51 protein-coding genes, 1 tRNA gene and 1 pseudogene (1 of these 53 running past the window's edge) are annotated in these 57,008 nt (G+C 60.0%); 19 read left to right on the forward strand and 34 right to left on the reverse strand.

The features are described from left to right. Nucleotides 1-422: integrase core domain-containing protein (locus tag AAE484_RS10830; protein ID WP_341938407.1), on the forward strand; the 422-nt coding region annotated here is incomplete at its 5' end. A gap of 33 nt (nt 423-455) precedes the next feature. Here the strand turns inward: AAE484_RS10830 and AAE484_RS10835 are convergent. The 8 genes and pseudogenes from AAE484_RS10835 to AAE484_RS10870 form a co-directional block, all read right to left on the reverse strand. After that, entirely contained in the window at nt 456-755 is a 300-nt protein-coding gene (locus tag AAE484_RS10835) for a hypothetical protein (RefSeq protein WP_445928852.1), read from the reverse strand. Between the two features lie 5 nt (nt 756-760). Beyond that, nucleotides 761-1,356: pseudogene (locus AAE484_RS10840) on the reverse strand (IS3 family transposase); the annotation flags it as partial. 619 nt (nt 1,357-1,975) lie between these two features. Next, a complete protein-coding gene (locus tag AAE484_RS10845; protein WP_341938408.1) occupies nt 1,976-3,835 on the reverse strand; it encodes an Ig-like domain-containing protein in 1,860 nt (619 codons plus the stop codon). A gap of 205 nt (nt 3,836-4,040) precedes the next feature. Beyond that, the gene (locus AAE484_RS10850; protein WP_341938409.1) at nt 4,041-5,549 is read right to left on the reverse strand and encodes an alpha/beta fold hydrolase; all 1,509 of its coding nucleotides are present in this window, start codon (nt 5,547-5,549) and stop codon (nt 4,041-4,043) included. Nucleotides 5,550-5,557: 8 nt separating this feature from the next. Then, on the reverse strand, nt 5,558-7,090 hold the full coding sequence (locus AAE484_RS10855; protein WP_341938410.1) for a putative bifunctional diguanylate cyclase/phosphodiesterase: 1,533 nt from the start codon (nt 7,088-7,090) through the stop codon (nt 5,558-5,560). Between the two features lie 291 nt (nt 7,091-7,381). Next, nucleotides 7,382-9,577 (reverse strand): lipopolysaccharide kinase InaA family protein, encoded by a 2,196-nt coding sequence (locus AAE484_RS10860; RefSeq protein ID WP_341938411.1) that lies wholly within the window; start codon nt 9,575-9,577, stop codon nt 7,382-7,384. Nucleotides 9,578-9,675: 98 nt separating this feature from the next. Then, nucleotides 9,676-10,962, reverse strand: a complete 1,287-nt coding sequence (locus AAE484_RS10865) for a glycoside hydrolase family 26 protein (RefSeq protein WP_341938412.1) — start codon at nt 10,960-10,962, stop codon at nt 9,676-9,678. A gap of 210 nt (nt 10,963-11,172) precedes the next feature. After that, nucleotides 11,173-11,925, reverse strand: coding sequence for a DUF748 domain-containing protein (locus AAE484_RS10870; RefSeq protein WP_341938413.1), 753 nt, complete (start codon nt 11,923-11,925; stop codon nt 11,173-11,175). 151 nt (nt 11,926-12,076) lie between these two features. Here AAE484_RS10870 and AAE484_RS10875 point away from each other — a divergent pair, with 151 nt between their 5' ends. The 3 genes from AAE484_RS10875 (at nt 12,077) to AAE484_RS10885 (ending at nt 14,961) form a co-directional block, all read left to right on the forward strand. Then, nucleotides 12,077-13,633, forward strand: coding sequence for an FMN-binding glutamate synthase family protein (locus AAE484_RS10875; protein ID WP_341938414.1), 1,557 nt, complete (start codon nt 12,077-12,079; stop codon nt 13,631-13,633). Next, nucleotides 13,623-14,123: a DUF3806 domain-containing protein gene (locus AAE484_RS10880; RefSeq protein WP_341938415.1), complete on the forward strand. Its 501-nt coding sequence runs from the start codon at nt 13,623-13,625 to the stop codon at nt 14,121-14,123. The genes AAE484_RS10875 and AAE484_RS10880 overlap by 11 nt, the downstream gene beginning before the upstream one ends. Before the next feature lie 268 nt (nt 14,124-14,391). Then, nucleotides 14,392-14,961, forward strand: coding sequence for a TMEM165/GDT1 family protein (locus AAE484_RS10885; RefSeq protein WP_341938416.1), 570 nt, complete (start codon nt 14,392-14,394; stop codon nt 14,959-14,961). 44 nt (nt 14,962-15,005) lie between these two features. On the opposite strand, the gene AAE484_RS10890 is transcribed toward AAE484_RS10885, so the two are convergent. Beyond that, nucleotides 15,006-15,428 (reverse strand): HIT family protein, encoded by a 423-nt coding sequence (locus AAE484_RS10890; RefSeq protein WP_341938417.1) that lies wholly within the window; start codon nt 15,426-15,428, stop codon nt 15,006-15,008. A gap of 612 nt (nt 15,429-16,040) precedes the next feature. Here AAE484_RS10890 and AAE484_RS10895 point away from each other — a divergent pair. Further along, nucleotides 16,041-17,861, forward strand: coding sequence for a DEAD/DEAH box helicase (locus AAE484_RS10895; RefSeq protein ID WP_341938418.1), 1,821 nt, complete (start codon nt 16,041-16,043; stop codon nt 17,859-17,861). Nucleotides 17,862-17,964: 103 nt separating this feature from the next. Here AAE484_RS10895 and AAE484_RS10900 read toward each other — a convergent pair whose 3' ends face one another. Both AAE484_RS10900 and rapA read right to left on the reverse strand, forming a co-directional pair. After that, the gene (locus AAE484_RS10900) at nt 17,965-18,246 is read right to left on the reverse strand and encodes a hypothetical protein (protein ID WP_341938419.1); all 282 of its coding nucleotides are present in this window, start codon (nt 18,244-18,246) and stop codon (nt 17,965-17,967) included. Between the two features lie 22 nt (nt 18,247-18,268). Then, a complete protein-coding gene (rapA, locus tag AAE484_RS10905) occupies nt 18,269-21,193 on the reverse strand; it encodes an RNA polymerase-associated protein RapA (protein ID WP_341938420.1) in 2,925 nt (974 codons plus the stop codon). Nucleotides 21,194-21,337: 144 nt separating this feature from the next. Between rapA and AAE484_RS10910 the strand changes: the two genes are divergently transcribed. Next, nucleotides 21,338-22,237, forward strand: a complete 900-nt coding sequence (locus AAE484_RS10910) for a D-hexose-6-phosphate mutarotase (protein ID WP_341938421.1) — start codon at nt 21,338-21,340, stop codon at nt 22,235-22,237. 140 nt (nt 22,238-22,377) lie between these two features. Here the strand turns inward: AAE484_RS10910 and AAE484_RS10915 are convergent, their stop codons facing one another. The 6 genes from AAE484_RS10915 to AAE484_RS10940 form a co-directional block, all read right to left on the reverse strand. Beyond that, entirely contained in the window at nt 22,378-23,361 is a 984-nt protein-coding gene (locus tag AAE484_RS10915) for a malate dehydrogenase (RefSeq protein WP_341938422.1), read from the reverse strand. A gap of 204 nt (nt 23,362-23,565) precedes the next feature. Further along, complete coding sequence (gene lapB, locus AAE484_RS10920) at nt 23,566-24,750, reverse strand: lipopolysaccharide assembly protein LapB (protein WP_341938423.1); 1,185 nt, start codon at nt 24,748-24,750, stop codon at nt 23,566-23,568. A 5-nt stretch (nt 24,751-24,755) separates the two neighbouring features. Next, nucleotides 24,756-25,055 (reverse strand): LapA family protein, encoded by a 300-nt coding sequence (locus tag AAE484_RS10925; protein ID WP_341938424.1) that lies wholly within the window; start codon nt 25,053-25,055, stop codon nt 24,756-24,758. A gap of 66 nt (nt 25,056-25,121) precedes the next feature. After that, on the reverse strand, nt 25,122-25,415 hold the full coding sequence (gene ihfB / locus AAE484_RS10930; protein WP_341938425.1) for an integration host factor subunit beta: 294 nt from the start codon (nt 25,413-25,415) through the stop codon (nt 25,122-25,124). 165 nt (nt 25,416-25,580) lie between these two features. Continuing rightward, on the reverse strand, nt 25,581-27,482 hold the full coding sequence (gene htpG / locus AAE484_RS10935) for a molecular chaperone HtpG (RefSeq protein ID WP_341938426.1): 1,902 nt from the start codon (nt 27,480-27,482) through the stop codon (nt 25,581-25,583). Nucleotides 27,483-27,993: 511 nt separating this feature from the next. After that, nucleotides 27,994-30,468, reverse strand: coding sequence for a glycoside hydrolase family 3 protein (locus tag AAE484_RS10940; protein WP_341938427.1), 2,475 nt, complete (start codon nt 30,466-30,468; stop codon nt 27,994-27,996). Between the two features lie 194 nt (nt 30,469-30,662). Here AAE484_RS10940 and AAE484_RS10945 point away from each other — a divergent pair, with 194 nt between their 5' ends. The 3 genes from AAE484_RS10945 to AAE484_RS10955 are packed head-to-tail and all read left to right on the forward strand — an operon-like array spanning nt 30,663 to nt 32,425. Further along, nucleotides 30,663-31,091 carry a secondary thiamine-phosphate synthase enzyme YjbQ gene (locus tag AAE484_RS10945; protein ID WP_341938428.1) on the forward strand — a complete coding sequence of 143 codons (429 nt, stop codon included), beginning with the start codon at nt 30,663-30,665 and terminating at the stop codon, nt 31,089-31,091. A gap of 33 nt (nt 31,092-31,124) precedes the next feature. Further along, nucleotides 31,125-32,087 (forward strand): DnaJ C-terminal domain-containing protein, encoded by a 963-nt coding sequence (locus tag AAE484_RS10950; protein WP_341938429.1) that lies wholly within the window; start codon nt 31,125-31,127, stop codon nt 32,085-32,087. A gap of 2 nt (nt 32,088-32,089) precedes the next feature. Continuing rightward, nucleotides 32,090-32,425 carry a chaperone modulator CbpM gene (locus AAE484_RS10955; RefSeq protein ID WP_341938430.1) on the forward strand — a complete coding sequence of 112 codons (336 nt, stop codon included), beginning with the start codon at nt 32,090-32,092 and terminating at the stop codon, nt 32,423-32,425. A 22-nt stretch (nt 32,426-32,447) separates the two neighbouring features. Here AAE484_RS10955 and AAE484_RS10960 read toward each other — a convergent pair whose 3' ends face one another. Further along, entirely contained in the window at nt 32,448-33,233 is a 786-nt protein-coding gene (locus tag AAE484_RS10960) for an ion transporter (RefSeq protein WP_341938431.1), read from the reverse strand. A gap of 14 nt (nt 33,234-33,247) precedes the next feature. Next, on the reverse strand, nt 33,248-33,949 hold the full coding sequence (locus tag AAE484_RS10965; RefSeq protein ID WP_341938432.1) for an RluA family pseudouridine synthase: 702 nt from the start codon (nt 33,947-33,949) through the stop codon (nt 33,248-33,250). 42 nt (nt 33,950-33,991) lie between these two features. On the opposite strand from AAE484_RS10965, the gene AAE484_RS10970 reads away from it, so the two are divergent. Further along, nucleotides 33,992-34,219: a DUF2970 domain-containing protein gene (locus AAE484_RS10970; RefSeq protein ID WP_341938433.1), complete on the forward strand. Its 228-nt coding sequence runs from the start codon at nt 33,992-33,994 to the stop codon at nt 34,217-34,219. Nucleotides 34,220-34,251: 32 nt separating this feature from the next. Here AAE484_RS10970 and AAE484_RS10975 read toward each other — a convergent pair whose 3' ends face one another. Together AAE484_RS10975 and AAE484_RS10980 are read right to left on the reverse strand one after the other, a co-directional pair. After that, nucleotides 34,252-34,734, reverse strand: coding sequence for a MarR family winged helix-turn-helix transcriptional regulator (locus AAE484_RS10975; protein ID WP_341938434.1), 483 nt, complete (start codon nt 34,732-34,734; stop codon nt 34,252-34,254). 212 nt (nt 34,735-34,946) lie between these two features. Next, nucleotides 34,947-35,084 carry a hypothetical protein gene (locus AAE484_RS10980; RefSeq protein WP_341938435.1) on the reverse strand — a complete coding sequence of 46 codons (138 nt, stop codon included), beginning with the start codon at nt 35,082-35,084 and terminating at the stop codon, nt 34,947-34,949. A 385-nt stretch (nt 35,085-35,469) separates the two neighbouring features. Here AAE484_RS10980 and AAE484_RS10985 point away from each other — a divergent pair, with 385 nt between their 5' ends. After that, the gene (locus AAE484_RS10985; RefSeq protein ID WP_341938436.1) at nt 35,470-37,134 is read left to right on the forward strand and encodes a nitrite/sulfite reductase; all 1,665 of its coding nucleotides are present in this window, start codon (nt 35,470-35,472) and stop codon (nt 37,132-37,134) included. Continuing rightward, complete coding sequence (locus AAE484_RS10990; protein WP_341938437.1) at nt 37,118-37,624, forward strand: DUF934 domain-containing protein; 507 nt, start codon at nt 37,118-37,120, stop codon at nt 37,622-37,624. Before AAE484_RS10985 ends, AAE484_RS10990 begins: the two co-directional genes overlap by 17 nt. Before the next feature lie 99 nt (nt 37,625-37,723). Here AAE484_RS10990 and AAE484_RS10995 read toward each other — a convergent pair whose 3' ends face one another. The 8 genes from AAE484_RS10995 to AAE484_RS11030 form a co-directional block, all read right to left on the reverse strand. Then, on the reverse strand, nt 37,724-38,731 hold the full coding sequence (locus AAE484_RS10995) for a zinc-dependent alcohol dehydrogenase family protein (protein WP_341938438.1): 1,008 nt from the start codon (nt 38,729-38,731) through the stop codon (nt 37,724-37,726). A gap of 130 nt (nt 38,732-38,861) precedes the next feature. After that, nucleotides 38,862-39,878 carry a 3-dehydro-L-gulonate 2-dehydrogenase gene (gene yiaK / locus AAE484_RS11000; protein WP_341938439.1) on the reverse strand — a complete coding sequence of 339 codons (1,017 nt, stop codon included), beginning with the start codon at nt 39,876-39,878 and terminating at the stop codon, nt 38,862-38,864. Between the two features lie 41 nt (nt 39,879-39,919). Then, entirely contained in the window at nt 39,920-41,059 is a 1,140-nt protein-coding gene (locus tag AAE484_RS11005; protein WP_341938440.1) for a patatin-like phospholipase family protein, read from the reverse strand. Between the two features lie 60 nt (nt 41,060-41,119). After that, nucleotides 41,120-42,751 carry an AMP-binding protein gene (locus AAE484_RS11010; protein ID WP_341938441.1) on the reverse strand — a complete coding sequence of 544 codons (1,632 nt, stop codon included), beginning with the start codon at nt 42,749-42,751 and terminating at the stop codon, nt 41,120-41,122. Nucleotides 42,752-42,958: 207 nt separating this feature from the next. Further along, nucleotides 42,959-43,765, reverse strand: a complete 807-nt coding sequence (locus tag AAE484_RS11015; RefSeq protein ID WP_341938442.1) for a dienelactone hydrolase family protein — start codon at nt 43,763-43,765, stop codon at nt 42,959-42,961. A 98-nt stretch (nt 43,766-43,863) separates the two neighbouring features. Beyond that, nucleotides 43,864-44,175: a YqfO family protein gene (locus AAE484_RS11020; RefSeq protein ID WP_341938443.1), complete on the reverse strand. Its 312-nt coding sequence runs from the start codon at nt 44,173-44,175 to the stop codon at nt 43,864-43,866. Between the two features lie 37 nt (nt 44,176-44,212). After that, the gene (locus AAE484_RS11025) at nt 44,213-45,070 is read right to left on the reverse strand and encodes a CheR family methyltransferase (RefSeq protein ID WP_341938444.1); all 858 of its coding nucleotides are present in this window, start codon (nt 45,068-45,070) and stop codon (nt 44,213-44,215) included. A 38-nt stretch (nt 45,071-45,108) separates the two neighbouring features. Further along, on the reverse strand, nt 45,109-46,065 hold the full coding sequence (locus AAE484_RS11030; RefSeq protein ID WP_341938445.1) for a chemotaxis protein CheV: 957 nt from the start codon (nt 46,063-46,065) through the stop codon (nt 45,109-45,111). A 185-nt stretch (nt 46,066-46,250) separates the two neighbouring features. Here AAE484_RS11030 and flgA point away from each other — a divergent pair, with 185 nt between their 5' ends. The 5 genes from flgA (at nt 46,251) to AAE484_RS11055 (ending at nt 48,968) form a co-directional block, all read left to right on the forward strand. Continuing rightward, a complete protein-coding gene (flgA, locus tag AAE484_RS11035) occupies nt 46,251-47,006 on the forward strand; it encodes a flagellar basal body P-ring formation chaperone FlgA (RefSeq protein WP_341938446.1) in 756 nt (251 codons plus the stop codon). Between the two features lie 142 nt (nt 47,007-47,148). After that, entirely contained in the window at nt 47,149-47,469 is a 321-nt protein-coding gene (gene flgM / locus AAE484_RS11040; RefSeq protein WP_341938447.1) for a flagellar biosynthesis anti-sigma factor FlgM, read from the forward strand. A 111-nt stretch (nt 47,470-47,580) separates the two neighbouring features. After that, on the forward strand, nt 47,581-48,060 hold the full coding sequence (locus tag AAE484_RS11045) for a flagella synthesis protein FlgN (RefSeq protein ID WP_341938448.1): 480 nt from the start codon (nt 47,581-47,583) through the stop codon (nt 48,058-48,060). Between the two features lie 93 nt (nt 48,061-48,153). After that, a tRNA-Arg gene (locus AAE484_RS11050) sits at nt 48,154-48,230 on the forward strand. Nucleotides 48,231-48,257: 27 nt separating this feature from the next. Beyond that, on the forward strand, nt 48,258-48,968 hold the full coding sequence (locus tag AAE484_RS11055) for a 16S rRNA (uracil(1498)-N(3))-methyltransferase (RefSeq protein ID WP_341938449.1): 711 nt from the start codon (nt 48,258-48,260) through the stop codon (nt 48,966-48,968). Nucleotides 48,969-49,016: 48 nt separating this feature from the next. On the opposite strand, the gene AAE484_RS11060 is transcribed toward AAE484_RS11055, so the two are convergent. The 3 genes from AAE484_RS11060 to ttcA all read right to left on the reverse strand — a co-directional run bounded on the left by AAE484_RS11060 (nt 49,017) and on the right by ttcA (nt 53,689). After that, entirely contained in the window at nt 49,017-51,467 is a 2,451-nt protein-coding gene (locus tag AAE484_RS11060; protein ID WP_341938450.1) for a putative bifunctional diguanylate cyclase/phosphodiesterase, read from the reverse strand. Nucleotides 51,468-51,608: 141 nt separating this feature from the next. Beyond that, nucleotides 51,609-52,721, reverse strand: a complete 1,113-nt coding sequence (gene ald / locus AAE484_RS11065; protein WP_341938451.1) for an alanine dehydrogenase — start codon at nt 52,719-52,721, stop codon at nt 51,609-51,611. A gap of 47 nt (nt 52,722-52,768) precedes the next feature. Then, complete coding sequence (ttcA, locus tag AAE484_RS11070; RefSeq protein ID WP_341938452.1) at nt 52,769-53,689, reverse strand: tRNA 2-thiocytidine(32) synthetase TtcA; 921 nt, start codon at nt 53,687-53,689, stop codon at nt 52,769-52,771. A gap of 236 nt (nt 53,690-53,925) precedes the next feature. On the opposite strand from ttcA, the gene AAE484_RS11075 reads away from it, so the two are divergent. After that, entirely contained in the window at nt 53,926-54,675 is a 750-nt protein-coding gene (locus AAE484_RS11075) for a flagellar brake protein (RefSeq protein ID WP_341938453.1), read from the forward strand. A gap of 112 nt (nt 54,676-54,787) precedes the next feature. Further along, a complete protein-coding gene (locus AAE484_RS11080; protein ID WP_341938454.1) occupies nt 54,788-56,359 on the forward strand; it encodes a methyl-accepting chemotaxis protein in 1,572 nt (523 codons plus the stop codon). A gap of 21 nt (nt 56,360-56,380) precedes the next feature. Here the strand turns inward: AAE484_RS11080 and AAE484_RS11085 are convergent, their stop codons facing one another. Both AAE484_RS11085 and AAE484_RS11090 read right to left on the reverse strand, forming a co-directional pair. Beyond that, nucleotides 56,381-56,926 carry a ferritin-like domain-containing protein gene (locus AAE484_RS11085; protein WP_341938455.1) on the reverse strand — a complete coding sequence of 182 codons (546 nt, stop codon included), beginning with the start codon at nt 56,924-56,926 and terminating at the stop codon, nt 56,381-56,383. Between the two features lie 30 nt (nt 56,927-56,956). Continuing rightward, nucleotides 56,957-57,008 carry the end of a DUF6064 family protein gene (locus AAE484_RS11090; protein WP_341938456.1) on the reverse strand. The gene runs 647 nt beyond the window's last position, so the window shows 52 of its 699 coding nt (coding positions 648-699); its start codon lies off the right edge, out of view — the gene reads right to left on this strand; its stop codon occupies nt 56,957-56,959.

The raw sequence follows: 57,008 nt of genomic DNA on the forward strand, positions 1-57,008 counted from the left end.
GCTATCGGCTACTCAATGTGATCGACGACTTTAACCGCGAAGGCTTGGGCATCGAAGTCGACTTGTCTCTGCCCGCGCTGCGAGTTACCAGGGCGCTGGAGCAAATTATCGAGTGGCGCGGCAAGCCCGCGATGATCCGGTGTGACAATGGCCCTGAATACATCAGTGGCGAGCTGATCGCTTGGGCTGAACGGCACCGAATTACGCTGTTGCATATTCAGCCGGGCAAGCCTCAGCAGAACGCCTATGTGGAGCGGTACAACCGGACCGTTCGTTACGACTGGTTGGCGCAATACTTGTTTGACAGCATCGCTGAAGTACAGGAGTTCGCCACCCAATGGCTATGGAGTTACAATCACGAGCGTCCCAACATGGCGCTCGGCGGCTTTACGCCGAAACAGAAGTTGGCCACTGTGGCCTAGCTCTACTTATGGCCCCTGTTAAAAATGGGGGGATTACCGGCTGTCTGTTGCAGGAAGTCGTTCAGACTCTGACGATCCGTTTGTCTGAGACAAGATATCCATGGATACATTGGGTGTGGGCACACGGATGGCGTTGCCCGTGAGCTTGCCGTCGAGCTCCGGGAGCGCCTTGGCCACCGCCTTGGCAGCCCCGGTGGAGGTCAACACCATGTTCAGCGCCGCTGAGCGGCCCCGCCGGTCGGCCGAATGGTAGTTATCAATCAGGTGCTGGTCATTGGTGTAGGCGTGCACCGTCTCGACGTGACCATTGCGAATGCCAATGATCCCTACCATCAAAACTAAACACCTGACTTAGCGAGGGTTGCACTCTCAAGCGCTTCCGGGCTAACAAAGCCCAAAGCGCTGTGTCGTCTGTTTCGATTGTAGTCGACTTCGATGTATTCGAATACCCGTTGGCGCATGGCTTCTCTGTTGATCAAAGGTTCGTCTTGGATTGCCTCCACTTTCATGCTGTGAAAGAAGCTCTCTACGCAAGCATTGTCCCAGCAGTTGCCTTTCCGGCTCATGCTTTGTATCAGACCGTGATCGGCGATCGTACCCCGGTATAGGCCTGACGCATACTGGCCGCCCCTGTCGCTATGGACAAGAACACCTTTCGGGAACTTGCGCTGCCAAAGCGCCATCAGTAAGGCGTCATTAACCAGGTCAGCGGTCATACGCTCGCTCATGGACCAGCCAATGACCGAGCGCGAATGCAAGTCAATCATGACTGCCAGGTAGAGCCACCCCTCTGTTGTGTACAGGTAGGTGATGTCGCCGGCCCACTCCTGATTGGGGTGCTCTGCGGAAAAAGCAGATTAGGCGCGACAGGCAGCGAGTGATCACTGTCTGTGATGACTTTAAAGCGCTTGGCGGCCTTGGGCACCAAATCCTCGCTAAGTCGAGTGCCTAGTTTTGCTGGTAGGGATCACGTGCTCTCAACAGAAAGGCCTTTGCGTCCCGTCGCCTGCATCCTTTCAGAGCGGAAATCCTCTTCCAGTAAAGGGAGTATCTCCGGATGAGCGTCCAACACCCGCGATAGATCGCTGAGGAACGCGCCAAACTTGTGTGGCGAGCACAGATCAAATAAACTGCTTTGTGCCGTGCGGGATTCTCGCTTGGTAAGGCACTTTGTTTTGGATTTTGCTTTCTTGGTCGAAAACAATTCTACAAAGCATTAGTGCCTTTTTTAACCCTCCACGCGATATTTTCCCTTTTTTATCAGAATCTTAGCCGTTTATGGATGGGCACTAGCTAGTCATCTGGACCAGTTCAAGCACACTTAGCCACTAAATTCGGCTAAATCTAGCTCCCCCCTACTCATTGTAACTCATTGATTATTGAGGCATTCTTACATCAACCGACTATCCTGGCTGGACTGTTAATCATTGGGGCGCTGGTTCGAGCCCAGCAGGCGGAGCCAAATTCGAAAGCCACCCCTAATCGGGATGGCTTATATGGGTAAAAGATTGACACTCACTTCCTCAGATATAAAGCGATCAATGCCCTCTTATTCAATAATTGGCCCTTTCCCGAAATACCTGCGTTGTCGGGGGATCGTATAGGGTGTAGGTAAAGCTAATATTCTCGCCTTCTTCTACCGTTATAGACTGTTGCAGAGTATAGGTGAGCCCCATTTCTCCTCCACCAAGCAGCACTCCATCATTAAGCAACTCCGGAGAATCGCTGGCTTCGATAGTAGCAAGAATGGTCGTTCCATTGCGTATTTGCGCTTGCCGTAATTCAAAGTCCCGGTTGGAAGTGTTTGTTATCTGAAAAGTAAACGATGACCCTTCTTGATAGACATTGTCCACGAGTTCAACATTCGAGGAAGAAACCCCTAAAACAACCTGCAGGAAAGTCTCTACCACCCCAAGCTTTACAGTGCCTTGGGCGTTAGTGCCCGGAACCTGGGCCGTTATGTTGACAAAGCCTACCGCTTCACTTCCGGTTCCGTTGGTGCTTACCCTTGCATCCAGGGTAGTTAACTGTGTTTCCTCAAGCGCCAGAGCGTCGCTATCGGCGGAAAGCACCACCTCTGTTCCATTTTCAATCTCGCCGTCCGGACTGTTGGGAATGACTCTGGCTCCCAAAACCGTCTGATCAATGCCATCATCCAAAATAACGTTCGGGGTAGCCGTAAGAGTGATACTGGCGGGACCATCGGGCTTAGGCGCAATATCCAGCGTCGCAGTCGCCTGAAATTCTCCAATGAGCGCCGTCACCCCTGTTGTGCCCTCGGCGATGGCTGCAATCAGGCCCGGAGTTTCAGCATCCAGCTCTACCAGGCTGGGGTCTGAAAACGACCATTCGACTGCGGGGGTCAAAATTTCTGTGCTCCCGTCGTCGTAGGAGCCGGCAACTTCAAACTGAGTGTTCTGGCCCACTGCGCTCGAGGCAGATTCCGGAGTAATAGCAATCGACGTCAGCACGGCGGCCAATACCTCGATCGGCTGACCACTGGTGATCTCGCCCAGGGATGCCGAAATGGTGACATTCCCGGCGGAAACTGGCGACACTCGCCCTGGAGAGCTTTCATTGTCTACCGTGGCGACGTTCGTGTTGCTGCTTGACCAGATAGCGTCGGAGGTAACGTCCAGCTCCTGGCCGCCTTGATAGTGCGCAATGGCTTTCAGCTGCCGGGGTTCGGCCAAGTGCATAGAGAGCGGCGCTTCAATGATCAGTGCCTCGACAATGGGTGAGGTCACCAAAATCCGGGCTGCAACGCTTTCACTGGCCAGCTCCGCTCGAATGGAGGTTTCACCCTCGGCAAGACCTTCGACGTACTGGCCTTCGGCATTGGAGTTGATTGTCGCAATGCTTTGGTTGCCGACGCCCCACTCTACCTGGTCAGTAACCTCTTCTTTGGCACCATCGTCATAGAGGGCGTAAACCTGAACTGTCTGGCGGGTCAAAGCTGGCAGGGTCAGTTCGGAGGGATCGAGTTGCAATTCAGTTATTGCAGCAGCAACCTGGAACTCAACTGTTTCGGTTAGTGACACATCACCTTCCTGGTACTGGATTTCCACGGTGGGCGAAGCCACCCAGGCCAGTGACGTTACCACTATCGGGTCTCCGACTATCACCTCCAGCGAATCGGCGTCGGAAACCGTAGCATCCACGTCGCTGGAAACGTTCTTCTCACTACCGTCTGAATATTCGGCAACCACAGAGATCTCTGCATTTCCTCCAACAGCGAGATTGGTCGCACTTACGTCAAGAGTGAGGGCACTTAAAACTGGAGAGGAAGGAGGGTCGGGGTCGTTAACCTGGCCACCGCCACTATCGCCACCGGAAGAACCTCCTCCGCAGGAGCTCAGAATGGTAGCGACGAAGATAATAAAAAAATTTCTGATACTCGATTTAGCCGACATATACGCCCCCTTTGAGAAAGATCCTTAAGCCACTAGCCTGTAAAAATCAAAAATTGATTTGACAGGTATTTCCTGAAAAAGGGACTGTACCCTTTCAAGTAGTCAATATAGTAGCTTACTGGGTGAAACACCAGCAGTCGATGTCGAACGGGCTGCTAGATCGTGTCAAAGGGTAGGGGTAAGGGTACCCGGTAAGCGGGGTGTGTTACTGTCTCCTCCCGCACGCGGGTTTCCAGGCCGCCCGGGGATCATCCAGATAATCGGCGAGGCTGGTGTGAACACAGGGCTTTGACCCAATAACGTAGTGACCGGTCGTCGTTGCCCGATAGAGTTGGCTGTGGGGCCATTGCTCGGCGAGCTCTTCGGCCCAGGTCATCGGGGTGATGGGGTCCAGCTCGCCCGCCAACATCAGGGTGGGGACAGAAAGATCCCCGACAGGCGCCAGCGGTTGTTCAGCCGAGCCTAGCCACTGGCAGCTTTGCCACTGCCAGAGCGGGTCCAGAAACTGGCGAAAACGTGGGTGCTCGTCCACCACCGTTTGGTATTCCGCTTCCGTTCCCAGCCGGTGGTCCCGGCAGTCCACGGCCATGAACGTCAGGCTGGACAGAGACTCATCCAGCGCCTGATTCACAAAGGGCTCGATCAGCGGCCGCAGCGCCTCGGGGTCTGACTGTTGAACGGCTTCGAGGGCCTTCGGTATCTCGGGCCAGCGGCGCAGTTGATTGATGGCGGCAAACAGGGCCGACAGAAACCGGTGATCGTTGATCACCACGGTGCCGGGGCGGCGCTCCTGCCAGAAATCGATGGAAACCGACAGTGGATCGCGTTTGAGTTGTTCCAACGCGGCATCCAGTTGCGCGCTCAGGTTTCGCTCCGACGGCGCGCAATCGCCATCGCTCTGGCACCACTGGATAAATCGTTCAATGCCCTGGGTCATCACCTTGGGCCAACTCAGTAATCCGCCCTGATCGGGAGGGTAAACCGAATCGAGTATCAGGCTGCGCACGCGTACCGAGGTGTCGGCCTGATTGATCTCTTGCGCAACCGCGAGCGCCAGGCGGGAGCCATAGGAGACGCCGATCAGGTTCCATTCGCGAAAATCCAGCTCTGTCATCAGCCCGACGACATCCCGAGTGCTGGCACGCGTGCCAAAGGCTTCTGCGGCAAACCGGCCCGAGGCCTCCAGACGCGCAAAGCACTCGCGCAGTATCGCACTCCCCTCTTCCAGTTCGCGTTCGAAGGTGGCGTCATCACGCAATATTTCCCGACTGAAGTCGTCGTACTCGGGGCAGTCCAGCGCCGGTCGGCTGCCGCCCGTCCCCCGTCGGTCCAGTACCACCAGGTCGCGTTTCAGCCTGGCGTTTTCCATCCACGAACGCCAGTACCTTACCCCCTCCCGATCGATGCCCGCCGGGGCGCCGGGCCCACCCTGTAAATAGAGTACCGGATCGGACTGACGCTCGGCCGAGGGGGCCTCAAGTATCATTACCGGCAGCTGAAACGAAATGATTTCGGTCGACGGGGTCTTCAGAGTCGCGCAGCGGACTTCGGCCCGCCAGGAGGTATCAAAATCGCATTCATGAAAACGCAGCCGGTAGCCGGATTCACTTCCGGTTTCTGCTCGCTCGGATGGGGACTCACCCGGGAAAAACCAGAGCCCGATACCGGCCAGAACCAGCACCAGAAAGATCAACAGCCCAGTTCGCGGAGACACAGACAAGCTCAATGGACGGCTTCCCGACTGAGCAGCGCCCGGTACTCATCCGCCGGCATGGGTCGGGCCAACAGAAAGCCCTGCAGGTAGTCCACACCCAGGGCAACCAGTGCCTGTTTCTGGGATTCGGTTTCGACGCCTTCGGCCACCACCCGCAAATTCAACGCGCGGGCCATGGCCACACTCGCCTCCACCAGCGCACGATCTTTTGAGGAGCGGTCCATGCCATCAATGAAGCTGCGATCGATTTTTACGTAACGGAACGGATGCTGACGCAAGTAATTCAGCGAGGAGTAACCCTGGCCGAAATCGTCCATGGAAATTGCCACACCAAGTTTGATCAGCTGTTCAATCACATCCCTGGTTTCCAGTACGTTGCTCAGCAACACCCCCTCGGTGATTTCCAGAATCACACAGGCCGGGTCAATGCCGGTGGCGTCCAACGCCTGCTGCAGGTCACCGAGGATATAGCCATTGACAAACTGTTTGGGCGACACGTTGACGGAGATGGTCACCGACCGTTCCAGCTCCTGCGTCAACGCGACGGTTTCCCGAAAGGCCCGCTCCAGAACCATTGATCCCAGGGCCCGAGTCTGTCCACTTTGTTCGGCCACCGGAACGAATTCACCGGGCGAAATAAAGCCGGAGTCGGTAGGCCAGCGGACCAGCGCTTCGGCACCGGTAAATCTCTCCAGCGTCGGGTCGAAAATCGGCTGGAAGTGCACGGTCAACTGTTCTTCTGCCAGGGCGGTACGAAGCTTCTGCTGCAGATCAAACCGGTGTTGCATGTGGCTGGCCATGGCGGCCTGATAAAAATTGAAACAGTTTTTGTACTGCTTGCTTTGGTGCAGTGCCAGATCGACACTGCGCATTATCTCGTTGATGTCCTGGCCATCTTCAGGATAACAGGCAATGCCGGCGCTGGCGGTCACCGTCAGCTCCAGGCCTTGGGCGTGCACCGGCTCGGTCAGGGATTCCAGCAATTCGCCGGCCCGGCTGGCAATGCGGTGGCGCCCCTCAGCACCGGCGCACAACAGCAGAAACTCGTCGCCGCCCTGCCGAACGATCTGTTCGCCCGGGTGCAGCGATGCTTTCAGCCGCCTCGCGATAACACCAATCACCTCATCACCCTCGCGGTGGCCGAGATTGTCATTGATGTGTTTGAAATCGTCGATGTCCAGCAGCATGGCGCAGAAACCACGGCCACTGCGCTCGGCCTGGCGCAGCATACGGCGCATCACGCGCAGCCCATAGCGGCGGTTGGGCAACCCTGTCAGGTAGTCCGTATAGGCTTTGCGGCGCACCAGAGCCAGGTGGCGGCGCTTGAGCGTGAGCTGACGGGATAGAGACCAGCTCAGGCGGTAGGCCAACAGGTAAATGATGATGCTGGAGGCAATCACAAACAGCCAGCCTTTGGCCGTCTGCCAGAACAGGAAGCTGGCGGAGTCATCATCAACCCAGGAGAACAGCATGCGGTCAGACAGGAGTATCCATAGCGAGGCGATAGTCAAGTAAATCAGCGCAATCCGTACTGGGGTCATGGGGCACATCACTGGCAGCATCATCGATGCCCTGAGGATAGCAGCCATATACCAATTCGGCCATATCACCCGATTTGCTTGCGCCCGAAAAAACTATCGGGAAGGCAGCAGAGCGCTACACGGTTGCTATACTCAGCTCAGGTGTCCGCTGCGGGCTGCCAACCAAACGGGATTTGCCCCTATGAGCGCCCATCTCGGCGCTCCTGATGCCGGCCCCTGGCTACACGCGCAGGAATCACCCCTCAGAGCCGGCAGATCAGACCGAGAACGCAGCCCTGCGGGCACCGTCTTTTACTGGAGCGCCTTGCGCCAGTACACAGGCTCCGCGCCGAGGCACGTGTCGGTGACCGGCTCGCCCAGCAGGTCAAACACCTCATCCGCCTCGAACTCAGGCCAGTAGGCACTCTCATCCTGCGGTCCTTCGCTATCGTGCCGCCAGGCCAACAATATACGCGCCTCCGCTGTCTGAAACTCCAGCTCGTAGACGCCCGCCGGCGCGGAACGCCGGGCGACAAATTCGGCCTCACCCAGCGTTTCGAGAAACACTTTCAACGCACGATAGGGTGCGCGCTTGCGCCACGAGTCCCGGTCATCCACCAGACCGTAGCCGTGCGCCGACAGCCGCCACCAGAACACCCGCTCCACATGGCCGGAGCAGAGAGCGATAGCCTGGTAACGCACCAGATAGTTGGCGTACTCGGCTTCGCTCACACCGGGAGGATGGCGGCGGGCGTCTGGCCCCTCGTAGCCGGCACAGACCGGCGACCAGACACTGGTCCCCACCACCGGCCAGTTGACCTCGGAAATGATCACCCGGTCCTCACTGCGGGACGACCACTGGGCAATGGCTCTGAGCAGCACGCACTTCTCCAGGGTGGAGAAGGCCCCCTGGGGGTTTTCCGGATACCCTCGACGGTCGACGTAAAGATGATGCGACAGAGCACTCAACGGCTGCTGGCGGGGCACCTGATTGAGCATGGGCAGAACGTAATTGTATTCAAAATCAATGCAGGCCGGCCCGGTGAGCCGTATCTGCGGGTACTGGCGCTGCAACTCCAGAGCGGGCTGCAACAGCGCGCCGTACTCCCGGTCGGTCCAGACGCCCCATTTCATCCGGTTGACGGCGTGGCCGATCTCGATGTCTTCCACCTTGTCGGCAATGCGGGGGATGATCTGCTGAAGAAACGCTCGCCACGCCTCCGGCTCCAGCACGGCGCGCCGATCCTGCAAGAACGCCACCATGATGCTGACCCCTCGGGCCGCGAGCGTGTCGATAAGCTCAACCCCTCGCGCCCAATCCTCGGGTGTTTCGTGGTGACAGAACCGCACCAGAGCGGGCGGATTACCCAGCTCCTCCAGCATGGCCAACTCAGGCCCGATATAATCCGCTTTGGGGTGCAGCGCCACGCCCACCCCGTTGCGCATGCCAACCGGCTGTTTGAAATTCTGCGCCTGCAGGCGGCGATAGTGTCGGTATACGCCCGGGATGGCCCGCAGACTGTGCCAGAGCATGGACCACATGTAGCGGCGGGAGCGGCAGCGATTTTTCTCCGCGCGGGAGAGCACAATCATCGCCTGCGCCGATTTCTCATCCCAGATCCACAGATCCCGATCGTGGGGGTAATCCCCCGGGGGGTTGAGGGGCTTGCCCCGCAAGAGGGTTTTAAGACTGCGCAGCGGATGGCGCCAGTGGCGACTGTTGCGGTGACGCACAAAACGCGCCCGCTCCTGCGCCTCGGCCCGGTTCAGCTCGGGATCCACATCGTCATGATAGCTGTAGATGAACTTGAAAAACTTGCGATATTCCCCGGGCAGGGTCAGGCGCGCAATATCCCGCGCCCTTTCCCGGGGACCCACTTTTTCCAGAATGCGACCACGGTTGAGGTCGATGAATTGCGGTTGAGCCCAGCGCCCGTCCGGGTCCCTGGGTAGCAGGATATTCTGATTGCCCATGTCACCGTGCATGAAACCCGCATCGTGCATGGCCCGCACCGCCGGGGCCACCCGATTGAGCAGCTCGATCATGGCCTCATTGTCGGGATTGTTGCGGTACACATCGGTGAGGCATTCGCGCAGACTCTCCGCCTCACAGAAGAGGCAGAGGTAGTAGCTCTCCAGCAGACGGCGACCGTCCCAGCGCTCCACCACCGCCACCGGTTTGGGAGTACCGATCTGATGAGCGAGCAGATGGTCAGCGGCCTGAAAGGAGCGCTGAGCCGGACTGCCGCGGCGCGCGTCGTACCAGTCCTTGACCCGGGGCTGGCGCTTGTAGCGCTTGACCGCCAGGGTGCGGGGCTCGCCATTAATAAGGGTGCGCCAGCGAAACACCTCATCGCCGGCGGCCGCGACCAGATGTGCATCGGGGCCTGACAGAGCGCTGGCCAGCGACGCCAGGCTTTCCAGAAAGTCCGGTTGCTGGCAGGCATCAGCCACCTGGGCCCGATAGGGCCCAAGGGTCATTAATGTCGGATTGTCTCGGTCGGCCACAGGCGCTCCCCAACGCATAAAGATTCGGGTCATTCAAGGGGCGCAAAGCATGGCGGCTCGGGCGGGAAAAGTCCAGTCCCGAGGGGCTGAACCCCTACCTACTCGAGGTCATAAAGATCGGGCAGATCACTCTCGAACAGGGTCGCCGGATGGCGGTAAAACGCCTCAAAGTCCTCCGCGGCCTCATGCCCCTTGTAGGGGACATAAAAGTGGTCCCGATCCTCTTTCTCCCGGTTGGCGTTGCGCCACACCTGAACATAGGCAACCTGGCGGGTCCATTCGTTGGCCAGGAGCCCCGGCAGAAGCCGCTGCGTGAAAAAATCGGGCTGGAACAGTGTGTCCTGCCCGCCCTCGGTCATGGCGGGCAGCTTGCCCTTGTCGGCGGCCAGCTTAGCCAGCCGGGTCAGACTCTGTTGAAAGTCCTCGGCGCTCTGCTCGGGGGATGCCTCGTTCGCCTCGTGCCCCAGGTCCCAATAGTTATCGATTCCCAGAATGTCGACATAGTCATCGCCCGGGTATGCATAGAGATACTGCGATTCAAAGCGGCTCATATCGAGGCGGCTGCGGTCGGGCGAGAAGGCATAGAGCAGGTTATGCAACTGCTTCTCTTCCCGCAGATAATCCACCGTAAAACGCCAAAGGGCGACGTAATCCTCCTCCGCCGTCGCGCCCCGGCCCCACCAGAACCAGTCGCCGTTGTGCTCGTGCCAGGGGCGAAAAATTACGGGTAGAGGGTGAACCTCGCCTTCGGGAGTGGTGACGGCGAGCCCGTCGACAAATCCGGCAAACCGGTCCAGTGCTTTTTTCAGTGCGTCGTGCCACTCACCACCGGGCAGCAGGGCCCCGGCACCGGTTTGCGTATTCCAGGAGTCGGCTCCGGTGCCAGGGTGAGTCATATGCCATGAAATGGTGACTACGCCACCGCGTCGATAGGCCTCACGCATCCAGCCCTGCATGGCTTCGAAGTCTACGCCGTCGAGGTTTGCGGAGTCACCGCGTTCCAGGTGGCCGACATCCCAGCCATAGAGTGCCGGGTAATCGCCGGTCACCTCCTTCACGTCCGATCGACCGGACTCCTCCTTCCACTCCACACCGTAAGCGAGGCTGTCCTGGTGGCCGAACAGAAACGCCTCGCCTTGCAATTGGTGCAGATTACCGATGAGCGCCCGGGTGGGCTCACTGGCCTGTGGGTCGATCGGCGTCACCGGCTCGCCCGGCGAGCCGGTGACAGCCAGTCTGGAATTTTTCTCCGACTCGGAAGCGGAACATCCCACCAATGAGAGCACAAGAAAGAGTGAGAGCCGCATTGAGACCCTGACCAGGGTCCCGGAAAAACGTCGGGGCGCCAGGCCCTGGGCGGAAATGTGAAGGGGTAGTCGCAGCATATGACACCTGTGCCTGGAGGATCGCTATTGTTGTTTTGCTATCCGCTCAGCCACAAATAAAGGAGCGAACAACGGCTTGCATTGTAACCGGTTACAGGAGAAACCTGAACCCTCTTTCCAAAAAAACCGTGAATTGACCAATAAGAGAGTCCACTCCCCGCTCAGGGAGTGGATCAGACAGAGGGAGCAGCCAGCGTGCCCGTGGTGACTTTAATCCAGCAGGGAGCGGGCCCGCTCAACTTTCTCGCGATCTTCTTCCGACAGGCGCTCTTCCAGTTCTTCTTTGAGGGCTCCCTCCGCTTCGGACTTGAGTTCCTGCTCCACCCGCTCGCGCGCCCGCTGCATCAGCGGGTTGAGAATGGCGCGGGTCAGCTGTGCGGGCGTCAGGCCCTCCTGCCGGTCACCCAGCTCTTCCAGCTGAATGTCGCGCATGGTCAGGTTTCGCTGGCCCAACTCCTCGGAGCGCAAATCCAGGGTCGCTCCGGTAAAGCTGAGCTTCTCCACCATAAAGCGCACATCGGGACTTGCGGTGGTGGACTGTGGGGGCTCCTCCGGACTGTCGGGGCGCATCTGGTCGAGCAGGGTCTTGATGTTGATGTCATTCACCCCCTGATGCTCGGCGTTGAGTACCGCCCCATCGATCAGAATCTCCCGGATGACCACGACGTCCTCGGTAATGGAGCTGGGCTGTATCTCCAGCCCCACCTGGCTCACCTTGATGATGGGCCGGTCGGAGTAACCCTCGGGATTGGCAACGGCCAGACCGTGGATGTCTCCACGTCCCTCGGTCAGCTTGATGTTCACCCGATCAACCTGCACGTCGGTCTTGGTCACCATGGGGCCGACCGACTCAATGGCCGCCTCCACCAGGGTATCGAGATTCTTCAGACCGATGAACAGTGCAATGGCGATGACAACCACCAGGGCCACCAGAATGCTCACTATGATTTTTATCGCTTTCATGGGGTTTCCTTTTCGCTATGAACCAGGGTCTGATCCTCAGATTGGCCCATAAAATGGATTGGGGTCGCTAAAACCCTTATCATAGCGCCCAGCCAAAACGAGCGCCAATCAATTGCGTTGGAAATTTCTCCCGGTGTACAGGCCCGCCTCTATGTTTGACGATATTTTTGCCCTGAAACTGCTGACCGTAATGGTGCTGATTTTTGTGGTGATCATCGGCCTGGTTGCACTGGCGATTGCGGTCATGTACGTGACTGACGTAACCCAGCGCCGCCACACTATCCGGCGCAACTATCCGGTGATTGGCCGGTTCCGCTATTGGTTTGAACATCTGGGAGAATTTTTTCGGCAATACTTTTTTGCCATGGATCGGGAAGAGATGCCCTTCAATCGCGCCGAGCGCGCCTGGGTGTATCGCGCCGCGAAGAATCTGGATCTGAACCTGGGCTTTGGTTCTACCCGCGACCTGAACCCGCCGGGCACGGTGCTGTTTCTCAATTCCGCATTCCCCACTCTGGAACAGGACGCCTCGCGCCCCTCGGCGGTGACCATTGGCCCCTACTGCCGGCAACCCTACACCACCAGCGCCTTCTTTCATATTTCCGGGATGAGCTATGGGGCCATTTCGCGCCCCGCCGTGCTCGCCCTGTCACGAGGTGCAGCGCAGGCCGGCTGCTGGCTCAATACCGGCGAAGGCGGTCTGTCACCCTACCATCTTGAGGGCGGTTGTGACCTGGTGTTCCAGCTGGGCACGGCAAAATACGGCGCGCGCGACCTGAATGGCCAGCTGTCCGACGAGCGCCTCAAGGCACTGGCGGAACAGGACGCCGTCAAGATGTTTGAAATCAAGCTCAGCCAGGGCGCCAAGCCGGGCAAGGGCGGCATTCTGCCCGGAGAGAAAGTCTCGGCCGAAATCGCCGCCATCCGGGGCATTCCTGAAGGTCACCCCTCCATCAGCCCGAACGGTCACCCCGATATCCGCTCGGCTGAGGATCTGCTGGACATGATTGACCGGATTCGCCAGGTCACCGGCAAGCCCGTCGGCTTCAAGGCCGTACTCGGTGACAAGCAGTGGCTGCACGACCTGGTTGACGGCATTCGGGCCCGGGGCATTGACCGCGCACCGGACTTCATCACCCTGGACAGCGCGGATGGCGGTACCGGCGCCTCGCCCCAGCCGTTGATGGACTATGTCGGGCTGCCGTTGAAAGAGAGCCTGCCCTGGCTGTGCGATCTGTTGCAGGAGGCGGGGCTGAAGGAGCGCATTCGCGTGATCGCCTCGGGCAAGCTGGTGAACCCTTCCATGGTGGCCTGGGCTATTGCCTGTGGTGCCGATTTTGTCACCAGCGCCCGGGGATTCATGTTCTCCCTCGGCTGTATTCAGGCGATGCAATGCCACAAAAACACCTGCCCCACCGGGGTGACCACCCACGACCCGAAATTGCAAAAGGGGCTGGACCCGACCGACAAGGCCCAGCGCGTCGCCAACTACCAGCGCAACCTGACCTACAGCGTGGGGCTGATCGCCCACGCCTGCGGCGTGTCTGAACCCCGGCTCCTCCATCGCCGGCATGTTCATATGGCCCTGAATAACGGTCTGTCCGCACCCTTGAATGAACTCTACCCCGAACCCATCACTCTGATAGACAATGACGCCCAGGCGTCATCAGAGTCGCCATCATCGAAAGAGGTTAACCATGACGCCTAGTGTGCGCTTTTGCATTGCCCTGTTACTGTTTGGTTGGTTGCCGGCCCAGGCCGACGAAGCCGAGATCAGCGACTTTTCCTGGATGGACCGCAACCACATGGCGCAACAGGTCAAAAAAGTGGATGACCTGGCCCGCCAGCGCGTTGGCAGCCAGATACGCGAGGACAAATCCGACCTGGACACTCTGCAACGCATTATCGACCGGGATCTGGTCCCGCAGGACGACCGACTGCTGATGCAGGCCATGGGCGCCGTGCTGGGCAATGTCATGGTCAAGGAAGTGGACGAACTGGAGTGGAAAGTCTACGAAGACGAAAAGGGGCGCAGCCGCGCGCTCTGTGTGGAGGGGACGGAGCAATGTCTCTTCCCCATCACCATGCTCTCCCGCCGTATGTCAGTGGGCCTGAAACCGGACGTGAAAAAAATATACCGGGACGCAATGGAAATGGTAGAGCCGCTGTTGCCCGAGCAGCCCTACGGGGGCGCTTGACAGGCGCCAATTGAAAACGGCTCCCATTTGACTTGCTCTATCATTCTTGCCTAAAATGCAGCCCTCTCTCGGGGGAGTAACCGGCCAACCCGGCTCAGGGTTGGCGCCACTGTCAACATAATTGCGTCACAGCGCATGGCAGCGGCACCTGATCAGACAGCACCGCTGTGCCACTGATCAGGCTGGTGAGACCTGAGATACACAGGCCTCTCCCGGCGGGGCGGCCTGTGTATCTCTGGTTTTCAGCCCCGCCCGGACGATGTGATCAATGGAAGCTCTGATCAGCTCCACGTTGGCCGTAGCTCTGGCGGAGATTGGCGACAAAACCCAATTGCTCGCCCTGCTACTCATATCCCGCTACCATCGCCCCTACGCCATTGGCGCTGGCATCCTGGTCGCCACCCTGATCAACCACGCCCTCTCGGCCTGGCTCGGCGCCTGGATTGCCGGCCTGATTCCCGAGCACTGGATCCCCTGGATCATCAGCGGCAGTTTTCTCGCCGTGGCCCTCTGGACCCTGATCCCCGACAAGGCCGAAGATCAAAACGGCCGCTTTCAGCGCTACGGGCCCTTCATTGCCACGCTCATCCTGTTTTTCCTGGCCGAGATTGGCGACAAGACCCAAGTGGCCACCGTCGTCCTGGCCGCCAAATACGACGCCCTGGCCGCCGTGATCATCGGAACCACCCTGGGCATGCTACTGGCCAACATCCCGGTGCTGTTCGCCGGGCGCTGGCTCCTGGAGCGGGTGCCCCTGAGCTACGCCCGAGCCGTCGCCTGTGTGCTGTTTATCGCACTGGCGGTGCTCACCCTGCTTCGCACCAACGGCCAGATCTGACGCAAAGCCGGGCAGAGCATAGAGCATCCCGGCTCCTCCGGCGGCTAGTCCAGCTGCGCCTCGGCGTGACCCTGCTTCACCAGGACCGCCCGAATACGCTTCGCCGCCGCGGCAAGCGCGGCGGCCTCAACACTGTGCGCGTGCTCAAAGCTCAAATCCCCCATCGAGTCCATGGGCGCCAGATGAATATGCGTGTGCGGCACTTCCAGGCCGGCAATCATCATCCCCACCCGTTTGGCCGGATACGCCTCCTTCAGCCCCTTGGCCACCGCCTGACTCACCTTGATCAGATGCGCCAGGAGCGCCGGCGGCAGATCATCCCAATGATCCACCTCCTCCCGGGGCACCACCAGCACATGCCCCTCGCGAATGGGCTCGATGGTCATGAACACCACCGCCTGGTCGTCTTTCCAGACAAAGTGACCGGGAATATCACCGGCGATGATCTTGCTGAATACGCTTGGCATACAATCCTCCTTCTACGATCGGGCCTGTTGTAAACGCTCAGGATACCATTGCAGGAGGCTCGGGAGGGGGGTGCACTGTTTCAAGACCGTGAGCCTAGGGACCGTTCCCTGGCTCCAGCCGCTGCGGCGGATGCGCTTGACGCTTATCCGCCCTACGGGAGGCTCGGGAGGGGGTGCATTGTTTCAAGACCGTGAGCCGAGGGACTCGCGCTCTCGAGCGTACAGGGACGTATTCACCGCGTGTCTTGAAACAATGCACCGCCTCCCGAGCCGGGTTACAGCCGCCCTACCCTACAAAAAATACTGGCATCAACAAGCATAACCCCCTATACTCCGCCCCTCTTCAGTAAAGCCCTCTATGCGTTTGGGGAAATGGTGTTGCGGGGCATAACTGAGTCGACAAGGAAGGTCCAGGCTATGATCAATAGCCCCACGGCCCGGCTGGTCACAACAACCAGCCCGGGGGTAACAACCCCCACCGCCGACACTGTGCCGCGATAAAGTACCGGAACCAACGAGATCGCACCCTCTGACCACCACCCCCTGAAAAACGCCGCGCCCATTCCCGCTGCCAAGCTGCCGCGCGTCTATTGATTAGAAGGCTTTACCTCTATGTCCGAAGAAACCACCGACCTGCTCTTTACCGAACTGGGCCTGTCCGAATACGTCCTCCAGGCCATCCAGTCCGTTGGCTACGAACAACCCTCCCCCATCCAGGCCGCCGCCATCCCGCCGCTGCTGGAAGGCCGGGACATCGTGGGCATGGCGCAGACCGGCACCGGCAAAACCGCCGCGTTCGCTCTACCCCTGCTCTCGCGCCTGAACACCGAACAGCGCCAGCCGCAGATTCTGGTGCTCGCACCGACCCGAGAATTGGCCATCCAGGTCGCCGAGGCGTTCAAACGCTACGCCAGCAACATTCCCAACTTTCAGGTTGTGCCCATCTACGGCGGCAGTGACATGGCCGGTCAGCTGCGCCAATTGAAGCGCGGCGCACAAGTGGTCGTGGGCACCCCCGGCCGGGTCATGGATCACCTGCGTCGCGGCACTCTGGACATCTCCAAGCTGCAGAGCCTGGTGCTGGACGAAGCCGACGAAATGCTGCGCATGGGCTTTATCGACGACGTCGAGTGGATTCTGGAGCATACCCCAAAAGAGCGGCAGACCGCCCTCTTCTCGGCTACCATGCCCAAGCAGATCAAAAATGTCGCAAGCAAACATCTGAACAACCCGCACGAAATCCGCATCAAGAGCAGCACAGCGACCGGAGAAAACATCGAGCAGGTCTACTGGATGGTCAGTGGCACCAACAAACTCGATGCCCTGACCCGCATTCTGGAAGTCGAGCCGTTCGAGGGCATGATCATCTTTGCCCGCACCAAGAACGCCACCGTCGAGCTGGCGGAGAAACTGGAAGCGCGAGGCTACGCCGCCTCGGCACTGAACGGTGACATGAACCAGCAGCTGCGCGAGCGCACCATTGAGCGACTCAAATCCGGCAAGCTGGATATCGTCGTTGCCACCGATGTGGCCGCCCGCGGCATCGACGTGGAGCGTGTCAGCCACGTGCTGAACTACGACATTCCCTACGACAGTGAAGCCTACGTTCACCGTATTGGCCGTACCGGCCGTGCGGGCCGCACTGGCAAGGCGATTCTGTTTGTCGCACCGCGCGAAAAGCGTTTGCTGTACACCATCGAAAAAGCCACCCGCCAGCCCATCAAGCACATGGAGCTGCCCACAGGTGAAGCGGTGACGGCCCACCGGATCGATCAGTTCAAACAGCAGATTGACGACGTTTTTAACGCGGCTGTCGACCTGAGCTTCTACAACGATCTGCTGGCTGACTACAGTCACCAGAACGATCGCTCACCGGAAGAAATCGCCTCGGCCATGGCCTACTTGCTGCAGAAAGAACGTCCGCTGCAGGTGAAGTTCGCTCCGGTCAAATCCGAGCGGGCCGTGCTGGGCAAGTCCGATCGCGACAACAAGGGCCCCAAAAAGGCCCGGGTCAACGATGCCGATCTGCAGCGCTACCGTCTGGAAGTGGGCCGCAGCCATGAAGTGCGTCCTGGCGACATCGTCGGCGCCATCGCCAATGAAGCGAACATCGACAGCCAGTACATTGGCCACATCAAGCTGTTTGACGAGTTCTCAACGGTGGATCTGCCCAAGGGTATGACTCCGGAAGTCATGCAGGTTCTGAAAAAGGTCCGGGTACGCAATCGTCCGCTGAACATCAGCGAAGACAATGGCCCGCGCCACGACGGTCCGCCGGCCGGCAAGAAGCCCCGCACGGGCGGCCCCAAGCCCGAGGGCAAGCGCGCCCCCGGTAAGTTCGACTCAAAGAGCAAGACGGCCAAGCCCAAATCAAAGGTCCGCCACAAGGACCAGAAGAACAAGGGCTATCGGGCGAAAAACGTCGACAGCTAGAAACGAGCATGAGCAGTCAGGCTCAATAAAAAAGGGAACCCCTCGGGGTTCCCTTTTTTATAGCTGCTTTTAATGGCTGCGCTTTGGTTGACGCGCTTGTGCCCTACTCGTCAAACATCTGAATCATATAGCCGCCTTCAATGGCCGCTTTCATGGCCTTGTCGGCGTCAATGACCCGCTGATCATTGCGCAGGCTTTCCGAGACGTCCTTGCGCTTTTCGATTTCAATGTCGGTAAAGCCGGCGCGCATCAAGTAGACTTTGCATAGCTGCTCGGCACCAAAGCCGTCGACATAATCGATGTAGACAATAAACGGCTTCTTGTCCCCGACTGCGATATCATCGCGTGCCACCCGGGCGGTCGCGTTGACCGAAAAAATAAACATAAACGTCCTCAAATAGTCGGCGTTACACCGTCATAATGACCCGCACGGCATCTGTGCGCAGTTGCGCCCGGTTCAGATATTTCCCGGAGTCGGCCAGTTGTTGTTCCAGCATCTCGATTTCGCTCTTCCGCACGTTGGGGTTGACCTCCGCCAGTGCCTTCAGCCGGTCGCGCTCTTCGGTCAGAGCGGATGTCACCTGCTGACGCGCCTGCTCCACCAGCTCTTCCTGACGGGGCGCCACCAGCGCTTCGGCACTGTCCATCATCTGCGCCAACTGCGGACGCGCGTGCCGGACCAGATCCTGCGCGCTGGGGCGCGGGACTTTCTGCAGCAGGCCATCAAGCTTGCCCGCTTCAAGCACCGCGCTCAGATTCTTGCCATTGGCATCAATCAGCACCCGCAGAACCGCTTCCGGCAGATAGCGGTCCAGTTGCAAGGTCGGCGGAGCCGGACAGTGGAGCACAAACAGCGCCTCGAGTAGCAGCGTGCCCGGCTTGAGTCCCGGCAACTTGATGGTCGCCAGGGCCGTATTGCCAAACTCGCTGTGGGCAATCATTTCCTGGGCACCCAGAACCATGGGGTGCTCCCAGGTGACATACTGAATATCCTCGCGCGCCAGCGCCAGGTTCCGGTCGTAGGTGACCGTCATGCCCTCTTCCGCCAGGCCGGGGAAGTGCGGCACGCGCATCTGCTCGCTGGGGTGCACCACCCAGCTCTGCTCGCCGTGGTCGTCCTGGTCCACACCAAAGGCATCGAAGACGCGTTCCAGATACTCGGGCAGGGTATCGTCCTGATCCTGCGCCCGGAGCTGATCCACAAGTTTTTGCGCCCTCTGGGGCTGACAGGAATTCAGTTCCAGCAAGCGGTCGCGGCCGGCCTGGAGCTGGGCTCTGAGGGTCTCGGCACGCTCGCGGGTTTCCTCCAGCAGCGAGTCAAATGCCCCTTCCTCGTCCTCGACCAGAGCGGGCAGCAGACGCTCCTCGAATTCGTCATAGAGCGTGCGCCCCACGGCACAGGTCTGCTCGAAAGCGTCCAGCGCCTGATGGTACCAATGCAGCAGATTTTCCTGCGCGGTTTCGGTGTAATGTGGCACGTGAATGTTCACGTCGCCCTGCTGGCCGATGCGATCCAGCCGGCCGATGCGCTGCTCGAGCAGATCGGGATTGAGCGGCAGATCGAACAGCACCAGATCCTGGGCAAATTGGAAGTTGCGCCCCTCACTGCCGATTTCCGAGCAGATCAGCACCTGGGCGCCGGCTTCGTCGTCGGCAAAATAGGCGGCGGCGCGGTCGCGCTCCAGCAGGCTCAGGTGCTCGTGGAACACGGCCGACGCCAGCCCCTTGCGCAGACGCAGGTACAGCTCCAGCGCCTGAGCGCTGTCGGCACTGGCACAGATCACCAGGACCTTGGCGCCGCGGTTGGCGCGCAGGAAATCGTTCAGCCATGCCACACGGGGATCCACCAGCCACCAGTCTTCAAAGCTGTGCTCCGGCCAGAAGGTTTCGGGGTGGAGCTGGTCTTCCAGCGAGCGATCGCTCAGCGCCAGCAGCGCGTCATCATCCAGTTCCAGCGGATGCAGGTGCAGGTGACGGTCGGGAAAGCCCGATACCGAGGCCCGGGTATTGCGAAACAGGACCCGCCCGGTTCCGTGCCGGTCCAGCAGATGATTGACGGCGGCGTCCAGGGCGTCGGCCGGATCTTTTTCGGCGCGCTGGCTCAGGGCTTTGATTTCGCCTTTGGACAGAAAGGCCCCGAGCTCTCGCTCCAGCGACTTGGGCCAGGCCGGCGGTTCGCCCGCCCGCGCCTCAAGAAGCTGTTGCACCAGCTGATTGAGCGGCTCGTAGCGCTCGTGTTCCGCCAGAAACGCATCCAGGTCGTGGTAGCGATCCGGATCCAGCAGACGCAGGCGGGCAAAGTGGCTCTCGATACCCAGCTGCTCGGGCGTGGCGGTGAGCAGCAGCAGACCATCGGCCACCCGCGAGAGGCCTTCAATGCAGCGGTAGGCCTCACTGGGCTCGCCGCTGTGCCACTGCAGATGGTGGGCTTCATCCACCAGCAACAGATCCCAGCCGGCTTCCAGAGCCTGCTGGTAGCGCAGGTCACTGCCGGTGAGGAACTCCAGAGAACAGATGATCAGCTGTTCGCTTTCAAAGGGGTTGTCTTCGGCCTCGGCAATGGTGATTTCCTCCCCCTCGGGCAGGAGCGCGGGGTCGATGTCATCGAGACCGGCCATGGCCTGACAGCGTGCTTCATCCAGGAGGGTAAAACTGAGATTGAAGCGGCGCAGCATCTCCACCAGCCACTGGTGCTGGAGGCTGTCGGGCACCACGACCAGAGCGCGTTTGACCCGCCCGGTGAGCAATTGCTGGTGCAGGATCAACCCCGCTTCGATGGTTTTACCCAGGCCGACCTCATCGGCGAGCAGCACCCGCGGCGCCTGACGGCGGCCGACTTCACTGGCAATATAGAGCTGATGCGGCAGCGGCTGAACCCGCGGGCCACTCAGGCCAAACGCCGGGCTCTGGCGGTGGCGGTGGAGGGTTTCCAGAGTCTGGTGACGCAATCCGAAATGCGTGTACTTGTCGATCTGCCCGGAAAACAGGCGCTCGCGCGGAGTACTGAACTGAACAAAGCTGTCCAGTTCAAATTCGGGGATCATTTTTTCCTCGCCTTCAGCGGTGACCCCCTGGTAGGCCAACAGCAACCCCTGCTGCAACACCTCCTGAATGGTGATTTCGGTCCCATCCTGATGACGGACCTGCTCATCCACCTGATAACGCACGCGGCTGACCGGAGCACTGCGCAGGGCGTAGGTCCGACGCTGGGCGGCGGCGGGAAAACTCAGGGTGACCTGGCGCTCGTCCACTTCCAGCACAATGCCCAGACCCAGTTCCGCTTCGGTGTCGCTGACCCAGCGCTGACCGATCATATATTGCTCTTGACTCACGCGTGCCTCTTTTATCGCCTGTTTCAGGTTGCGCATGATACTGGCTGCAGCCCTCAATGCCAAAGGCTGATTGCGGTCCATGGTCCGAACCAGTATTTTTCGCGTAAAATAGCATTCCAAATCGTGCTTATTATGGGAATCAAGATGTTTGAGTTAGACACTCCAGTCGCGCCCCCTCCCGCCGTATCGTTCACATCCAGCCGGGAGCTCTACCCCGAGGCCGGTGGAGAAGGGCTGCCCCTGATCCGGATTGCCACCTCCCTGTGCCGGGCCGTGGTCGCCCCCCAGGGCGCCCAATTGCTGGAGTTCGAGCCCGCCGGGGGCACTCCTCTGCTCTGGCTAAGCCCCCGGTGCCAGTTCACCCCCGGCAAGGCGCTGCGCGGCGGAATCCCCATCTGTCTGCCCTGGTTTGGCCCTCACCCCTCCGACTCCAGCAAGCCCCAACACGGCTTTGCCCGCACCTCCGACTGGCACCTCACCCAGGTCTCCCAGGGTGATGACGGCCGCTGCGAACTCCGGTTCGAGTTGCGCCACCAGCCGGACGATCGGTGCTCCCAGGCCTTTACCGCCGAGCTGCGTATGGTTCTGGGCAACAGCATTGACCTGGAGCTGAGCGTCACCAACCGGGACGAGCGGGACTTCACCTGCACCTGGGCTCTACACAGCTACTTTCCGGTACCGTCCCAGGCCGAAGTGACCGTTCCGGTACTGGCGGGCCGCGACTATCTGGACAATCTGGAAAGCCATGCCCGGAAACACCAGGACGGCCCCCTGACATTTTCCGGCGAAGTGGATCGGGTATTCCCCGCCATTGAGGCCCCGGTGGTGATTGAAGGTCAGCCCCGCATTCGCATCGACCAGGAACAGAGCCCCAGCGTGGTGGCCTGGAATCCCGGTCCGGAGAAAGCCGCCAACATGGCCGATGTGGGACCGGGCAATCAGGAGGGTTTTATCTGCATCGAACGCGGCGCTGTATTGGACGAAGGCTGGCACCTGGCGCCGGGAGAGAAACGCAGTGGCCGGCTGGTAATCAAAGCAATTTAACCAGTGTTTTGGAGAAAGTACTCCAAAGTCAGCCTGCACTAAAAAGCAAAAAAGGCCCGCACATTGGCGGGCCTTTTTTTAATTGACTTAATCGACGTTTACCCGATCCATAAACGACGGGTTTACGGTCGGCAAGTCACTTACGCGGGCAGCAGATCTTTCACCGCGTCGCGCTCTTCCTGCAGCTCTTTCTCGGTGGCCTGCATTTTGGCGCGGGAGAAATCGTTGATCTCCACACCCTGCACAATTTCCCAGTCGCCGTTTTTGCACACACAGGGGAAAGAGTAAATCAGGCCCTTGTCGATGCCATAGCTGCCATCGCTGTACACGCCCATGCTGACCCAGTCACCCTCGGCGGAACCCAGAGCCCAGTCGCGCATGTGGAAAATGGCGGCGTTGGCGGCGGAGGCGGCTGACGAAGCGCCCCGCGCTTCGATGATGGCGGCGCCGCGCTTCTGTACCACGGGGATGAAGTCATTCTCGTACCAGGACTGATCCACCAGCTCCATGGCATTGGTACCAGCCACTTTGGTCTGGTGAATATCCGGGTACTGGGTAGAAGAGTGGTTGCCCCAGATGGTCAGGTGGGTAATGTCGTTGATGGTTTTGCCGGTTTTCTGGGCCAGCTGAGTCAGGGCGCGGTTGTGGTCCAGACGGGTCATGGCGGTGAACTGACGCGGGTCCAGATCGGGCGCATTGCGCTGGGCGATCAGGGCGTTGGTGTTGGCCGGGTTACCCACAACCAGTACTTTGACGTCACGCGAGGCGTGGTCGTTCAGTGCTTTGCCCTGCCCCGAGAAGATCTTGGCGTTGGCTTCCAGCAGGTCTTTACGCTCCATGCCCGGGCCGCGCGGACGGGCGCCGACCAGCAGGGCATAGTCGGCATCCTTGAAGGCTACGGCGGGATCATCGGAGCAGCTCATACCAGCGAGCAGCGGGAAGGCACAGTCGTCCAGCTCCATGGCTACCCCTTCCAGAGCCTTGAGTGCCGGCGTGATTTCCAGCAGGTTCAGGATCACCGGCTGATCGGCGCCCAGCATTTCGCCAGCGGCGATGCGGAACAGGAGGGAATAGCTGATTTGACCGGCGGCGCCGGTGACGGTAACTCGTACAGGTGCTTTCACAATGTGTCTCCGTTTTGAAAAAACTCACTGACAGTCGGAATCATACCGCTGTCGGGGTGACGAATGGTTGACCCGCGCCCGGCATATCGACCTGGTGGGCGTCGAGGTGGATTGTGGGCTGTCTTGTTGTGGGGAGTGAACCGATGCAGCCTGACGGGCGGACATTATAGGGGATTACCAGAAAATTTCACCTATCGGCGGCCGTTATTCGCCCTCGACGCCCGTGATGGCCTTGATGCTGCCCCAGGTTTTGCAGCCGGGGCAAAGCCAATGGAGCTGGTTGCCGGTGAACCCGCATTTTCGGCAATGGTGGCTGGGTTTGGCTTCCAGCACCTGGTCCACCAGCTGCTTGAGCAACTGCAGGTTCTCGCGGGCTCGCCCCTCCGAGTGCAGCAGATGCAGCTCCACCAGCCGACTGAGCATCTTGATGGTCGGTCGCTGGCGCAGCTGGTCGCCCAGGAAGTCCGCCGCGGCATAATCGTCCTGGGCCCAGCGGATCTGTTCTGCCATTTTGATCACCAGAGAGCTGCTCGGATACTGCGCCAGCAGTTCCTGCAGGTAGCGCTGTAGCCCCCGGTGATCGCCCAGCCGCTCGTAGCAGGTGCAGACCAGGTCCAGCCCCTCAACCAGCAATTCCGGGTCCTGGTGCGGTATCCGCTGCAGAACCTTGAGTGCTTCGCGATCATTTCCGAGGCGGCTTTCCAGCTCGCCCAGAAGCAGGCTGGCCCGAACGGACTGGCGATCAAACCCCAACGCCTTGTGCAGATGACGGCGAGCACCGAGTACATCGTTGCGCTCCATGGCGTCTTCGGCCAACTCACAACTGAAATGCGCTCGGGCGACCGCAGGCTCGCCCGAACCACGACCAAACCGGCGGTGACTCAACTGGTTGGCCGCTTCTATGGCATTTTCCCACTCGCGCTCATCCTGAAAGATTTCAACCAGGTGGCCCAGCGCTTCCACCTTGTACTGGCTGTTCACATCCACCAGCTCCTTCAGCAGCCCCTCGGCCCGGTCCAGCAGCCCCGCATGCACAAAGTCCCGGGCCAGCTCCAGCTGGGCTTCGTGCAACTGGGGGGTGGTCAGACTGGGGCGGGCCAGCAGGTTCTGGTGGATTTTGGTGGCTTTGGCTATTTCGCCCTTGCGGCGCAACAGATTGCCCAGCGCCAGGTGAGTCTCGAGTGTGTCGGAATTCACCTCCAGTGACTCCACAAACGCGTCCACGGCACTGTCGGCCTGCTCATTCAGCAGGTAACTCAACCCCTTGAAGTAGCTGGGACCAAAGTGATGGCTGTCCTGTTGCAGGCGACGGCCTCGCTGGCGCCACCCCAGGAAAAAACCCGCCGCGATGGCTACCAGGATCAGGCCGAACAAGCCAATATCCACCATAGCAATCAATCTCTAATGGGTTGCAATCGCAGTTGGGTCAACTCTTTCTCACTGCGCGCCAGCTGGCGCTCCCGCGCCCGCAGGCGACGTTTCAGCGGCAGCATGGAGAGCATGCTGAAGGCATAGCCCAGGAGCACTCCCAGGCCGGTGAACAGAAGCAGCCATATACCCAGAGACAGACCGGGCAACGACAGCCCGAAGAGACTCACCGGCACCACAGTGCCGTTTTCCAGCGCAAACCAGGCACCCAGCACAAACGCCAGCACCAGCGCAGCGATTTTGATCCAGCGAAGAATGGCCTTCATGCCGGGGTTACCTCTGCCAGACGGGGGATTGGATCAAGCGGGCCGGAGGCCAGTGGGGCCGCGGGCTCAATAATCTTGCAGGCTTTCGTTGACACGGTCGCGCATCTCCTTACCCGGCTTGAAATGGGGGACATATTTGCCTTCCAGTTCGACGGTCTCTCCGGTTTTGGGGTTGCGGCCCATGCGCGGAGCCCGGTAGTGGAGGGAAAAACTGCCAAAACCGCGTATCTCAATACGCTCACCGGATGACAGCACGTCAGACATGTGATCGAGGATCAGCTTCACCGCCAGTTCGATGTCCTTTACCGGCAGCTGGTCCTGCTTTTCGGCAATGTACTCGATGAGTTCCGATTTGGTCATGGCATCTGCCCTGTTATTGGATTCGAGAGCGCTGATGCGCCCCGTGCTACCTGCACTTATTTTTGTCCAATTTCAACAACTTAGGCTTAGCTTATAACGTACTTGGGAGACAAGCAAGGGGTGGGCCGGGCAGCGCCGGTCAATAGCGCTGCCCGGGGCTCGCGGTTAGTGGCTCAGTTCAAGCAACAGCCGATTCAGACGCTGCACATAGGCAGCCGGATCTTCCAGCTGGGTGCCCTCGGCCAGGTTGGCCTGATCGAACAGCACCTTGGCCAGATCCGCGAAACGGTCCTCGTCCGCCTCCTTGTCCAGCTTCTGCACCAGCGGGTGCTCCGGATTGATCTCGAAGCTGGGCTTGGTTTCCGGCAGAGCCTGCCCTGCCTGCTCGAGAATGCGGCGCATCTGGGCGCCCATTTCGTGCTCGGCGACCACTACACAGGCGGGCGATTCGGTCAGGCGGTGGGTAATGCGCACCTCGGCCACCTCGTCTGAGAGCGCCTTTTTAACCCGCTCGATCAGCGGCTTGAGTTCTTCGGCCTGCTTCTCCTGTGCCTTTTTCTCGTCTTCGCTGTCCAGCTCGCCCAGATCCAGCTCGCCCTTGCCGGCGTCCTGGAAGGCCTTGCCGTCGTACTCGGCCAGGTGGCTCATCAACCACTCATCGACGCGATCGCTCAGCAACAGCACTTCGATGCCCTTCTTGCGGAACACTTCCAGGTGCGGGCTGTTTTTCGCGGTATTGAAGTTCTCCGCCGCGATGTAGTAAATCTTGTCCTGCCCTTCCTGCATGCGGCTGATGTAGTCATCCAGCGATTGATCCTGATCGGCCTTGTCGGTGTGCGTGGTGGAGAACCGCAGCAGCTTGGCGATTTTCTCGCGGTTGGCGAAATCCTCGGCCGGCCCTTCTTTCAGCACCTGGCCAAACTCTTTCCAGAAGGTGGCGTACTTCTCAGGCTCGTTTTTCGCCAGCTTGGTCAGCATGTCCAGCACCCGCTTGGTCAGGGCCGAGCGCATGGTGTCGATGTTGGGATCTTTCTGCAGGATCTCGCGCGAGACGTTCAGCGACAGATCCTTGGAATCCACCACGCCCTTGATGAAACGCAGGTACAACGGCAGGAACTGCTCGGCGTCGTCCATGATGAAGATGCGGTTGACGTAGAGCTTCAGGCCACGGGCGCCGTCGCGGTTATACAGGTCAAAAGGCGCATGCTCGGGCACATAGAGCAGGCTGGTGTAGTCCAGCTTGCCTTCCACCCGGTTGTGACTCCAGGTCAGGGGGTCGGCGTAGTCGTGACTGATGTGCTTGTAGAATTCCTTGTACTCTTCTTCGCTGATATCGGAGCGCGAGCGGGTCCAGAGTGCGGTGGCGGTGTTGACCACTTCGTCCTCAGGCTCTTTGTCCTTGTCTTCCTCGGAGGTCTGCATTTTCTGCATGACCACGGGAATGTCGATGTGGTCTGAATACTTTTTCACGATCGAGCGCAGACGCCATTCATCGGCGAACTCTTCCGCGTCTTTGCGCAGGTGCAACTCGATGGTGGTGCCGCGTTCGGCCTTCTCGGTGGTCTCGACCACAAACTCGGCTTCGCCTTCACTCTCCCAGCGCACGCCCTCAGAGGACGGGGCACCGGCACGGCGGGTGGTCACCACGACCTTGTCGGCCACGATAAAGGAGGAGTAGAAGCCGACACCAAACTGCCCGATGAGCTGGGAGTCTTTTTTCTGGTCGCCGGTCAGATTCTGCATGAACTGGGCGGTACCGGATTTGGCGATGGTGCCCAGGTTCTCGATGACGTCATCGCGGGTCATGCCGATGCCGTTGTCCCGGATGGTCAGGGTGTTGGCTTCCTTGTCAGCGCTGACCCAGACTTTCAGGTCGCTGTCGCCCTCGTAGAGTTCGTCGTTTTCCAGCGCTTCAAAGCGCAGCTTGTCGGCGGCGTCAGAGGCGTTGGAAATCAGCTCCCGCAGAAAGATCTCCCGGTTGGAGTAGAGGGAGTGGATCATCAGGTGCAGCAGTTGTTTGGCTTCGGTCTGAAAGCCACGCGTTTCTTTCTGGGCATCCACGGTCATGGGGTTTGGCTCCTGTCGTATCAATGGGATTAAACACGCTCCCCAACCATCACTGGTCGGGGGGTTCAATTCGGTAGATGGGAAATGGGGGCGTTGGCGGGAATATCAAGGGGGCTTGATTGGCCGGGTGTTGGGTTTGGTGGCTGGGGTTGGAGCTCCGCCGTTTAGTGCTGCGGGAGGGTATACCTCTCCGAGACACGCCGTGAACCCATCCCTGGGGGCTCTCCACCGACATCCTGTCGGTGACGGTCTCGGAGAGGTATACCCTCCCTCCGCGGTGCCAGATTTCGAGACTCGGGAACTAGTGCCTTTGCCCCTCCAGTGAGCTTGTAGGGCTTCCTCGGTGGATTCTACGGAGTTCGGAGGACCGATTTGGGGTGGACTGTTCCAAGACCGTCAACCGCGGGACTAGTGTTGACGAGTTACAGGGATGTACTTGCCACGTGTCTTGGGACAGTCCACCCCGAAGCGGGCCGGACGTCGAATCAACCACCCAAAGCCTGTTGAAGCTCTATCCGCCGGCCTGCTTCTCAATCCGAACCCCCGAGAACGTCAGGTCCAGCTCGCCGTCTGTGGCCAGGCTGAACGGCTCCAGAACGCGGGTGAAGAACTCCTCGGGCGGCAGCACCAGACCAAAGTCCGAGCCCACATCCGGGAAGCGGTCCAGGGGGACGACCAGCGTCTGCCACCCCTGCCCCGCCAGCGCGCGCAACTCCCCGGTCACATCCACCGCCGAAATCGCCGACGGCCCACAGCCCAACTGCCAGATGACCGGCTCGGTCGGTGCCCGATCCACTTTCAAGTCCACCACCAGCGCACCGCCGTTGTGCCAGTAGTCGGTCAGCACTTGCCGATCGCGGGTGGCCAACGCCACCGAACCGTAGCCTTCACCGTTCCAGATGACCTGGCGGGCGTCTTCCTGAACCTCGCGGTCCACGGCGCTCACCGTGATGGTCGAGGCGCTCACGCGGTTGCCACTCATGGTGAACTTGTCGTTCTTGCCACCCTCGACATCGATCTGCCAGGCATCCAGCGGGCGCATTTTGAACAGCTCCCAGACGTCATCGGCTTCTTTCAACTGAAGCCCCTCTTCCGACAGATTGTCCGGCAGATTGCCCGATTCTCCATAGCTCAGCCCATAACCACAGTGAAACAGTGGATCGTAACCCGGTTCGCCCATATTAAGTGGCGCTTGATCGGGCCGCTTCGGCCAGGAGAAGCTCAGCTTGCCCTGGACCGGATAGCGGATCTCGCCGTCGGCATCGGTGAACATTACGTCGGCGACGCCCGCGCCCTCGGTGCCCGGTTGCCAGATCACCATGAACGCATCCGAGGCATTGAGCTCGCGATTGACCCAGAGGGGGCGACCGGTGATAAACAGCGAGACCACCGGCAGGCCGCGGGCCCTGAGTTTTTTCAATAGCTCCCAGTCGCGCGTATCGCGCGGCTTGTACTGGACATTCTGGACGTCACCCTGCATTTCGGCGTAGGGGTCCTCGCCAAAAATCACCACGGCAACGTCCACCTCCCGATCGCACTCACCCTCGGGGCTGACAATCACCTCACCGCCGGCCTCACTCACGACCGCTTCGATACCCGCGCGCAAGGTGGTGGCACCGGGGAAGTCATCCATACTGGTGCCGGTGCCCTGCCAGGTAATGGACCAGCCCCCCACCTGCTTGCTGATATTGTCGGCGCCATCGCCGGCCAGCAGGATGCGCTGCCTGGGATTCAGGGGCAGGCACTGGTTGCGGTTTTTAAGCAGCACCAGCGATTCGCGCACGGCCTGGCGGGCGATGGCCCGGTGCTCGGGGGCCCCTGGCACCGAAGAGTCGCCGGCCAGGGCGCGCGTGGAGGGCGCGCCCCGCTCGAACAGGCCAGCGCGCAACTTGACCCGCAGAATGCGGCGCACCGCATCATCAATACGGCTCTGGGCAATAACGCCCTCGCGCGCCTGCTCGACCGTATTGTGAAACAGCGTCTTCCAGTCCGGGTGCGGCACCATGAAGATGTCCAGACCGGCATTGACCGCCTGAGGACAGTTCAGCACCTCGGCGCCGGGGATGAAGCCATGGCCATTCCAGTCTCCCACCACCAGGCCGTCAAAGCCCATCTGCTCTTTCAGCACCTCGGTCAGGAGATGATAGTGCCCGTGCAGCGGCTCGCCATGCCAGCTGTTGAAAGAGGCCATGACCGCCTGAACGCCCGCTTCAATGGCGCTGAAATAACCGGCACCGTGAATGTTGCGCAACTGCGCTTCGGAATCGACGTTGTCGCCCCGATCGATGCCGTTGACGGTGCCGCCGTCACCGATAAAGTGCTTGGCGGTGGCAATAACGTGGCGATCGTCGAGGCACTCTCCTCCCCCTTCGCTCTGCAGGCCACCCTCGCCCTGCAGCCCCCGCACCATCTCGCCGGCGTAAGCGCGCACCAGGTCGGGATCTTCCGACCAGGATTCGTAAGTGCGCCCCCAGCGATCATCCCGGGCCACCGCCACGGTGGGGGAGAAATCCCAGTCCAGACCGGTGGCGACGATCTCGCGCGCCGTTGCCGCGCCGATCTGGCGAATGAGGCCGGGATTATTCGCCGCGCCCAACGCAATATTGTGGGGAAACAACGTCGCTCCCACCAGGTTGCCCACACCGTGCACAGCGTCCGTGCCCCACATGATGGGGATGGGCAAGCGGCCTTCGCTCTCATCCATGGAGGCCTGCCAGAAGCTGTCCGCCAGCGCGACCCAGTCGGCGGCCGGGGCGTAGCGATCGTCGTTGGGAACGCTGCCGCCGCCGTTGAGCACCGCCCCCAGATGATAGTCGCGGATATCCTGGGGCGTGACATGCTTGATTTCGGGCTGGATCATCTGCCCGACTTTCTGTTCCAGGCTCATCCGCTCCAGAAGCCCATCAATCCGCGCCTCGACCTTGGGGTCAGGCTCCAGAGCACTGCTCAGGTGGGGCCAGGTAACGGGGCGGGAGGAATTGAACATGACGACAGCGGCTCCGGGTGTTATTGAATGAAAACGGTTACAATCCGCGCATTCTAGCACAGGAAACCGGAGAAAAAGACAGCGCTGTCAATGCTGTGATTGCAATCACGCTTGATTCCCGGGTCTGTCGCCCAAAGATCACCGGTAGTGACCAGCTATACTGATCAAAACACCGAAATTGAGGTTTCCAAACTATGTGGCAGCAAACCGAATTCCGTCTGGCACCCAAGCGCCGGGGCTTTCACCTGATCACGCGGGAGGTGATGGACGCCCTGCCCCCGATTGACCATCTGCGTTGCGGATTGTTGCACTTGTTTGTGCAGCATACCTCCGCCTCGCTGACCATCAACGAAAACGCCGATCCAACGGTTCGCGGCGACCTGGAGCGGCACTTCAACGAATTTGTGCCCGAGCGGGCGCCCTACTACGAACACGACTACGAGGGCGACGACGACATGCCGGCCCACATCAAATGCTCCATTCTGGGAGCAAGCGTCACGGTACCCATTACCGACGGGCAGTTGAACCTGGGCACCTGGCAGGGCCTGTACCTGTGCGAACACCGCAACCGGGCGGGCAGCCGCTCGCTGGTCGCCACGGTTCAGGGCGAACCACACCAGTAACATTGAAAGACCGGCTTCACGGGGTAGAACGCTATGGAATACAAGGACTATTACAAGGTGCTCGGCGTCGAGCGCGACGCCAGCCAGGATGAGATCAAACGCGCCTACCGCAAACTGGCGCGCAAATATCACCCGGACGTTAATCAGGAGGCCGGGGCCGAAGACCAGTTCAAGGAATTGGGAGAGGCCTACGAGGTACTGAAAGACCCGGAGAAACGGGCCGCCTACGACCAGCTCGGCAGCAATTGGCAGCGCGGCCAGGACTTTGAGCCACCGCCCGACTGGGACGCGGGCTTTGAGTTCAGCGGCGGCGGCTTCACCGACATGGGGGGCGGCCAGTTCAGCGACTTTTTCGAAAACCTGTTCGGCGGCGGTGGCTTCGCCGGTGGCGGTTTTGGCGGCGGCCAGAGAGGTCGCGGCGGTTTCCAGAGCCGGGGAGAGGATCACCACGCCAAGATCATGATCGATCTGGAGGATGCCTTCAGCGGCGCCACCCGCCAGATCACGCTGCGTCACCCCGAGACCGACGCCAGCGGACGGGTACAGATGAAACCGCGAACGCTCAACGTCAAAATTCCCAAAGGCATCAAGCCGGGCCAGAACATCCGCCTCTCCGGCCAGGGCTCGCCCGGCTCGGGTGGAGGCCCCGGTGGCGACCTGTACCTGCAGGTCGAGTTCCGGGAGCACCCGCTTTACCGTCTGGAGGAGCGGGACCTGTACCTGGATCTGCCGCTCGCGCCCTGGGAGGCGGCGCTGGGGACCAAGGTCAAGCTGCCGACACCAGAGGGCAAAGTCGACCTGAAAATCCCGGCGGGTACTCAGGGTGGCCACAAGCTGCGCCTCAAGGGGCGGGGCCTGCCCGGCAAGCCGCCCGGCGACCTCTACGCCCAGATTCGCATCGCCTTGCCTCCGGCCCATACCGAAGAGGCCAAAGCACTCTATCAGCGCATGGCCGAGCTGTCTGACTTCAACCCGCGCTCACACCTGGAGAACTGATCATGAGTCCTGTGACCGAAAAAGGCCTGAGTGGTCCGATACTCGAGGAGGAAGTACAGCTGAGCCTGGGCGACCTGTCCCGTGCCTGCTGCGTGGAAGCCGACTTCATTGTGGAATTGGTGCATGAGGGCGTGCTCGATCCGATCGAGCCGACCCGCACGCGCTGGACCTTTACCGGGGTGAGTCTGCTGCGCCTGCGCAAGGCGGTGAACCTGCAACGGGACCTCGGGCTCAACCTGGCCGGCGTGGCCCTGGTGCTGGAACTGCTGGAAGAAACCGAGCAGCTGCGCAGCCGGTTGCGCCAACTGGAAGCGCTGGAACTGGGACGGGAACGTTAAAGCCGACTCTCTCTCAGCGGTCTCAGCGACGGGGGTTCTTCTGCATCGCCTCGCTGAACGCCGCCGCCATGATGCCTGTGGGCATGGCAATGATGCCGATCCCCGACAATGCCGTCAGAGCGGCGAAGAAGCGCCCGATTCCGGTCAAGGGGTAAACATCGCCGTAGCCGACGGTCGTCAGGGTGGCGACCGACCACCACATGGCTCTGGGGATACTACCAAAGGCCTCGGGCTGCAGCCCGCCTTCCAGCAGATAGAGCATCATGGACGAAAACAACAGCACCAGCAGTGCCAGACCAAAACTGACGTACAGCTCAAACTGGCGGGCCCGGACCGCCTGCCCCAGAGCGCGCAGGGCAACGGAAAAACGCCCCAAGCGAGCCAGGCGCAGTATGCGCAACACCCGGATCAGGCGCATGAACAGCGCCTCCATACCCACCAGCCCCAGAAACAGGGGCAGAATGGCGAGCAGATCAACCAGAGCCGGGAATGTCAGAACGTACCTCAGGCGACCCAGGATCGGATGCCGGAAGCGGGGGTCCTCCACCGCCACCCAGACCCGGGCCAGATATTCGATCACAAACAGGCTGCCGGCCACCCACTCTATCGCCAGAAACCACGATTCCCGACCGATGCGAATGCTCGATTCGGTTTCCAGAATGGCCGCAAAAGCGGTGACCAGGATAAGCACACAGATGAATCGATTCAGGCGCGAGAGCCCTTCCGCCGGCCAGGCTTCGGGCTCGAGCTGGCGGAACAGGCGCCGGCGCCAGGATAGCGTAGGGGTAGGAACCACCGGCTCATTCATCGCCCCCCCCCCTTTCAGAACGGCGCAGGGCAATGGAACTGGACCCGGTCACCGCTCACGGGGTGGGCAAACTCCAGCTCGGAAGCGTGCAGCAGCAGCCGATCGGCCATCTGTCGGACCACCTCCGGGGCGTAAAAATCGCAACCGAGGATGGGATGCCCCAGCGCGCGGCAGTGCAGGCGCAACTGGTGCGACCGGCCGGTGACCGGATAGAGCGCCAGACGGGTGGTGTTGGCCTGCGCATCGCGCTCCAGCACCCGGTAGTCGGTCACCGCCGGTTTGCCCCCGGCGCAGATCTTGGATTTGGGGCGGTTGTCGGCGTCCGGGGCAATCGGCTCCTCAATGCGCCCCTCCTCCGCCTCGACCCAGCCGTGCACGACGGCAATATAGGTTTTGCGAACCTGACGCGCCTGAAATTGCCGGCTGAGATGAGAGAGGCTGGGCTTATCGAGCGGCACCACCAAAAGCCCGGAGGTATCAAAATCCAGACGGTGCACGGCGTGAACCCCCGGGAAGTCCACTCTCAACCGCTCGATGACGCAATCGCGGTTCCAGGTGCTGCGCCCAGGCACACTGAGCAACCGGCTGGGCTTATTGACCACCACAAAGGCCTCATCCTGGCGTAGAATCTCCAACGGCTCATGGCAGGTTGGCAATACCGTCAGTTGGTCAGTCGCCTTCTGGTTGGCCACCTCTTGGTTAGTCGATCGTGTCATGATGAATAGAGACCCAAGGCTCGGATTTTACTGGACTGTTTTATGAACAATGGCAAAGACGACGACAAACCGCAACGGCCCGGCTTTTTTCAGATCGTGCTCAGCACACTGGCCGCGGCCTTTGGGGTGCAGAGCAGCAAGAACCGGGAGCGCGACTTCAAAGGGGGCAGCATCGTTCCCTATGTCCTGGCCGGCATCATCTTTACGGTGGTGTTTGTCGTGGTCGTGGTACTGGTCGTTCGTCTGGTGCTGGCCAATGCCGGCATGTGATTTTCAGCCGCAGTGCTGCAGTGATGAAAGCGCTAGACGTGGCGCCAGAGCGACATCGAATCAATATCGGCCGCGCGCAGCATCTTCTGGATATTGCCCTTGAACGCCCGCAATTCCGTGGGATGAAGCTGATTCAGAAAGCGGTTCTGGTGGCTCTCCGCCGCCCGGTTGAGCTCTTCAACCAGGGTTTTACCGGCCGGTGTCAGGTGAATCTTGACGGAGCGCCGGTCCAGGCCATCGTGCACCCGCTCTAGCAGCTGTTTCTCCGCCAGCCGGTCCAGTAACCGGGTGACGGCCGAGCGATCCACCGCGATGTTATCGGCGATCTGCGCGGGTGTTTCCGCCAGATCGTGGAAAAGCACGTTGAGAATCATCCACTGAGGCCAACTGACCTGATGCTCGGCCAGCTCCCTATTGAACGCCTCGCGCATGGCACCGGCCAGGCGAGCGATCCAGAAGGTGAAACTGTTGTGCAGGTGGAAACCCTTGGTGACCGGGCGATCAGAGCCGAGCATACATCCCTCTTCCAGGTTGAAACGGTGGGGCGACAAACGCCAAAACGCTAAACCACTGTATCTTGCCAGAGTTTAATTGAACGAACAATTATTTCAGGTTACACCAGCCAGTGACAGCAAGTCGGGGAAGGAAGCGGCAGAGTGAAGCTGGGGGGTGCTGGCGGCGGTTGGCAAACCGCCGCTGGCTGTCGTACGACCGGCCCGACCGATATTTACTGGCCGCTGATCCAATAAACGCAGGTGAACACAAAGATCGCGATCAGTGCTACAGCGGCCACCGCATCGGCCACGCTGTCGCCATTGTCGGCCATTTCATTGGACTCGTTCATCATCTCGGTATCATCAGACATTATTGTTATTCTCCTCTCAGTGCTCAATAACAATGGTTCGAATAAGTGGCTGCTTTGGGCCTGCCCGAAGAGGCCCACTTTAAGGCGGAATCTAACCACAACTCTTCTACCGTGGCAAGTATCCGGGCCCGGATAGGACGAAAACGCGATACCGGATATAACGAACGGGCATTAGTCTAGCCCAAATGATTCGTTCAGAAGCCGACGGTTTGTTGCTACACTCCGGGTACCAGATTGTTGTTCCAAACCGCTTGGGGTCGCGCCGCGAGCGGTTTTCGTGTATTCTTCGCGCCGGTCAAAACCCGGTATTCCCAGGGTCTGACAGGGTCTTGTTTCTACCCTGTTTCCCGCAACTTCATTGGCAGTACAGGTCACTCAGCTTTCTATGTACATTTACGACGAATATGATCATCGCATCCAGAGCCAGCGCGTGACCCAGTTCCGCGGGCAGATGGAGCGCTACCTGGACGGACAGCTGGAAGAGGCCGAGTTTCTTCCCCTGCGTCTGCAGAACGGCCTTTACGTGCAGCGTCTGGCGCCCATGCTGAGAATCGCGGTGCCCTACGGTCTGATGAATAGCCGCCAGTTGCGGCAGATGGCCCATATCACCCGCACCTATGACAAAGGGTACTGCCACATCAGCACCCGCCAGAATATCCAGCTCAACTGGCCGCAGCTGGAAGAAGTGCCGGATATTCTGCAGTCCCTGCTCGACGTGGAGATGCACTGCAACCAGACCAGTGGCAACTGCATCCGCAACACCACCACCGATCAGTTCGCCGGGGTTGCGCCCGATGAACTGGTGGATCCGCGCCCCTACTGCGAACTGATTCGCCAGTGGTCCACCTTCCACCCTGAGTTTGCCTTCCTGCCGCGCAAATTCAAAATCGCCGTAAACGCCAGCCAAACGGATCGGGCAGCCATGAAGGTGCACGATATTGGCCTGCAACTGGTACAGAACGAGGCGGGCGAGACCGGATTCAGTGTATACGTGGGTGGCGGCCTGGGCCGCACCCCCGTGGTGGGCAGCCTGATCCGCGACTTTATCCCGGAAAAACATCTGCTGTCCTACCTGGAAGCCATTCTGCGCATCTACAACCAGTTCGGCCGCCGGGACAACAAGTTCAAGGCCCGCATCAAGATCCTGGTGCGCGCCATGACCCCCGAGGTTTTTGCCGAAAAAGTGGAAGCCGAGTGGGAGCACCTGCGCGACGGCAGCACCACCCTGACCCAGGCCGAAGTGGACCGCGCCAAAAGCTACTTCACCGAGCCGGCCTATGAGAGCCTCGACGAGGCGAAAGAGCAAGCCGTTGTGGATCGGCAGGCGAATGACAGCAAAGCCTTCTCCAACTGGCTGATGCGCAATGTCAGCGGCCACAAAAAGCCCGGTTATGCCGCCGTGACCCTGTCACTCAAGCCCACCGGTATCTCGCCGGGAGACATCACCGACAGCCAGCTGGAAACGCTCGCCGATCTGGCCGACCGCTTCAGCTTCGGCGAAGCGCGCACAACGCATGAACAGAACATGGTGCTCGCGGATGTGAAAAAATCCGAGCTGTTCGACCTCTGGCAGGAAGCCAAGGCCGCCGGCTTCGCAACCCCCAACATCGGCACGCTGACCGACATCATCTGCTGCCCCGGCGGCGACTTCTGTTCACTGGCCAACGCCAAGTCGATCCCCATTGCCGAGGCCATCCAGCGCCAGTTTGACGACCTGGATTACGTCTACGACCTGGGTGACATCGACCTGAACATTTCCGGCTGCATGAACGCCTGTGGTCACCACCACGTGGGCCACATCGGCATCCTCGGGGTCGACAAGAAAGGCCAGGAGTTCTACCAGATAACCCTGGGCGGCAACGCCAGCAACGACACCGCTCTGGGCAAGGTGATCGGGCCGTCGTTCAACGCCGAGGAAGTGCCGGATGTGATGCAGAAGATCATCGACGTCTACGTCGAGCAGCGCACCGAAGAAGAACCCTTTATCGATACCGTCAACCGTCTGGGTATCTCCCCCTTTAAGGAGCGTGTCTATGCCAAAGCTAGTTAAAGACGGCGCCATCATCGAGAACGACTGGACGCTGATGGCCAAGCCCGACGGTGAGCCGGCCGAGGCGAGCGTCCCCGAGGGTAAAGTCATCGTGCCGCTCAAGGTCTGGCAGGCACAGAAAGACACGCTGAAATCGCGCGACTCGCTGGGCGTCTGGCTGGACACCGACGAAACCGCCGATGAGCTGGGTGAAGAGGCTAGGGAATTTCCGCTGGTGGCCGTCAACTTTCCCGCTTTTGCCGATGGCCGGGCGTTTACCACCGCCCGGATGATTCGCGAACGCTACGGCTTTGAAGGCGAACTGCGCGCCGTGGGTTACTTCCTGGCCGAACAGGCCAACTACCTGCGCCGCTGTGGCGTCAACGCCCTGGACTTTGGCGAAGACCGGCAGCAGCACCTGGAAGCCGCCGTCGAGGCGCTGAATGACTTCACCGAGTACTACCAATCCTCGGTCGACCAACCTCTCCCCCTCTTCCGCCGCCGCGCGTAAAAAAGGGGACGAAAAAAGGGGACGGAGGGATTTAATTTTGATCAAATTGATCAATTTTTAACTCCTCCGTCCCCTTTTTAGCTGGCGCCCTTTTTTGCGCTAAAACTCCAGGCAGATTTTGCCGAAGTGACCGCCGGATTCCTCGTAGCGGAAGGCATCAGCGATGCCGTCCAGGGGGAAGCTCCGGTCGATGATCGGTCTGATGCCGGTTGTCTCCAGTGCGCGCACAAAATCCTTCTGGTGGGCCCGGCTGCCCACAATCAGCCCCTGCAGACGCGCCTGTCTGGCCATGAGTTTGGCGGTGGGAATCTCGCCTTCGCTTCCGGTCAGCACGCCAATCAGGGCAATGTGACCGCCAATCCGTACCGCATCAATCGACTGCGGGAGCGTTCCCGGGCCGCCCACTTCAACCACATGGTCGACGCCGCGTCCATCGGTCAGCTCTTTCACCCGCTTACCCCACTCCGGCTCGGTTTTGTAGTTGATGGTGTGGGTGGCGCCCAGGCTTTTGAGCCGCTCGATTTTTTCATCGGACGAGGAGGTGGCAATCACCCTGGCCCCCATCGCCTGGGCCAGTTGCAGGGCAAAGATAGACACCCCACCGGTCCCCAGGGTCAGCACCGTGTCTCCGGCCTTGAGCCCGCCATCGACCACGAGGGCTCGCCAGGCGGTCAGCCCCGCTGTTGTCAGAGTGGCCGCCTCCGCGTGGCTATAACCCTCGGGCGCGTGAGTGAAGCAGCGCTCCGGGCGGACCACCTGCTCGCGCGCATAGCCATCGATGCCATCGCCCGGGGTGGTGGCAAAGTTGCCCACACGCGCCGGACCATCCTGCCAGTGGGGGAAAAAGGTCGACACCACCTTATCGCCCACCGAGAATTCGGTGACGCCCTGCCCCACGGCTTCCACCACCCCGGCACCGTCAGCCATGGGAATACGTCCGTCTTCGGTGGGTATCGCCCCGGCGACAACCGCGTAATCGTGAAAATTGAGAGAGCTGGCATGCAGGCGCACGCGCACTTCGCCTTCCCCGGGCTCACCCGGTTCCGCACGTTCTTCGATGGCCAGTTGGTCCAGGCCACCGGGCTTGTTCAGAATTGCGACTTTCATTGGAATCTCCCTGAGTTTCCGAAAAGTATGTGGCCCCAGCATAACGCCACTGGTGTCCAGATCGAAACGTTCGCGCGTGACCGGGCGTTAAGTAACGTAAATCGCCCGGCGACGACTCAATCGGGTCCGGCTACAGCGCCTGAATCTCGGCCCAGATCCCGGCATCGACGGGGATTCCCTCCCGCTGATTCTCCACCCGACGAGCGAGGGCACCCTCTCCCGGGTAGCGCAGAGTCCCCTGGGGATCAACCGGCTGCGATTGACGGTAATCGTCAATGATCCCGGAGACGATCCGGTTCAGTTCATTGCCTGAGCTCAACTTCGCCGTATCAATCGCAATAAACACCTGGGACACCCCGAACTCCTCCCCCTGTCGGGATATGTCAGCGGTGGAGCGCCCGCCAGACAGAAGCACAGCGAGTATATCCAGCAGCAGTGACAGGCCCGACCCTTTCCAGTAACCCACTGGCAATGCCCGCTGACTCTGCAACACGGCCGCGGGATCCCGGGTCAGCTGGCCAGACTCATCGTACCCGCCGGCGACGGGCAACAACCGCCCCTGCCGTTGAGCCGACTCCATGGCGCCATAGGAAAATTGCGACTGTGCCATATCCAGGACAATCGCCTCGTCCTGGTAAGGCACGGCCAGCACCAGGGGGTTATTTCCCAGTCGGCTATCCAGCGCTCCCCAGGCCGGCATATTGGCAATCGTGTTGGTCCAGCCGATGAAAATGTAATTTGCGCGCGCCGCCTGCCAGCCGTAAGTGCCTCCGCGCATCCAATGGTTGGTGTTTGCCATCCCGACACAGCCAATGCCATTGTCCGCTGCCAGCGCCATGGCGCGCTCCGTTGCTTGGACCGCATTGAGAATACCGGCCCCGAGACGACCATCCCACTGCTCTACCCCTCCGAAGGTGCCCGAGCACTCGGCCCGTTCACCCACTTTGACATGGCCCCGGTCAACCAGATCGATAAAACGGGGAAACCGGTTGAGCCCGTGGGTATAGACTCCATCCAGACTGTTGTCGGTAAACGTTTTTGCCAACAGCCGCGCGTTCTCATCGGTAAACTGGCGTCGCTGCAGAATCGCAAACAGGGTTTGCTCAATGGCTTGGGCTGGCAGGCGGATCGGGGAGCTCTTGGACATAACGGTTCCTGACCGGAGTGAACAACAGTGCACTCAATGCATTATGGTTCTGCGAAAAACGGCTTGAGACGCTCTGCCTCCCACATGGTGTCCTGGTAACCCAGTTCCATCAGCTCGGTAATGAAAGACTGATGAAACAGCAAATAACTCGCCGCCGTGGTACCGCCACCTTTGGCGGTGGCGCCGATCGCTCGCAGGAAAAACCGCAGACTTTTGGGCAGATAGCGCACCTTGCGCCCGGCAATATCATCCAGTGCCCGGGAGGGGGAGATCACCCGATTCTCCACCGGACGTAACGACATATCGGCCTGCGCCAACTGATCCTCGGGAATCATTCCGATCAACTCATTGATGCGCTCCAGGTGCTCCAGATCGCCCTCCAGGGCGTCGATAAAGGCGCTGTTGAAGAGCTGACCCACAATCTGGGCCATGGAGGGCGAGTGCCGAACCGGTCGCCGTTTCGAGGGCCGTTTCTGCTCCCGGTTGCTACTGACACCCACCACAAAAACCGCATCCGCGCCCAGGTGCAGCGCGGGACTGATGGGCGCCAATTGGCGTAACGCGCCATCGCCAAAATACTCTCGATTGATACGGACGGCCGGAAAAATCGTGGGAATGGCGGAAGAGGCCAGAAGATGCTCGAGCTTGAGCTTGGTGGGGACGCCTATGCGCCGGTACCGGTCCCACCCTTCCAGCTCCGGCGCACCCTGAAAAAAGCTGACCGACTCGCCAGAGCTGTAGCCCATGGCGCTGACCGACACCGCCGACAGTTTGCCACTGGCAATGGCCGGCTGCAGGTTCTCAAAGCGTATGGCCGTGCCCAGAAGATGCCACAGCGGACCGTTGTCGAGCATTGACAGGGGGCGGGCACGACCGACCCCCTCGTTGAACAGCGAGACACCGAGCAGACCCAGCCCCTTGGTCAGATCGCTCCAGCCGTGGCGGTAGATGTGCCCCGGCGTCAGACCCCGCCAGATGGTGGCCAGCGAAGTGACCGCTTCATTGAAATTGCCCGGATGACAGGCCAATGCCAGCGCATTGATTGCCCCGGCCGACGTACCACAAATGATGGGGAAAGGATTCTGTGTATCCTCCGGCAAAATCGTCGCCAAGGCCTGTAACACACCCACCTGGTAGGCGGCACGTGCGCCGCCACCCGACAGGATCAGGGCTCGTTTCATGGCACCTCTCTAAGGGGTTCAATCAATAGGGCTCAAATCAATAAATCAGGTCTCAGCGTATCAGGTCGACTTCTGTGCTTCCGGTTCCTCGTTGTCCCGAAGCTCGCGGCGAAGTACTTTCCCCACATTGGTTTTGGGCAACTCACTGCGGAACTCCACGCTGTGGGGTACCTTGTAAGCCGTGAGGTTTTTCCGGGCAAATTTGCGAATTTCCTCGACCGACAGCTCTCGGCTGGCTACAACGTAGGCCTTGACCTGCTCCCCCGTCTCTTCGTCGGGCACTCCCACAACGGCCGCCTCAACGATATCCGGGTGAGTGCAGAGCACATCTTCCACTTCATTGGGGAAGACTTTGAAGCCGGAGACATTGATCATGTCTTTTTTGCGATCGACAATTTTGATGTAACCATCGTCCGAGATTGACGCCATGTCACCGGTCTTGAACCACCCGTCCGCGTCCATTGCTTTGTCGGTTTCTTCCGGGCGATTCCAGTAGCCCTTCATCACCTGGGGCCCCCGGACACACAGCTCACCGGACTCGCCTCTGGGCAGCTCGTTGCCATCGTCGTCGATGACCTTGCACTCCGTATCCGGAAGCGGCACGCCCACCGTGCCCTGGCGGATGGCGCCGGGAGGACTGATGGAGACCACCGGTGAGGTCTCGGTCAGACCGTAGCCCTCATAGATCGGAACCCCCGTTATCTCCTTCCAGCGTTTGGCCGCCGCCGCGGTCAATGCCATACCACCTGAGGCGGTCAGGCGCAGGTGACTGAAATCCAGCTGTGCAAACGCGGGCTGGCGACAGAGCGCATTGAACAGGGTATTGAGTCCGACAAAACAGGTAAACGGCTGACCCTTCAGGGTTTTGATAAAGCCTTTGATATCGCGCGGATTGGGAATCAGCAGGTTGTGATTGCCCAATGCCATGGCCGAAGTGCAGTGCAGGGTAAAGGCATAGATATGGTACAGCGGCAGGGGCGCCACATAGAGTTCCTGATTGACCCGGAACTCGCCCTCCATGTGCTTGTTGACCTGCCACATGTTGGCCACCAGATTCCGGTTGGTGAGCATCGCCCCTTTGGCAACGCCAGTAGTTCCACCCGTGTACTGCAGGACCGCGAGATCTTCCGGGCCACGTTCGACTTTACGGAAGGGCTGCTCGGGCTTTTTGAGGGCTTCGAGGAAACCGATCTGATGGGGAAAGTGGAAGTCGGGCACCATTTTCTTGACGTATTTGACCACCGAGTTGAGCAGGACGCGTTTTAGCGGTGGATGCAGGTCCGCCAGTTCGGTCACGATGACCTGCTCGACTTTGGTCTGCTCAATCACCTCGGCCGCGCGATCGGCAATATTCGCCAACACCACCAGGGCGCGAGCACCCGAGTCCTGAAGCTGATGCTTGACCTCACGCCCGGTGTAAAGTGGATTGGTGTTGACCACCACCAGGCCCGCCCGCAAGGCCCCCAGGACTACCACCGGATACTGCAGGACGTTTGGCAACTGCACCGCGATCCGGTCACCCGGCTCGAGCCCGGTGCATTGCTGCAGGTAAGCGGCAAACTGGCCCGACAGCCGGTCGACATCGGCATAGGTCAGAGTGTGCCCCAGGCAGGTGAAGGCCTTGCTCCCCGAATACTGCTGGCAGGCCTGCTCCAGAACGTCCGCTACCGAGCGATCATAGTCATCAGTCATGGTCACCGTGCTCCTTTCAAGTTTCCCGCTTGCCGTGCCCTCGCGGCCACTACGTCGAGCCATGCGCATCTGGGCGACAATCTGGTTGTTATCTCTAGTGATTATCGGTGCCCAGAGAGTGACTTGCAACTTAAAAGCGGGAATTAGCGCCCCCGGCCCAGTCTGGCCGGGGGACGCCATTGGGCCGGGCGGCCCATCAGAGAAAGGTCAGTCAAACAGACGGTCGAGAAACCGCTGGGTTTTATGCCAGGAATCGGCATCCGCCTCGGCATCATACGCCAGGGGCAGCTCGAACTGCTCGCCCTTCCCGGTCGCGTCCGGATTGGTGAACGCGTGCTGGGCGCCCTCGTAACTGTGCACCTTGAAGTCAACATTGGCGGAGCGCATCTCCTGCTTGAAGCTATCCACCTGCGCTTTCGGAACCATGGGGTCGTCCTCGCCCGTGAAGACCAGCACTTCGGCTTCGATATCGCCCTCAGAGGCCGGCGTCTCGGCGGAGAGCATGCCGTGATAGCTCACCACGCCGTCGAGGTCCAGGCCCGCGCGCGCCATGTTCAGGACCACAGCGCCGCCAAAGCAATAACCGAGCGCCGCGATCTGATCGGTAGCCACGGTGGGCTGTTCACGCAACAGCTCCAGCGCGGATTCAAACCGGTCTTTGGCCGCTTCCTGATTGCTCATGACCGCCTGCATGAATTCGTTGGCTTTTTCCGGATGCTCGGCGTACTTGTCACTGCCGTACATATCGAGCGCAAAGGCGGTATAGCCCAGCTCCGCCAACATGTCGGCGCGCTTGCGAACGTAGTCACCGTGTCCCCACCACTCGTGGACCACGAGCACGCCAGGGCGCTCCCCCTGAAAGTCATCATCGTAGGCCAGGTAACCGGTAAAATTCTCGCCGTTGACCTGATAATCGATTTCTTCGGATTTCAGCTCGGCCTGGGCCAACAGAGGGGTGCCCAGGATAGCGGATGCCAACACCAGGGGTTGCCATAGCGAAAGGGTGCGTTTCATACTCAGTCTCCTTAAGTTGTCTGTAAACAGTCAGTCACTATACGAGCGTCGACCCGCGCTGTATCACTTCCGGACGGCGCGGCCAGTTCCGTATTGGCCTACAGATCCGCCAGGCGCCAGACGTCGTAAGCGGGCTCCTCATAGGGATGAGCCTCCCGCAAGGCCGCCAGCGCCTGTTTTATCAGATGATCGGCGCACACCAGCTCAACCCGGTATTCGGAGGCGCGCTCGACCTGCCCCTGTTGCCCCAGAAACGGCTGACTGCCCTCAAGCGGCCGGAACTGCCCCTGCCCCAGCGTCTGCCAGGCGCAACTGTCATAGTCGCCAATGCGGCCGGCTCCGGAGGCAAAAACGGCCGTTTTGACCGCTTCGACATGAGTTTCGGGGACAAAGAAAACAAGTTTATACACGTCTTTCCTCCCTTACGCTGATTGACGTCGGTTGACGCTATTTGGCCCGATACATGATGCCGGGATCACAGCGAACCATTTCGAATAGCTCCGAGGCACCGGCCAGCCCCTCGGACGAGCCCAGAAACAATATTCCCCCCGGCTTGAGGCTGCCGTGTATCTTCTGCAGAATTCGCCGTTTGAGATCCGTGTTGAAGTAAATCAGCACGTTGCGACAGAAAACGGCATCGAACTTCCCCAGACCCGCATAGGAGTCAAGCAGATTCCAGGCCTTGAATTCAATCCGGTCGCGAATGATGGGCTTGACCCGCCAGATGTTTTCAGCCGGATTATCGAAATAGCGGGCCTGCCGCTCCTGGGACAGCCCGCGTATCACCGAGAGTTTGTCGTACTCGCCTCGACGGGCCTGATTGAGCACGATGGATGACAGGTCAGTGGCGACAATCTGCACCGGGCGGGCCAGGGCACCCATACGCTGGCGCTTGAACTCCTCCACCATCATACTCAGGGAATAAGGTTCCTGCCCCGAGGAGCAGGCCGCCGACCAGATACGGATCGGCCCGGCCATTTTATTCGCGGACGCCATCCATTCCGGCATTAGCGTATTTTTGAAATGATCGAACGGGTAGATATCGCGAAACCAGAAGGTCTCGTTGGTGGTCATCACATCGATGACCTGTTCCTTCAGGCGACGATTGCGGTTGTGCTTGAGCTCCCGGACCAGATCGCTGAAGTTCGCCAGCTTGTACTCTTCCAGCAAGCGCCGGATGCGGTTGGACACCAGATACTGTTTGTTATCCCCCAACGCAATACCGCAGGCATCCTGCAGAAACTGCCGAAAGTGATCAAACTCCGCCTGATCGAAATTGTCGCGCTTTCCCGCCGCTTCAGTCATTAAAGGCTACCACTCAAAGTCTCGCGTTTCCCTCGGGCCTACTCACCTTCGGGGTCTATCAGCGCTTCACCCGTCATCGCTTTTACCCGGTCATTGACCTGGTGCGCCAACTCATCCGGGCTGAACTTGGCCAGAAAATTGTCGGCCCCCACCTTCTCGACCATGGCCCGGTTGAACACACCGCTGAGCGAAGTGTGCAGCAAAATATAGAGATCTTTCAATTGCGGATGGTTGCGGATCTCCGCCGTGAAGGTGTACCCATCCATCTCGGGCATTTCGATGTCGGAAATGATCATCACCAGCTCCTGCTGGGGATCCTTGCCCTCGGCCATCATATTGAGCAGATAATCCAGCGCTTCACGACCGTCTTTCTTCAGGGTCGTCTGCAGGCCGATGGACTGCATTACCCGCTGCACCTGCTTGCGCGCAACCACCGAATCATCCACGATCAGCACGTGCTTCTGCACCACGCGCTCACCGATTCCGTCTTCCAGCACGCCGTCGCTGATGCGCTCGTTGACCGGAGCGGCCTCGGCCAGAATTTTCTCCACATCCACGATCTCGACCAGCTGATTCTCCACCTCGGTCACTGCCGTCAGATAGTGTTTGTCCCCCGCCCCGCGGGGTGGCGGGTGAATATCGCTCCAGTTCATATTGACGATACGATCCACCCCGCTGACCAGAAACCCCTGCGCCGTGCGGTTGTACTCGGTAATAATGACAAAGCACTTGGCCACATCCTCCAGCGGCTGCTTGCCGATGGCCAGATTCATGTCCAGGATCGACAGGGTCCCCCCGCGAATATGCGCCACGCCCCGAACCACCCGGTTGCGCCCGGGAATGGCGCTCAGGGGCGGACAGGGCAACACCTCTTTCACTTTAAACACGTTGATGCCATACAGCTGCCTGCCTTTCAGGCGAAACAACAGCAGCTCCAGGCGATTTTCGCCCACCAGTTTGGTTCTCTGGTTTACATTGTCCAGCACACCGGCCATGCCAACTCCTCTTCTACCTCAATCGTATCAAACCCGGTCACCCGGACTGGTCGCCCCCTGCCTGGCAGGATTGCGGCACACTTTTTGCTCTAATCTACTATAAGACTCTATAGCGGCTGAATTCCGTCACTCTTTACCTCTGGAACGCCCTTGACCGGGCTCTAGCCAGAAGAATAGGACAAAACATGGGCCTGTGTCGCCTTCTCCACAAACTGAGTACCAACACCGGGCATCGGGCAGGCCTACTGGCCCTCGGACTGATCCTGATGTCGCCGGTCTGGGCTCAGCCGCCAGAAGCTCAGAGCGGGCACCAGGATATGGGCCAGCTGCGAGCGAGTGTAGGCGACTTTCTGCGCAAACACTACGATCAACCGGAAGTTTCCCGGCTTGAGGTCAAGGTCGGCCGACTGGATCAGCGCCTGCGTCTCAGCCGCTGTGAACAACCACTGTCAATGAGTGTCAAGGACCCGGACCTCGCCGGGGGCGGCCTCACCGTCCACACCCGCTGCCCCGGCCCTAACCCCTGGGCGCTGTACGTACCGGCCGATGTGGCCGTATTCCGGCCCGTGGCGATTGCCAGCCGCAGCCTGGGACGCGGTCACCGGGTCAGCGAAGGGGACATCGACATTGAATTGCGCGACACGGGTCGGTTGCGTCAAGGTTTTGTCGCCGGGCCAGACGAGTTGATCAACCTGGAGCTGCGCCGCCCCCTGAAACAGGGAGAGGCCTTCCGGATGGGAATACTGATCGAGCCGACCGTCGTCAACCGCGGTGATCAGGTCCGGCTGCGGGCCCGCACCGGCAGTGTCAGTGTCGACACCCAGGGCACAGCCTTGGGGTCGGGACGGGTGGGCGACCAGGTCCGCGTGCGCAATGACCGCTCCGAGCGCGTTGTCAGAGGCAAGGTGGTGGCCCCCGGAACCGTCGAGATTGTTCTATAACGCGAATCAGGTCACATTTGCCTCAAAGAAAGATTAAAGTTATAAAGATGCCGGCCGACAACCTGATCAGAAGCCCAATTAGCGGCTCTCTTTTGGCTCACCAGCTCAGGCTGGCATCATCGAATATGTTGGGGAACATACTATGGTTATTGACACAAACAACGGTTTCAAGCCCGGTGGCACCGGCAACAACAGCGCCCGGCCAGCGGGAGTGACACCCCGCGAAAACGCCGCCCAGAGCGACAAAAGTGCCGGCAGACCGGCTCAGACGCCGCAGGACAGCGTGGTTCTCAGTCAGCAGGCCCAGAGCATGAACCGCCTGGGAGAGGCCGTGGCCGAACTGCCGGAGGTGGACTCTGAGCGCGTCGCGAGCCTCAAGCAGGCGATTTCGGAAGGCCGTTTTGAAATAGACGCCGAGCGGATTGCGGAGAACATGCTCAACCAGGACGACCTACTGGGCTAGACCCGGCTGGATCCGACAATGACCCTCTTCCGGGTGGTACTCCCCAACACTGACCGCCCCAACTCCGCCCGGAATGAGCACGAACACAATCGATGATGACCCGAGGTGACCATGAACCCGTCTCCAGATCTGGTCAGCTCCATGCTGACAGAAGACTCCAACCATATTGATCAGCTACGCCAGTTACTGACCCGTGAACGCGAAGCGCTGGAAAAGCGCGAGCACACGTCTCTGGCTGACCTGATTGATGCCAAGAATCAGCACCTCGCGGCCCTGGGCGAGCACGCCCTGCAACGCCAGAACTGGCTCCGGGCCGCCAACCTGCCCTGCGATCATCAGGGTTGGCAGCGGTGGTTGAGCCAGAATCCCACCCTGAAAGCACAGATGCCGGCCTGGGAGACCCTTGCGGAACAGTTTCGCGCCTGCCGGGAGCAGAATGAAGTCAACGGCAAAATCATCAGTCGCGCCCAGCATACCCTGGGGCAACTGTTCAATCTGCTGCGCGGCCAGGACAACTCGGCGCCGGATCTGTACAACGCCAGAGGCCGCACCGGCTCGGGCGGAGGCTCACAAACGCTGGTCAAGGCCTGAGTCTGCGGTTGGGGACGCCGGCTCAATGGGCCCGAAACCGATTTTTGAGTTGTGCTGCGGCCCGCAGATCAGTAGGATTACCGCCTCCGAAACGTCCTCGTAGCTCAGTAGGATAGAGCGACGGCCTCCTAAGCCGTAGGTCGCAGGTTCGATTCCTGCCGAGGACGCCATTTAACCGCCACAGCTCCCCCCATGCCATGAACCTGCTGCTGCTCACCGAAACCGATCTGCTGTCACCCCAACGAGCGCAGATCAGCGACAAGCGGCGGCTGGAACACATCGTCAGAGTTCTTAAAGCGCGGGAGGGCGACACTCTGACAGTGGGTCTGTTGAATGGCGACTGGGGCGAAGGGCTGATCAGCACACTCAACGAGTCGGCCGTAGTACTGGAATTGGCGCTGAACCGGCCCGCTCCGGCGCCGCTGCCCTTGACCCTGCTCCTCGCCCTGCCCCGGCCCCAGCAAATCAAGCGCATTCTGCAGACGGTCGCCGCCACTGGCATCAAAGAGCTGCACCTGATGCAGACCCGGCGGGTCGAAAAGAGCTACTGGCAATCGCCCTCGGTCACCGGGGAGGAGATCCACCGGCAACTGGTCCTGGGACTGGAGCAGGGTCGTGACACGCTCATGCCCCGCGTGCACTTGCACAAGCGTTTCCGGCCCTTTGTGGAAGATGAGTTGCCCGGCCTGCTGGACGAGCGCCTGGCGCTGGTTGCTCACCCCTACACGAGCGCGCCCTGCCCCGCTCAAGTGACACAACCGACCGTACTGGCGGTTGGCCCCGAGGGCGGGTTCAATGACTTTGAAATCGAGCGCTTTGCCGAGGCGGGGTTCCAGGGAGTGCACCTGGGTGAGCGGATCCTGAAAACCGAAATTGCCATTCCCTTTCTGATCGGGCGGCTGTTCTGATCGGGCGGCTGCTCTGATCGGTCGACTGTTTTAAACCGGCAGTGACCATTACTCTTCGGCGAGTGAAAAACGCTTTTCCAGCAACTGATCAAATTCACCCAGGGGGATGCCCGGACTGAAATAAAACCCCTGGTAGTGGTGGCAGCCATACTTCTGCAGGATATCGAACTGCTCCTCCAACTCGACCCCCTCGGCGACCACTTCCAGGTCCAGCAGGCGCCCCATGGTAATGATGGTTTCCACCAGTACCCGGTCATTGCGATCATCGATGATGTCCCGAACAAAACTTTTGTCTATTTTCAGCACACTCACCGGCAACTGTTTGAGGTAGCTGATCGATGAGTAGCCGGTACCGAAGTCATCCAGCGAAAAGCTGATGCCCTCTTCAGCCAGGCGCCCCATGGTGACCACCGCTTCATCGACCTGCTGAATCACAATACCCTCAGTCACTTCCATTTCCAGCGAACGCTCTGGAATGGCGTAGCGATGCAGAATATCAATGACATCATCGGCAAACGCCGCGCGCCTGAACTGGCGTGGACTGATATTGACGCTCAAGCGCATGCCCTTTTTCCACCACCCTCGGCTTTTCCAGTGCACCAGCGTCTGGCAGGCGGTCTCCAGCACCCACTGCCCCACTTCCAGAATCAGCCCTGAAGTTTCCAGCACCGGGATGAAATCGGCGGGCGAGATGGTTCCCTTCTCCGGGTGCTCCCAGCGCAGCAGTGCTTCGGCCCCAATCACATCGCCGGTCACCATGTTGAGCTTGGGCTGATAGACCAGCCTGAACTGATCCTTCTCAAGGGCACGATGCAGATCGCCCTCCATCACCAACTGGCGGCTGACTTTATCGGCCATCTCCTCGTTGAAAAACTCGATGGCATCGCGACCCTTTTCCTTGACCTGATACATGGCGGTATCGGCATAGCGCAACAGCTCGTGCACGCTGTTATTGTTTTCCGGGTAAACGGCCACCCCCACACTGCAACTGATGCGCAGATCCAGGTTATCCGCATGGTAGGGCCGGGAAATCACGCTTCTGATCTTTTCGGCCACCTCACCGGCACGCAGAGCGGCGATCGACATGTCGCTATCGAGCACCGTCAATACCACAACGAACTCATCGCCACTGAGGCGCGCCACGAGATCTTCATCGCGCACGGTTTTCACCAGCCGCTGTGCCACTTCCTGCAGCACCTTGTCACCTACCGGGTGGCCCAGCGAATCATTGATGTTCTTGAACTGATCCAGATCGATGAACAACACCGCCCCGCAATACCGATGCCGCTCGGCCCGACGAATTTCCAGCTCCAGTCGTTCGACCAACTGAATCCGGTTGGGTAAGTTCGTCAGAGCATCGTGATGGGCCATGAACTCCATTTTGGCCTGGGCATTCTTACGCTCTGTTACATCGACAGACACCACCATCGCGACGGTTTCGTCGTAAAACTCCAGGGGCATCACGTGCGTCTGCAGATACAGCGTTTTTCCCGCGTGAGTCAAAAAGGTCTCTTCGTTGATCTCGATATCCGCCCCCTGGAAAATCACGCGCTGATCATTGCGCAACAGCAGGTCGATATCCTCGACAGCGTCCTTGAACAGTTCACGCACATTTTTGCCGCGAACGTCCTCCGGACGGCGGGCCAGCAGGTTGGCCAGGGCAACATTGGCAAACAGATACTCCCCCTCGGCATTGCGGGCTCCAACCATGACGGGCAGGCGATCAATAATCTGGCGCAGGTGCTCTTCGCTTTTGCGCAATGCCAGCTCCACAGCGCGACGTTTGGCCAGAGACAACTCCACCGCATTGAACAGCTGGTTACTGCTCTCCACCAACTGGGCCAATTCATCATGGCGCCCGGGCAAACGGGTCAGGCGCTGCGCTCCGGGCTCTTCCGGGTCGATACTTCGAATCTCCCGGGCCAGGCGCACCAGCGGTTTGGTCAGAATCAGATAAAAGGCGAGGAACAGCAACACCACCAAGAGGGCGTTGCGAATAAGGCCGGTTGCCAGATTCAACCAGGAGCGTCGGTAGAACTCGGACAGTGCCTGGTCCTTGTCCATGGCAAGCCACAGTTCGCCCGCCGTGTCCGAGCCGTAGCCGGGAATCGACAACTCCGCCCGATACTCCCGGGTCTCCGCTGTGAGAAGTCGGGTCAACCAGCGGGTGGAGGACTCGGTGCGCGGTTGTTGCCCCTGGGCGAGAACATTGCCCAGTTCGTCCTGGACTCTGACGGCATAGATGAAGTCGTAATTCAGAAGTCCCGTCACCACCTCGGTCGCCAGGTCATCGTCCAGGGTGTGTACGGCGCGGGCCGCCGGCGGCGTGGAGACTTCGATCACCCGTTCGAGCAACTGGGCCAGCTCTTCTTTATGCGCCTGAAAGTCCAGGTATAGCTGGATCGAGCTCATCAACAGCCCGAGCGCAAACGCCAGGACAATGCCGATTTTGGCCAGTCTGAAAGAAATACCCCGAAACAAGGACGGTAACTTATTCATTTATCGTTATGGTCCCATGCCAGAAAGCGCTGCGCGAGGCCCGACCCGGCAGTAGAAGCCGAGTTGCCGCTGCCGAGATCGGTGAACATGCCCGCGTGATTCTGCCACAGACTCTCCTTGTCGTCCATTTCAACATAATGGTCAGAGGGATACACTGTCGACCGGAAGCAGCTCGTGCCCCAGCGACTGGGCGACAGCCGGATGGGTGACCCGACCGGCATGGACATTCAACCCCCGGGCCAGACCCGGGTTGTGCGAGAGAGCCTCCAGCCCCGACTCGGCCAGTGCCTGAATGTAGGGGAGTGTCGCATGAGTCAATGCAAGGGTGGCGGTGCGTGCCGCCGCTGAGGGAATGTTTGCGACGCAGTAGTGGACCACGCCCTGTTCAACATAGGTCGGCTTTCCGTGTGTGGTGGCACGCGAGGTGGCGAAACACCCCCCCTGATCGATGGCCACATCCACCAGCACTGCGCCACTGGGCAGCTGCCCGACCTGCTCGGCCGACAGGAGCTTGGGGGCGGCCGCTCCGGCGACCAGTACAGCACCGATCAGCAGATCGGTATGCGGCAGAGCGCGCTCCAGAGACTCGCGTGTCGCATATTCGCAGCTGACCCGCCCGGTAAAGCGCTCATCCAGCTCGCGCAAGCGTGGCAGGGACTTGTCCAGCAGGGTCACTTTTGCCCCCAGGCCGACGGCCATCTGGGCGGCCTGGGCACCGACCACACCCCCACCGATTATGGTCACCTGGGCCGGTGGCACACCGGGCACACCGCCCAGAAGAATGCCCCGTCCGCCCTGGTGCAGCTCCAGGTGGTGCGCGCCCGCCTGGGTGGCCAGCCGCCCCGCCACTTCCGACATGGGTGCCAACAGGGGGAGGCCGCCGCGCTCATCGGTCACCGTTTCATACGCCAGACAGCTGGCGCCGGAGTCCATCAACGCCCGGGTCAATTCCGGTTCGGGTGCCAGGTGGAGAAACGTGAATAACAGATGCTCGGGAGTGAGCAACCCGTACTCGGACGCCTGGGGTTCCTTGACCTTGACGATCAACTGCGCCCTGGCAAACACCTCGGCCGCCCCGCCTAAAACCTCGGCGCCCGCCTCGCGGTAATCCTGATCGGTAAAACCGATGCCCTCGGCACACCCGGTCTCGACGAAGAGGCTGTGCCCCCGGTCGGTCAATTCGCGTACCCCGGCCGGTGTCAGACCAACCCGGTATTCATCGGCTTTGATTTCGCGGGGGACTCCAATACGCATAACCACTCCATCAAGACTCACGCCCATGAGTCTCAGTATAGGTGAACTCAGGACACCTGCAGGGCCGGAATAAATTGCTGTACCGTTTCTGCGGAAGGCTCTTTTAAGTCAGCGGAAGGCTCTTTTGAGGGTGATTCCTCCGACGTCGAGCCCGCGTCGCGTGCCTCCGGGTCGATATGCAGCCCGGCGAAATCAAACAGCCGGGTATCGGCCAGCTGCGAGGGCGCCACATTTTTGATCGCCGAGAAGATGGTTTCGGTGCGACCGGGGTACTGTTTTTCCCAGTCGGTCAGCATCTGCTTGATCACCTGCCGCTGCAGGTTGTCCTGGGAACCGCACAGGTTACAGGGAATGATCGGAAAAGCCTGGTATTCGGCGTACTCGGCCAGGTCGGCCTCTTTGCAGTAGGCCAGGGGACGAATCAGCACATTGCGCTGGTCGTCCGACAACAGCTTGGGCGGCATGGCCTTGAGCTTGCCCCCATAGAACATATTCAGAAACAGTGTCTCAATAATATCGTCCCGGTGGTGCCCCAACGCGATCTTGTTGGCACCGATGTCGTTGGCAAAACTGTAAAGCGTACCCCGGCGCAAGCGCGAACACAGACCACAGGTGGTTTTACCTTCGGGAATCACGTCTTTGACGATGCTGTAGGTATCGCGCTCGACGATATGATAGGGCACCCCCAGGCGGCTCAGGTAATCCGGCAAGACATGCTCGGGAAAACCCGGCTGTTTCTGGTCCATGTTCACGGCCACCAGCTCGAAGTCGATGGGCGCCGTTTTCTGCATGCTCAGCAGCATGTCGAGCATGCCATAGGAATCCTTCCCTCCCGACAGACACACCATTACCCGGTCGCCCTCCTCAATCATCTGATAATCGGCAATGGCGGTCCCGACCTGGCGACGCAGACGCTTTTGCAGTTTGTTGAATTCAAGACGCTCTTGGCGCGCAGCTGGCTGGCTCATATCACTCACAGACTCGAACTTGACCGGTTTCAAAGCCGCTATTGTACGGACTTTGACCGCGACAGGGAATTGCCGCCCGGGCGGCAGCGCTTTGCCGCCGGGGAGCTGGCCTGGAGCTCAGAATTTAACCCCGCCGCGCAGGCCACTAGGCCCCCGAGAGAATTTCAACACATGGCATATGCTTTGCAATGCTTTCGTTGACGAACCTTTCACGTAACCCGGGAAGATAAAGACCCATGGCGCTTCTGAATCAACTGTTCCATAAAATGACCGCCAAACCCGCCCCGGCACAATCGCCCGAGGCAACAGTGCCGCCTCCCGAGCCAGAGTCCGCCCGGCGCCTCCGGCCGCTGCTCGATGGCAAACGTCTGCTGAAAGTGCAGATTGACGGTCGGGAATATCAGAGTCTGTTGTTGGCGCTGGACTGCGCCCGCGGCCTGCTGTGGCTGGATGAGCTCTTCCCGCGCGCGCGCCCACTGGTGACCGGAGACGAACTGACCGTCAGCCACTACCAGAATCATCAACTGATTGAATTTACCGGCCCGGTGGTGGGGTCTGGTCGGGGTGGCTTCGCTCTGCCCCTGCCCGAGTCCGTTTACTGTGGCCCCCGACGGCGCTGGCCGCGGCTGGATGTATTTGGCTGGCACCCGATCAGCGCCCAGCTGGCGGTGCCCGGCCAGTCCCCCGCCAGCGCCGAGGTACACAACCTCTCCGCCGGCGGTGCGCGCTTGAGCCTGAGCGGCGACTGGCGCCCGCTTCTGAGAAAGGGGGAGGTTTTGCCCCTGTGTGCGTTTACCGTTGCCCCCGGTATCCGTGTTCGCTGTCGGGTCCGGGTGTGTGCCTTCAGCCTGAATCAGCGGCCCTGGCGCCAGACTCTGGTCAGTCTGGCCTTTGTCGACCTGGATCGGCAGAGCCGGGAAGACCTGGCCCGCTTTGTCGCCCATAGGGTGACGGCCCAACGCCATGCGCCCGCCGAGGCGGCCTAGTGGGCCCGGGGCAACGTCCGACGGGTCGTTTTTAACGGCTCAAGTTCTGCGATCCTTGCCGATAACGAGGGTGATTAGCAGGTCAACTTGAGATCTACGCAGGAAGCTTTGTATGCGCAACAACGGCCCCACGACTGGCAGAGACATCCCTGTCAAAACTGGCGAAGAGCTGGTCTCTTCTACCAATACGAGAGGCGTCATTCAGTTCTGCAATGACGTTTTTCAGGAAATATCCGGGTTCCCCCGCGACGAACTGATCAACCAACCGCACAACATCATCCGTCACCCGGACATGCCCGAAGCGGTTTTCGCCGGCATGTGGGACGCCCTGAAGCGCGGACGTCCCTGGACCGGCATCGTCAAGAATCGCTGTAAAAACGGCGATCACTACTGGGTGGATGCCTATGTGACGCCCCTGCGGGAAAACGGGGTGGTGCAGGGCTACGAGTCGGTTCGGGTCAAACCGGACAGTCAGCGGGTGGCCCGCGCCGAAGCCTGCTACCGGCGTTTGAAAGCGGGAAAACCCGCCGCCCCGGCCCTGCTGCGTTTCTGGCAAAAGATCCGCACTGGTGCCCAGGTATCGGCATTGAGCCTGATCATTCTGCTGATCGGCGGCGGCCTGGCCGGCCTACTGACCCCACCCCTGGCGATTGCGCTGCTGGCCGGCAGCGTGCTGATCGGTGCGGCTACGCATCTGCTGTTGCTACGCTATCTACAGTCCCCTCTGACCCAGGCGCGGGAAATACTGCACGATCCCCTGGCCGCCTATATCTATACGGGACGGGGCGATGTGCTGGGGGAAATCGAGTTTGCCCAGTTGGCACTCAAAGCCCGGCTGCGTACCGCCCTCGGGCGCTTCGGCGAGTCGGCCGGCGAGCTCCATCGCCATGCAGCCAGAGCACAGGAACAGGCATCGATCACCCAACGTGGCATGGTTGAGCAGAGGCGTGAGACCGAAAGCGTCGCCCACTCCATGCAGCAGATGGCAATCGCGGTGCAGGAGGTCGCCTCCGGGGCGAGCGATACCTCCGGTGCCACCCGCGATGCCATGACCGAAGTCACTCAGGGCAATCAGATCACTGAGACCGCCGGTCAGGCCATCGGCGAACTTTCCGGCACGGTATCCGACCTCGGCAGTGTCCTGACCCAGCTGACGGCCGACAGTGGGGAGATCGCCAAGGTCATCGACGTGATCCGCGGCATCGCCGAGCAGACCAACCTGCTCGCGTTGAACGCCGCCATTGAAGCGGCCCGAGCGGGCGATCAGGGGCGGGGGTTTGCGGTCGTTGCCGATGAAGTGCGCACCCTGGCACAACGCACACAGGACTCCACCGGCCTCATTCAGAATATCATTGGCAAACTGACCCAGGCCACCGGGCAGGCGGGTGAAGGCATGGATCGCTGCCGGAATCTGGCCGACCGCAGTGTGGAGGAAATGGGCAATGTGTCCCAGGCTCTGACTTCCATCAGTAAGGCCGTGCGGAACATTGATCAGATGTCGCATCAGATTGCCGCCGCCGCTGAAGAGCAGTCGGCCACGGCCATGGAAATCGAGCAGAACACTCAGCAGATCAGCGATATTTCCGGGCGAACTCAGGAAGAGGTCGCCAGCGCCGAAGCGCTGAACAAGGAGATGGAGAGGCTCTCCCTGAAACAGCGCGAGTTGATCCTGCGCTTCGGCTAGCGGGCTTTACGGAGGGCGGGACTATTGAGCGGCGTCCAGCCCCTCAAGCAATCCTGCCATATCGTCAGCGTGCTCTTCTTCCTGAGCGAGGATATCCTCGATGATGCGCCGAGAGGTGGGATCATTCTCGCCCAGATACCGGGCGATTTCACGGTAGCTGTCAATGGCAATGCGCTCGGCTACCAGATCTTCCACGACCATCTCGCGCAGGTTTTCACCCTCAACGAATTCGGCATGCGAGCGTGTCAGCAGACCCTCGGGTGAAAAATTGGGTTTGCCTCCAAGCTGCACAATCCGTTCGGCCAGCCAGTCAGCGTGCTGCTGCTCCTGATCGGCATGCTCGAGAAACTCGGCCGCCGCAACATTGGCGCTGATGCCTTCGGCGCGGAAATAATGACTCTTGTAACGCAGCACGCAGACAATTTCCGTGGCCAGGGCTTCGTTGAGAATATTGATGACGTTTTCCCGATTGGCTTTGTAGCCCTCCGTGACGGCGCCCTCTTCGATGTGTTGGCGGGCCCGTTCACGCAGGGTTTTGACATCCGTCAGAAATGGTTGGTCGGTCATAATCTTCTCCTTATGCAAAAGGTCAGGATATCACTTCGCCCGACCTGAATCACGGCCAACCCCGATCCAGCCGGGGTGGGGA

Source organism: Marinimicrobium sp. C2-29 (genome assembly GCF_038419845.1).
Lineage (GTDB): Bacteria > Pseudomonadota > Gammaproteobacteria > Pseudomonadales > Cellvibrionaceae > Marinimicrobium.

Excerpts from the sequence above, each read along its gene's own strand:
- AAE484_RS10835 (WP_445928852.1), bottom strand. The coding sequence starts at position 755 with ATGGTAGGGATCATTGGCATTCGCAATGGTCACGTCGAGACGGTGCAC.
- flgA (WP_341938446.1), top strand. The coding sequence starts at position 46,251 with ATGGGCCTGTGTCGCCTTCTCCACAAACTGAGTACCAACACCGGGCAT.
- AAE484_RS10985 (WP_341938436.1), top strand. The coding sequence starts at position 35,470 with ATGTACATTTACGACGAATATGATCATCGCATCCAGAGCCAGCGCGTG.
- AAE484_RS11045 (WP_341938448.1), top strand. The coding sequence starts at position 47,581 with ATGAACCCGTCTCCAGATCTGGTCAGCTCCATGCTGACAGAAGACTCC.
- AAE484_RS10890 (WP_341938417.1), bottom strand. The coding sequence starts at position 15,428 with ATGCCAAGCGTATTCAGCAAGATCATCGCCGGTGATATTCCCGGTCAC.
- AAE484_RS10950 (WP_341938429.1), top strand. The coding sequence starts at position 31,125 with ATGGAATACAAGGACTATTACAAGGTGCTCGGCGTCGAGCGCGACGCC.
- AAE484_RS10975 (WP_341938434.1), bottom strand. The coding sequence starts at position 34,734 with ATGCTCGGCTCTGATCGCCCGGTCACCAAGGGTTTCCACCTGCACAAC.
- AAE484_RS10925 (WP_341938424.1), bottom strand. The coding sequence starts at position 25,055 with ATGAAGGCCATTCTTCGCTGGATCAAAATCGCTGCGCTGGTGCTGGCG.
- AAE484_RS10875 (WP_341938414.1), top strand. The coding sequence starts at position 12,077 with ATGTTTGACGATATTTTTGCCCTGAAACTGCTGACCGTAATGGTGCTG.
- ttcA (WP_341938452.1), bottom strand. The coding sequence starts at position 53,689 with ATGAGCCAGCCAGCTGCGCGCCAAGAGCGTCTTGAATTCAACAAACTG.
- AAE484_RS11005 (WP_341938440.1), bottom strand. The coding sequence starts at position 41,059 with ATGAAACGAGCCCTGATCCTGTCGGGTGGCGGCGCACGTGCCGCCTAC.
- AAE484_RS10945 (WP_341938428.1), top strand. The coding sequence starts at position 30,663 with ATGTGGCAGCAAACCGAATTCCGTCTGGCACCCAAGCGCCGGGGCTTT.
- AAE484_RS10845 (WP_341938408.1), bottom strand. The coding sequence starts at position 3,835 with ATGTCGGCTAAATCGAGTATCAGAAATTTTTTTATTATCTTCGTCGCT.
- AAE484_RS11055 (WP_341938449.1), top strand. The coding sequence starts at position 48,258 with ATGAACCTGCTGCTGCTCACCGAAACCGATCTGCTGTCACCCCAACGA.
- AAE484_RS10940 (WP_341938427.1), bottom strand. The coding sequence starts at position 30,468 with ATGTTCAATTCCTCCCGCCCCGTTACCTGGCCCCACCTGAGCAGTGCT.
- AAE484_RS10910 (WP_341938421.1), top strand. The coding sequence starts at position 21,338 with ATGTTTGAGTTAGACACTCCAGTCGCGCCCCCTCCCGCCGTATCGTTC.
- AAE484_RS10970 (WP_341938433.1), top strand. The coding sequence starts at position 33,992 with ATGAACAATGGCAAAGACGACGACAAACCGCAACGGCCCGGCTTTTTT.
- AAE484_RS10955 (WP_341938430.1), top strand. The coding sequence starts at position 32,090 with ATGAGTCCTGTGACCGAAAAAGGCCTGAGTGGTCCGATACTCGAGGAG.
- AAE484_RS10900 (WP_341938419.1), bottom strand. The coding sequence starts at position 18,246 with ATGTTTATTTTTTCGGTCAACGCGACCGCCCGGGTGGCACGCGATGAT.
- AAE484_RS11080 (WP_341938454.1), top strand. The coding sequence starts at position 54,788 with ATGCGCAACAACGGCCCCACGACTGGCAGAGACATCCCTGTCAAAACT.
- flgM (WP_341938447.1), top strand. The coding sequence starts at position 47,149 with ATGGTTATTGACACAAACAACGGTTTCAAGCCCGGTGGCACCGGCAAC.
- AAE484_RS10980 (WP_341938435.1), bottom strand. The coding sequence starts at position 35,084 with ATGTCTGATGATACCGAGATGATGAACGAGTCCAATGAAATGGCCGAC.
- AAE484_RS11060 (WP_341938450.1), bottom strand. The coding sequence starts at position 51,467 with ATGAATAAGTTACCGTCCTTGTTTCGGGGTATTTCTTTCAGACTGGCC.
- AAE484_RS11030 (WP_341938445.1), bottom strand. The coding sequence starts at position 46,065 with ATGGCCGGTGTGCTGGACAATGTAAACCAGAGAACCAAACTGGTGGGC.
- AAE484_RS10960 (WP_341938431.1), bottom strand. The coding sequence starts at position 33,233 with ATGAATGAGCCGGTGGTTCCTACCCCTACGCTATCCTGGCGCCGGCGC.
- AAE484_RS11085 (WP_341938455.1), bottom strand. The coding sequence starts at position 56,926 with ATGACCGACCAACCATTTCTGACGGATGTCAAAACCCTGCGTGAACGG.
- AAE484_RS10880 (WP_341938415.1), top strand. The coding sequence starts at position 13,623 with ATGACGCCTAGTGTGCGCTTTTGCATTGCCCTGTTACTGTTTGGTTGG.
- AAE484_RS11025 (WP_341938444.1), bottom strand. The coding sequence starts at position 45,070 with ATGACTGAAGCGGCGGGAAAGCGCGACAATTTCGATCAGGCGGAGTTT.
- AAE484_RS10995 (WP_341938438.1), bottom strand. The coding sequence starts at position 38,731 with ATGAAAGTCGCAATTCTGAACAAGCCCGGTGGCCTGGACCAACTGGCC.
- AAE484_RS10870 (WP_341938413.1), bottom strand. The coding sequence starts at position 11,925 with ATGAAAGCGATAAAAATCATAGTGAGCATTCTGGTGGCCCTGGTGGTT.
- AAE484_RS11010 (WP_341938441.1), bottom strand. The coding sequence starts at position 42,751 with ATGACTGATGACTATGATCGCTCGGTAGCGGACGTTCTGGAGCAGGCC.
- htpG (WP_341938426.1), bottom strand. The coding sequence starts at position 27,482 with ATGACCGTGGATGCCCAGAAAGAAACGCGTGGCTTTCAGACCGAAGCC.
- ald (WP_341938451.1), bottom strand. The coding sequence starts at position 52,721 with ATGCGTATTGGAGTCCCCCGCGAAATCAAAGCCGATGAATACCGGGTT.
- AAE484_RS10965 (WP_341938432.1), bottom strand. The coding sequence starts at position 33,949 with ATGACACGATCGACTAACCAAGAGGTGGCCAACCAGAAGGCGACTGAC.
- AAE484_RS10990 (WP_341938437.1), top strand. The coding sequence starts at position 37,118 with ATGCCAAAGCTAGTTAAAGACGGCGCCATCATCGAGAACGACTGGACG.
- AAE484_RS10855 (WP_341938410.1), bottom strand. The coding sequence starts at position 7,090 with ATGACCCCAGTACGGATTGCGCTGATTTACTTGACTATCGCCTCGCTA.
- AAE484_RS10895 (WP_341938418.1), top strand. The coding sequence starts at position 16,041 with ATGTCCGAAGAAACCACCGACCTGCTCTTTACCGAACTGGGCCTGTCC.
- ihfB (WP_341938425.1), bottom strand. The coding sequence starts at position 25,415 with ATGACCAAATCGGAACTCATCGAGTACATTGCCGAAAAGCAGGACCAG.
- yiaK (WP_341938439.1), bottom strand. The coding sequence starts at position 39,878 with ATGTCCAAGAGCTCCCCGATCCGCCTGCCAGCCCAAGCCATTGAGCAA.
- AAE484_RS11075 (WP_341938453.1), top strand. The coding sequence starts at position 53,926 with ATGGCGCTTCTGAATCAACTGTTCCATAAAATGACCGCCAAACCCGCC.
- AAE484_RS11015 (WP_341938442.1), bottom strand. The coding sequence starts at position 43,765 with ATGAAACGCACCCTTTCGCTATGGCAACCCCTGGTGTTGGCATCCGCT.
- AAE484_RS10865 (WP_341938412.1), bottom strand. The coding sequence starts at position 10,962 with ATGCTGCGACTACCCCTTCACATTTCCGCCCAGGGCCTGGCGCCCCGA.
- AAE484_RS10885 (WP_341938416.1), top strand. The coding sequence starts at position 14,392 with ATGGAAGCTCTGATCAGCTCCACGTTGGCCGTAGCTCTGGCGGAGATT.
- lapB (WP_341938423.1), bottom strand. The coding sequence starts at position 24,750 with ATGGTGGATATTGGCTTGTTCGGCCTGATCCTGGTAGCCATCGCGGCG.